Raw genomic sequence first — 56,772 nt, forward strand, 5'->3', positions numbered from 1 at the left:
CGGCCTCCGCGCAGATCTCCTCGATGCGCGCGGCCAGGGCGCCACCGCCGCCGGAGACCCGGTACAGGCCGGAGAGGGTCGCGGCCTTGAAGCCGGGCATGTCGCCGTCGGCGTTGATGTGGATGAGCTTGGCCAGCTCGTCGTTGTCGATCACCGGGAAGGGCAGCACGACGGACCGGCAGGAGGCGGCGGTCGGGTCGAGCAGGTTGCCCTGCGGGCCCAGCGAGGAGCGCAGGGACGTGACCAGCTCCTCGCGGATCGCGTCCAGCGGCGGATTGGTGACCTGGGCGAACAGCTGGGTGAAGTAGTCGAAGAGCAGCCGCGGGCGCTCGGACAGGGCCGCGATCGGCGAGTCCGTGCCCATGGAGCCGATCGGCTCGGCGCCGGCGCGGGCCATCGGCGCGAGGATGACGCGCAGCTCCTCCTCGGTGTAGCCGAAGGTCTGCTGGCGGCGGGTGACCGAGGCGTGGGTGTGCACGATGTGCTCGCGCTCGGGCAGGTCGCCCAGCTCGATCTCGCCGGCCTCCAGCCATTCGGCGTACGGCTGCTCGGCGGCGAGGGTCGCCTTGATCTCGTCGTCCTCGATGATGCGGTGCTCGGCGGTGTCGACGAGGAACATCTTGCCGGGCTGCAGGCGGCCCTTGCGGACGACCTTGGCGGGGTCGATGTCGAGGACGCCGACCTCGGAGCCGAGGACGACCAGGCCGTCGTCGGTGACCCAGTAGCGGCCGGGGCGCAGACCGTTGCGGTCGAGCACGGCGCCGACCTGGGTGCCGTCGGTGAAGGAGACGCAGGCGGGGCCGTCCCAGGGCTCCATCATCGTGGAGTGGAAGCCGTAGAAGGCGCGCCGGGCCGGGTCCATGGAGTCGTGGTTCTCCCACGCCTCCGGGATCATCATCAGCACGGAGTGCGGCAGCGAACGGCCGCCGAGGTGCAGCAGCTCCAGGACCTCGTCGAAGGAGGCGGAGTCGGAGGCGTCCGGCGTGCAGACCGGGAAGATGCGGTCCAGCTTGTCCTGCGGGCCGAACAGGTCCGAGACCAGCTGGGACTCGCGGGCGCGCATCCAGTTGCGGTTGCCCTTGACGGTGTTGATCTCACCGTTGTGCGCGACGAACCGGTACGGGTGCGCGAGCGGCCACGACGGGAAGGTGTTCGTGGAGAAGCGGGAGTGGACGAGCGCGATCGCGGAGCCGAAGCGGCGGTCGGACAGGTCCGGGAAGAAGGGCTCCAGCTGGCCGGTGGTCAGCATGCCCTTGTAGACGATCGTGCGGGCGGACAGCGACGGGAAGTAGACCCCGGCCTCGCGCTCGGCACGCTTGCGCAGCACGAAGGCCTTGCGGTCCAGCGCGATGCCCTCGCTGGCGCCGTCGGTCACGAAGAGCTGCCGGAAGACGGGCATGGTGGAGCGGGCGGTGGCGCCGAGCAGCTCGGGGGCGACGGGAACCGCGCGCCAGCCGAGGACCGTCAGGCCCTCCTCACCGGCGATCTTCTCAATACGTGAGACGGCGTCCTCGGTGCCCTCCTCCGGCAGGAACGCGATGCCTACCGCATAGGAGCCCGCCTCGGGAAGGTCGAATCCGGCCACCTCACGGAAGAAGGTGTCGGGCACCTGGGAGAGGATGCCGGCGCCGTCGCCCGAGTCCGGCTCGGAGCCGGTGGCGCCGCGGTGCTCCAGGTTGCGCAGGACGGTGAGGGCCTGCTCAACCAGCGTGTGGGACGCCTCGCCGGTGAGAGTGGCGACGAAACCGACACCGCAGGCGTCGTGTTCGTTGCGGGGGTCGTACATACCCTGCGCAGCAGGGCGAGCATCCATGAAGGACCAGTTCTGGCCATTCGCAGAGTGCTGGGACGGCTGGCGCGGCGTACGCATCGGCTCTCCCGTCGTCGTCATGTGGCATGTGGCAGGTGCCGAGGGACGACGTTGGCCCTCTGCGAGATCTCTATGTGAGATCAAAATTTCGTGCAGGTTACATGATGGAGCGGTTCTCGGGAACCGGATACTGCGTTCCAGCATGCGGACGCCACGGGGTACATGGCAGAGGTGCCGCACGGTGACGGCAGGGGCGCCGCGCGGGGGCGGCGGTGCCGCACGGGGCGGCCGATGTGGTGAGGGGGACCGGCGCGGACAGGATCGGTCGGATCGGCGTCCGGCGGCCCACGGGGGGCGGGGAGAGCGTCTTCACTCGCCCCATGGGGGTACGGCAGGCGTCATTGCCCGCGGCGCTTACGGCTCATGCCCGGTGGTTCCGCATTCGAAACCAGCGAGTAACGGCTACTTATGCGGCCCAACGCATACGTCCCGGTCGCGCTATCCTACGGCCGTTCCGAACAGGCTGCCCAGGGCGTACGTCACACCGGCCGCCGCACCGCCGAGCGCGAGCTGCCGCAGACCGCTGAACCACCAGCTCCGCGCGGTCACCCGGGCCACGACGGCACCGCAGCCGAAGAGCCCGACGAGCGCCACCAGCAGGGCGGGCCACAGCACGGTCGCGCCGAGCAGGAACGGCAGCACGGGCAGCAGGGCGCCGAGGGCGAAGGACCCGAACGACGAGACGGCCGCGACCAGCGGCGACGGCAGATCCCCGGGGTCGATCCCCAGCTCTTCCCGGGCATGGATCTCCAGGGCCTGCTCGGGGTCCTTGGACAGCTGCCGGGCGACCTCACGGGCCAGCTCGGGCTCGACGCCCCGCGAGACGTAGAGTGCCGCCAGCTCCTCCTCCTCGTCCTCCGGGTGCTTGCGCAGCTCGCGGCGCTCGACATCCAGTTCGGCCTCGACCAGCTCGCGCTGGGAGGCGACGGAGGTGTACTCACCGGCGGCCATCGAGAAGGCACCGGCGGCGAGCCCGGCCAGCCCGGTGATGACGATCGTCTGATGGCCGACGGATCCGCCGGCCACGCCGGTCAGCAGCGCGAGGTTGGAGACCAGGCCGTCCATGGCACCGAAGACGGCGGGGCGCAGCCAGCCGCCGTTGACGTCGCGGTGCGTGTGGTTGTCGCGGTGCGCCTCGTGCAGCGCGGCCTCGGTTTCGATGATGGCCATCGGAGCCCCCGGGATAGCTTAGCCAAAGCTAACTTTGGACGAGTTCTACTTTTCGACACCACTGAAGGTACGCGTATCCTCCCCCGCTCGCCAGCAAGGAAAGGCTGGGCTAACCTGCAGCTTTACCTCCCTTTGCTCATGCGTGCGAGAAATTGCTCAGATGCCAAGAGGGTGATGTGCGGGCACCGGACGCACAGGCGGCGCCGACGTGGGGGACAGATCCGCAAAGGATCCGCGCAGCGAGGGCGGCCTGGCCGACGGGCGCACGCGCCCCCTCGGCCACAACCCTCTTTGCGCCACACGCCGTGCGAGCCACATGACCTGTGGACCACGACTGTGGACCACGACCCGTGCGACCGACGACCTGCGCCGCACCCGCCCTGCGCCGGCCACGGCTAGGGGCGCCATGCCCCCATGCGCCGACTACCTCGGAAGGCACGACCTGGGGAGGCATGAACCTGTCCGGCCCACGCCCCGGAGCATCACGACCCGTGCCGCCACGACCGCCCCCGACCTGGAGAACCGTGGCCTGTGCGGCCCACCACCTGGCCGACCACGCCCGTACGGCCACCCCTGGCCGACCACGCCCGTACGGCCACCCCTGGGGAACCACGACCTGTCCGGCCCACCCCCTGGGGAACCACGACCTGTCCGGCCCGCGGCGTGCACAGCCCACCGACGGACCCCGCCGAGCGCCACACACGGCGGTGGGCGGTCCGCTCCTGGGGGACCGACGGCCTGGAGGACGCACCGGGTCCGCGTGGTCCCGCCGGGGTTCGCGCGCACGGGCCGGGTCCTCATGCCCCGCCGAAGGAGACCATCCGTGGCATCGATCGCCTGCACTCCCCCCGTCCCGGCGCCCGGTGACGCCGCCGGACCGCGTGAACGGGCGCGCGGTGCGCTGCTCGGCCTCGCCGTGGGCGATGCGCTGGGCGCGCCCGCGGAGAACCTGAAGCCCTCCGAGATCCGCGCCCGCTGGGGCCGCATCACGGGGTACGTCACCGATCAGCCCTGCGGCACGGACGACACCGAGTACGCGGTCTTCTCGGGTCTGCTGCTCGCCCGGCACGGTTCGGCGCTGACCCCGGCGCATGTGGAGGCGGCCTGGCACGAGTGGATCGCCGACCAGGCCGAGGGCCCCTTCCGAGGCGCCGGCTTCAGCGAACGCGGCACGCTGGAGAACCTGCGCCGTGGCCTGACGGCCCCCGTCTCCGCCCAGCACCGCCACGCGTGGAGCGACGGTCTGGCGATGCGGGCGGCGGTGTTCGGCGTCTTCGCGGCGGGCCGGCCCACGGAGGCGGCCCGCCTGGCGGCGATCGACGGCTCCGTGAGCCACGAGGGCGAGGGCATCCACGGCGGCCAGGCGGTGGCGGCGGGAGTGGCGGCGGCGATGACCGGCGCCCCGGTTCCGGTGGTGATCGCGGCGGCCCTCGCGGTCGTACCGGACGACTCCTGGACGGCGAGGTCACTGCGGCGCGCGGTGGCGGTCGCCCACCGCGGGGAACGCGCGGTCCGCTCCGCGGTGGTCATCGGCGGCTACCCCTGGACCGATCTGGCCCCCGAGGCGGTCGCGCTCGCCTTCGGCGCCTACGCGGCGGCCGACGGAGACGTACGGGAGTCGGTGCTGACCGCCGTCAACATGGGCCGCGACGCGGACACGACGGCGGCCCTGGCAGGCGCCCTGTCCGGCGCGACCCGGGGCATCGCGTCGATCCCGGCCGACTGGGCCGCCGCGATCGGGCCGTGCCGGGGCCGCTGTCTGCCGTCGATGGCCGGACATCACGTCCTGGAGGTGGCCGACCTGCTGCTCCCCACCTCCACCGCCCCCGTACCGCGGACGACGGCGCCGCAACACCCGCCGGATCTCCCCCGCCTCCCGGCCGGGGGCGCACGGTGCAAAGCCCCCTGGTTGGGGCGGGGGACGCCGGGCACCCGGGAAGGAGAGGGGATGTCATGACAGTGCGCCGTATCGAGGGACTGCTGCTGGGGCTGGCCGCGGGCGACGCCGCCGGCTGGCCTGCCGGCCGGCACCGGGCCGGCCGTATGCCGGAGTGGACCCGCCGCCTCACCCGCGAGCTGGACACCTTCGCCGAGCAGAACGCCCTCACCACCCTCCCGGTGCCGCTGGCGCTCAACCAGCCCCCCGAGCCGCTGCGCCTCGGCCCCTCCGACGACGCCGAGTGGGCGGCCTTCGCCGCGGAGGCGGTGCTGCGGGCCGGTGACGACGACGCCCTCGGCGACCTGAGCCGGGAGCGCCGTACCCGCGCCGCCATCGATCTCACCTGGACCGCGGTGGCCGCGGAGGTCGCCGCCGCCACGGACCGCGCGCCCGAGATCGAGTCCGCCGTCCTTCCCCTGCGCGCCCGCATCTCGGTCCGCGCCGGCCTCGGCAACCTCGCCGCCGGACTGCGTCCGCCCGCCAGCGGCCACGACAACCCGCACTACTTCGACGACGCCGCCTGCGTCCGCGCCTGCGTCCTGGCCGTCGCACACCCCGGCGATCCCGAACGCGCCGCCGCGCTCGCCGAGTTCGACGCCCGCTACACCCAGGACGGCGACGGCGTGCACGGCGCCCGTGCCATGGCCGCGGCCCTCGCGCTCGCCCTCGCCGGCGCCGACACGGACACGTGCGTGTCCGCCGCGCTCGGCGAACTCCCCGCCTCCTCGGAGATCGGCCGCAACGCCCGCCAGGCCCTCGCCCTGGCGCGGGACAGCGAGTCCGCCTTCGCCCTCGTCCCGCTGCTGGAGCACCAGATCGTCGACCACGTCTACAGCTACGGCATCGCGGCCGCCGAGACCGTCCCGGTCGCCCTCGCCCTGGCCACCGCCGCCGCCGGCCGGATCGGCGCGGCCGTACCCGCTGCCGTCTGCCTCTCCCGCGTCGCCGACTCCGCCCCCGCCCTCGCGGGCGCCCTCACCGGAGCCCTCGGCGGCGCCGCCGCCATCCCGCAGACCTGGCGGGACGCCTGCCGCGTCCTGGCCGGCTGCGCCCTGCCCCGCCTCACCGGCACCGACCTCGTGGAACTCGCCGGACTCCTGGAAGCCGCGCAACCGGCCCGTCCAGGAGGATGATTCGGGGCATGACGCCCAAGAGTTCACATGCACCACCAGAAGAGCCGAATACCGCCCCACGTGAACCGAACGGCGAAGCACCCTCGCACAGCCTCGCCGAACGCATCACCGGCGCCCTCGTCGGCGCGGCCGTCGGCGACGCCCTCGGCGGTCCGGTCGAGGGGTACTCGCCCGAGCAGATCGCCGAGCGGCACGGCGGCCGGGTGCACGGCGTCGTCGGCCCCTGGCACGGCGACGCCTGGCGCACCGCCCGCCCGATCGCGCCCTACCACAAGGGCGACGGTCATGTCACCGACGACACCCTGATGACCCACGCCCTGGTCAGGGTCTACGACCTGGTCCGCGACCACCTCGACGCGTACGCCGTGGCCGAGCACCTGGTGCCGGACCTGATGACCGCACCCCGCTGGATCCCGGAGCTGGAGGCCGAGGCCCTGCCGCTGCACCGCCTCTTCCTCGCCGAGAAGTGGCTGGTGGCCCGGCTCGCCTACGGTCACGCCGACCCGCGGGAAGCGGGCGTCGGCAACATCGTCAACTGCGGTGCCGCGATGTACATGGCCCCCGTCGGACTGGTCAACGCCGCCAACCCGGCGGCCGCGTACGCCGAGGCGCTGGACGTCGCCGGCGCGCACCAGTCGTCGTACGGCCGTGAGGCGGCCGGTGTGCTCGCCGCGGCCGTCGCCGCGGCCGCGGCCCCGGGCGCCACCCCCGACTCCGTGGTCACCGCCTGTCTGACCCTGGCGAAGGACGGCACGCGCGAGGCGATCGAGAAGGTCTGCGAAGTGGCCTGCGGGCACAGCGACTTCGAGTCGGCGCTCCGGCCCCTGCGCGCGGCGGTCGCTCCGTACGACACCGTCGGCCCGGACTACCGCGCCCCCTGCCTCGCCGCCCGCCGACCGTCCCGGGTGCACGCCGTCGAGGAACTGCCCGTCGCGCTCGGCATGGTGCTGGTCGCGGGCGGCGACTACCGGCACGCGGTGCTCGGCGCGGTCAACTACGGCCGTGACTGCGACTCGATCGCCACGATGGCCGGTGCCCTCGCGGGTGCCCTCGGCTCACCCGTCCCCGAGGAGTGGGCGAAGACGGTGGGGCAGGCCAGCCGGCTCGACCTGCGGGCGCCGGCCCGCACGCTCACCGAGGTCGCGCGGGAGGTCTTCGCGGCGGACGTACGGCGCCGCCGCGCACACGAGCGGGCCTTCACCGCACTCGGAGGCGCCGCATGCTCCGACTGACCTGGGTGCAGCCCGAGGACCTGCTCGGTCACGAACTGCGCCAAGCCCGCCTCGACGGGCGCGAGCCGTCGGCGATCGAGGCCCGCTGGCGTGCGGCGGGCGGCCCGGACGCGCCGGAACGCGCCGGCGCGTCCCCCCACCGGGTGTCCCGGTACCTGCGCCTGCTGGCGGAGGACCTCCTGGACGAACTGGCCGACCTGCCCAGCGCGTTGGCCGACGACGAGCCGACGGACCTCGCCCGCATCACGGCCCTGTGCCCGAACTGGCCGGCACCGCCGGGCGGCGGCCGACCGTCCTCGCACGAGCACGAGCACGAGCACGGGCAGGGGCACGGGCACGGGCAGGGGCACGGGCACGGGCAGGGGCACGGGCACGGGCAGGGGCACGGGCACGGGCAGGGGCACGAGGACGAGAACGACAGGGACGACGACGAGCGCAGGGACAAGCGCAGGCACGAACGCGACCACGCTGCGGCCGGCCACGCCGTTCCCGGCGCCCCTTCGCGGCGTCTCGGCGCCGCGCTCGAAGCCGCCTGGCTCGGCCGGGCCGTCGGCTGCCTCCTCGGCAAACCGGTCGAGAAGCTCCCCCTCGACGGCATCCGCGCCCTGGCCCGGGCCACCGGCAACTGGCCCCTCAGCGGCTACTTCACCGCCGCCGGCGTCCCGGCCGACCTCCTCGCCGCCCATCCCTGGAACCGCCGTTCGGCCACCACCTCCCTCGCCGAGAACATCGACGGGATGCCCGAGGACGACGACCTCGACTACGCCCTGCTCAACCTGCTGCTCCTGCAGCGCCACGGAAAGGCCTTCACCACCACGGACGTGGCCCGGCTCTGGCTGGACGAACTCCCGCCCGGCCGCACGTTCACCGCCGAGCGCCTCGCCTACCGCAACCTGCTGACCGGCGTCGAGCCCCCGCACACGGCCCGGCACCGCAACCCCTTCCGCGAGTGGATCGGCGCCCTGATCCGCGCCGACGTGCACGGCTGGACCAACCCCGGCGACCCGGCCGCCGCTGCCGAACAGGCGTACCGGGACGCGACGTTGACCCACACCGCCAACGGTGTCTACGCGGCGATGTTCACCGCGGCCGTCATCGCCGCCGCGGCCACCGGCGCCCACGACGTGCACGCCTGCCTGCGCGCCGGCCGCAGCGTGGTCCCGCCCCGCTCACGGCTGGCGCGGGCGGTCGACCACGCCGTCGCACTGGCCCGGCACCACACGGACTTCGACACCGTCGTGGACGAACTGCACGCCCGCTACGCCCCCACCCACCACTGGGTGCACGCCGTCCCCAACACCGCCCTGGTCGCCGCCGCCCTGACCCACGCGGACGGCGACTTCACCGGCTCCATCCGCCGTGCGGTGTCCGGCGGTTGGGACACCGACTCGGCCGGTGCCACGGCCGGCAGCGTCGCCGGACTCCTCGCGGGCCGCCCCGAGGCACTCCCCGACCACTGGCGCGCCCCGCTGAAGAACCGGCTCGCCACCACCGTCGCCGACTTCGACGGCACCGGCTTCGACACCCTCGCCCACCTCACCCTTGTGGAGACGACCCGCTCATGACCCACATCGTCGTCCTCGGCAGCACGAACATGGACCTCGTCACGTACGTCACCAAGGCTCCGCAGCGCGGCGAGACCGTGACGGGCCGGGAGTTCCTCACGATCCCCGGCGGCAAGGGCGCCAACCAGGCCATCGCCGCGGCCCGGGCCGGCGCCACCGTCTCGATGATCGGCGCGGTCGGCAACGACGCCTTCGGGCTGCGGATGCGCGACACCCTCGAACACTCGGGCGTGGACACCGACTTCCTGCGCACGGTGGAGGGCGCGTCCGGTACCGCGCACATCGTGGTGGACGACGAGGGCGGCAACGCGATCGTCGTCATCCCCGGCGCGAACGGCACCGTCGACCATCTCTCCCCCGGTGACGAGGGGCTGATCGCCTCCGCCGACGCGCTATTGCTCCAGCTGGAGATCCCGCTGGCCGCCGTCGTCGCGGGCGCCGAGGCGGCCCGTCGGCACGGGGTCCGTACGGTCCTCACCCCGTCCCCCGTCCAGCCGCTGCCCCCCGAGCTGCTCGCGGCGACCGGTCTTCTGGTGCCCAACGAGTACGAGGCGGTCACCCTGACGGGCCGCGCCGACCCGCGCGAGGCCGCCCTCGCCCTCCTCGACCTGGTGCCGGAGGTCGTCGTCACGCTGGGCGCGACCGGCTGTCTGTACCGGGCCCGGGGCGCCGAACCCCTCGTGGTCCCCGCGCCCGCGGTGACCGCCGTCGACTCCACGGGCGCCGGGGACACCTTCGTCGGCGCGCTCGCTGTGGCCCTCGCCGAGGAGAAACCGGTGCGCGAGGCCCTTTCCTGGGCGGCCGCCGCCGCGGCGATCTCCGTCCAGCGGACGGGGGCGTCGGCCTCGATGCCGTACCGGCCCGAGATCGACGCCCAGTACCACCCGTGACCTCTTCGCCGGTCCACGGGGCGGTCCCGCGCGTCACGGGCCGCCGACGGGAGCTGACCGGCGGTGGTCAGCTCTTCGCCGTCCCCGACTCGGCCTCGTCCTTCACCGTCGCATCCGCGGCCACATCCGCATCCGCGTCCGGCTCGGTCCTGCCCTCCGCCTCGGTCGTGGCAGCGGCTGCCTCGGCGTCGCCGGCGGCCCCGGCGCCCTCGGCCGAACCGTCGACGACACCGGGTTCGACCACGGCCTCCCTGCCGGGCCGCAGCTTCGACGACACCACCATGTAGGCCACCGCCAGCAGGAACACGAGGAGCGCGGTCCAGTCGTTGAGGCGGAGGCCCAGGATGTGGTGGGCGTCGTCCACGCGCATGTACTCGATCCAGCCGCGGCCCACGCAGTACGCGGCGACGTACAGGGCGAACGCCCGGCCGTGGCCCAGCTTGAAGCGGCGGTCGGCCCAGATCACCAGGAATCCCACGCCGATGCACCACAGGGACTCGTAGAGGAAGGTCGGGTGGTAGTAGCCCGGCACCCGGCCGCCCTCGGAGGAGGTGATGTGCAGTGCCCAGGGAACATGCGTCTCGCGGCCGTACAGCTCCTGGTTGAACCAGTTGCCCCAGCGGCCGATGGCCTGCGCGAACGCGATGCCGGGCGCGACGGCGTCGGCGTACGCCGGCATCGGGATGCCCCGGCGCCGCGCGCCGATCCACGCCCCGAGCGCGCCGAGCGCGATCGCACCCCAGATGCCCAGGCCGCCGTTCCACACCTTGAAGGCGTCGACCCAGTCACGGCCCGGACTGAAGTACAGCTCGTAGTCCGTGATCACGTGGTACAGCCGGCCGCCGACCAGGCCGAACGGAACGGCCCACACCGCGATGTCGGCGACCGTGCCGGCCCGCCCGCCGCGGGCGACCCAGCGCTTGTTGCCGAGCCAGACGGCGACGAAGACGCCGATGATGATGCAGAAGGCGTAGCCGCGCAGCGGGATCGGGCCGAGGTACAGCACCCCGCGCGACGGGCTGGGAATGTAGGCAAGTTCCATGGCAGGTCCGACGCTACCCTGCCGGGCCCCGGGGACGGCAAGCAGCCCGGCTACGGGTCCATAACGGGGGCGGGCGGAAAAGGCGGCTGTCCAGGGACTATCCGCGGTTGGCGGCCTCGACCATCTGCTTGAGTCTGGCCGGCGTCATGGTCTGGTCCTGGTAGATGTTCTTCCCGCCCAGCAGGACCGTGGGCGTGCCGGTGAAGCCGCCGGACTGGAAGGCCTGGTGGGACTTGTCCACCCAGGCGTCGTGGGTGCCGTCGTTCACGCACCGGCGGAAGGCGGCGTTGTCCAGACCGCTGACCTTGCCGGCGAGCTGGATCAGCTTGGCGTTGCTCGCGAAGGCGTCGTCGGTCTCCTTCGGCTGATTGGTGTACAGCACGTCGTGGTAGTCGCGGAACTTTGCGGCGTCCTGGGCGCAGGCCGCGGCGTTGGCCGCGCGCAGGGAGCCGGTGCCGCCGAGGTTGCCGTCGATCAGCCGGACCAGGTGGTACTCGATTCTGAGCTTGCCGGCGTCGGCCAGTTCGTGGAGCGTGGGACGGTACGCGATCTCGAAGGCCTGGCAGGCCGGGCAGCGCATGTCCTCCCAGACGGTGAGCGTCGACCTGGCGCTGTCCTTGCCGACCGGGATCGCGAGGCTGTCCTTGCCCTGCGCGCCCGAGGGCGCCACGACCGGGCCCGCCTTGCTGCTCTTCTTCCCGCTGTTAGCGGCGACGACGCCGATCACCGCCGCGAGGCCGAGGACGCAGACGACGCTCCCGCCCACGATCAGCGTGCGCCGCCGCTTGTGCGCGGCCTTCTGCTTCTCGCGCTCGACCGCCAGCCGCTCCCGGGCCGTGCGCTTTCCGTCACGGTTGTTCTCGCTCACACCCCCAGAACGAACCGGGGAGGCGCAGCGCGCCTCCCCGGCCCGAGGTCCACCCGTTCGGGTGAGCGGACGGTCACGCCTGTCGGCGCACGCCCCGCGCGAGTTCCCCGGCCAGCTCACGCACCGCCGTGAGGCCCGAGGCGTCGTCGGGGGCGTCCAGCATCCGCTTCACGAACGCCGAGCCGACGATCACGCCGTCGGCGAAGCCGGCGACCTCGGCGGCCTGGGCGCCGTTGGAGACGCCGAGGCCGACGCAGACGGGCAGCTCGGTGGCGGTGGCCCGGGTGCGCTCGACCAGGTTCCGGGCCTGCGCGCCGACCGACTCGCGGGTGCCGGTGACCCCCATGAGCGAGGCGGCGTAGACGAAGCCGCTGCCCGCGGCGGTGATCTGCGCGAGCCGCTCGTCCTTGCTGCTCGGCGCCACGACGAAGACCGTCGCGAGGCCGTGCTTCTCCGCGTGCTGCCGCCACAGCGCCGATTCCTGGACCGGCAGGTCGGGCAGGATGCAGCCCGCGCCGCCCGCCTCGGCCAGTTCGGCGGTGAAGCGCTCGACGCCGTAGCGGTCGATCGGGTTCCAGTACGTCATGACGAGGACCGGCTTGCCGGTGGCCGCGTGGGCCTCCCTGACCGTCCGCATCACGTCCGCGATCTTGACGCCGCCGCGCAGGGCGATGTCGTCGGCGGTCTGGATGACCGGGCCGTCGAGGACGGGGTCGCTGTGCGGCAGACCGACCTCCACGACGTCCGCGCCGCCGTCGAAGACGGCCTTGATCGCCTCGATGCCGCCGTCCACGGTCGGGAAGCCGGCCGGGAGGTAGGCGATGAGCGCGGCCCTGCCCTCGGCCTTGGCGGCCGCGAGCGTGTCCGACAGCAGCTGGATCTTCCCGCTCACTTGGCGTCCCCCTCGATCTCGGCGGTGTCGGCTTCGTCGGCGGCGACCTCGGCGTCGGTGTCGTACAGGCCGAAGTAGCGCGCGGCGGTGTCCATGTCCTTGTCGCCTCGCCCGGAGAGGTTGACGACGATCAGGCCGTCCTCGCCCAGCTCCCTGCCGACCTCCAGGGCGCCGGCGAGGGCGTGGGCGCTCTCGATGGCCGGGATGATGCCCTCGGTGCGCGACAGCAGGCGCAGGGCCTGCATGGCGGCGTCGTCGGTGACCGCGCGGTACTCCCCGCGGCCGGAGTCCTTCAGGTAGGAGTGCTCGGGCCCGATGCCGGGGTAGTCCAGACCGGCCGAGATCGAGTACGGCTCGGTGATCTGGCCCTCCTCGTCCTGCAGGACGTACGACCGCGAGCCGTGCAGGATGCCGGGCTCGCCGGCGGTGAGGGTGGCCGCGTGCTCGCCGGTCTCGATGCCGTGCCCCGCCGGTTCGCAGCCGATGAGGCGGACGGAGGTGTCCGGGATGAAGGCGTGGAAGAGGCCGATGGCGTTGGAGCCGCCGCCGACGCAGGCGATCGCGGCGTCGGGCAGGCGGCCGGCGCGCTCCAGCAGCTGGCGGCGGGCCTCGACGCCGATCACGCGGTGGAAGTCGCGGACCATGGCCGGGAAGGGGTGCGGTCCGGCGACCGTACCGAAGAGGTAGTGCGTGTGGTCGACGTTGGCGACCCAGTCGCGGAACGCCTCGTTGATCGCGTCCTTCAGGGTGCGGCTGCCTGACTTCACGGCGACGACCTCGGCGCCGAGCATGCGCATGCGGGCCACGTTCAGCGCCTGGCGCCGGGTGTCGATCTCGCCCATGTAGATGGTGCAGTCGAGGCCGAACAGGGCGCAGGCGGTGGCGGTCGCGACGCCGTGCTGGCCGGCGCCGGTCTCGGCGATGACCCGGGTCTTGCCCATCCGCTTGGTGAGCAGGGCCTGGCCGAGGACGTTGTTGATCTTGTGGGAGCCGGTGTGGTTGAGGTCCTCGCGCTTGAGGAACACCCGGGCGCCGCCCGCGTGCTCGGCGAAGCGGGGCACCTCGGTCAGGGCGCTGGGCCGGCCGGTGTAGTTGACCAGCAGGTCGTCGAGCTCGCGGGCGAACTCGGGGTCCTGCTTGGCCTTGTCGTACTCGACGGCGACCTCGTCCACGGCGGCGACGAGGGCCTCCGGGATGAACTTGCCGCCGAACGCGCCGAAGTAGCCCTCGGCGCTGGGGACGTGACCCTCCGGGTCGGGGAAGAAGAAGTTGCTGGGCATGCCGGAACCTCACGGTGAGTGCGTGGAAAGACACTGTTCGCCGTGGGGGCGGGGACTCGTCGTCGGCTGCGCGGCCGTCAGTGGCCGAGCGCGCCCGCGCGGCGGTGGCCGCACATCGGACGGAGCCCCGCGCCCCTCGCGGGGCGCTGCCATCGCATGCCGTTGACCTGCCCGGGCTCATCGCCGATGACGTACCGCACACGACGGCCGTGGACGCGCCGCGCCGGGGCGCGGCAGCCGCGCGGGCGGCAGCCGCGCGCCAGGCGGGCGTAGCGGTCCACGGTCGTCATGGCGGGAGTCATCGGGGTGAGCCTAGCGGGTCAGCTCCGGCCGTGCCGCAGTGCGGGGTGTTCGCCCGCGGCGACCAGGTCGGCGACGGCGGTCTTCGGGTCGCGGCCGGTGACGAGGGACTCGCCGACCAGGACCGCGTCGGCGCCGGCGTTGGCGTAGGCGATCAGGTCGTGCGGGCCGCGCACGCCGGACTCGGCGACCTTGACGAGGTGGTCCGGGATCTCCGGGGCGACCCGCTCGAAGGTGGAGCGGTCGACCTCCAGCGTCTTCAGGTTGCGCGCGTTGACGCCGATCACCTTGGCGCCGGCGTCCACGGCGCGCTCGACCTCGTCCTCGTCGTGCACCTCGACCAGCGGGGTGAGGCCGATGGAGACGGCGCGCTCGATCAGGGACTCCAGGGCGGACTGCTCCAGGGCGGCCACGATCAGCAGCGCGAGGTCGGCGCCGTAGGCGCGGGCCTCCCACAGCTGGTACGAGGTGACGATGAAGTCCTTGCGCAGCACCGGAATGTCCACGCGCGCGCGGACGGCCTCCAGGTCGGCCAGCGAGCCGCCGAAGCGGCGCTGTTCGGTGAGGACGGAGATGACGGCCGCGCCGCCCGCCTCGTAGTCCGCGGCGAGCGCGGCCGGGTCGGCGATCGCGGCCAGCGCGCCCTTGGAGGGGCTGGAGCGCTTGACCTCGCAGATGACCTTGACGCCGTCGCCCTTGAGCGCGGCCACCCCGTCCTTGGCGGCGGGTGCCTTGGCCGCGCGCTCCTTGAGCTCGTCGAGGCTGACGCGTGCCTGCCGCTCGGCGAGGTCGGCACGGACTCCGTCGATGATCTCGTCGAGGACACTCACGCGAGCGGCCCCCTTCCAGACGGTGGTTCCTTCGGGGTCTTCAGGTTCTGAAAACCCGTGGTCAATGCGATGGTATCCGCAGCGGGCCGGTGCCTTCGCATCCGGTGGACGCCGGTCCCAGTACCTGGACATTCCCTTGGTGATCAAGGGTGCAACCAGCTGCCCGCGGGCAGGTTCCGCACAGCCGTGAAGACCAGCAGCACGAGGCCGATGGCCCACAGGTGCGCCCGGCCGAGGGCCGGGGGGCGTGGTGGGCGGCCGCGCAGCGCGCGGACCGTCCAGGCGGTCCACAGCAGCGCGAGGCCCAGGCAGCCGGCCACGCCGAGCGCGTTGTCGCGCAGGGCGGTGAGCAGGTCGCCGTGGACGAGGGCGTGCGCGCCGCGCAGTCCGCCGCAGCCGGGGCAGTACAGGCCGGTGAGCCGGTACAGCGGGCAGACGGGGTAGTGGCCGGGCTCGTCGGGGTCGACGGCACCGACGTACGCGTAGGCCCCGGCGACGACCGCGAACAGCGCGCCCGGGGCGGCGAGCCGCCGTGCGAGCGGTGCGGTGAGCGGTGTCGCGGGGAGGGCCCCGCGGCTGTCGGCGTTCACCCTGGCATTGTGCCGCGCGCCCGGCCCGCACGCGCGGCGCGGCGGGCGTGCGCGGGCCCGCGGCGCCGCGGGCTTGTCCGGGCCCACCCGGGAAAGCCGCACGCGGGTGCGGCAAGAACCGAGGGGCGGGGGGGGCCCCCCCCCCGGGGGGGGGGGGGCCCCCCCGCCGGGGGGGGGCCCCCCCCCGCCCCTCCAGGCGGTGCTCAGCGGCCGCGCTCGGGGAGCGGCGCCGCGCCGGGCTCAGCTCTCCGCGGTCGCCGGCTCACGGCTCGCGAGGGGGGCGCCGGCCATCTTCAGGGGCTTGGCGTTCTGGCCGAGACCCATGGCGCGCATGATGCCGCCGACCACCGCGCCGCCGAGGATGAGCGCCATGCCGGCCCAGAAGCCCACGGGCTGGGCCATCACCATGAAGGCGCCCGCGACCAGGAAGCCGATGAAGGAAATGATGACGCCGGTCCAGGCGGCCGGGGTGTGACCGTGGCCGTGGCTGCTGCCCGCCATGTCTGTGCTCCTCGTTGCTGTGTACGTGTCCCAGGGAGCGGCGTACGTCTCGTACGGCTCCGAGCCCGCCCGTCGGTGTCCGAGCCGGACGCTCACCGCCATTGTCCCGTACGCGTGCGCGGGCCGGACGCGGGGGTGGCGTCTGGTTCGCCACACCGGACGCGCCGGTATCGCCTTTGACCGGGCGTTGACCTGGGGTTGACCGGGGCTCAGGCGCCGGTGGGGTCCTCGCCGCGGTCCAGGGCCTTCCACATCTCCTCGGGCCGCTCGGGGTCGACCGGGCGGGCCGTGCGGCGCGGACGGCCGGCGCCGCGCTCGTAGCGCCCGGACATGGCGGGCCACAGGGTGCCGTAGCGCAGGGCGAGCAGGCCGGCGAGCAGGATCAGCGCGCCGCCGACGGCCGCGACGTAGGGCCAGCCGGTGTGGCTGAGCGCGGCGACCGTGGCGGAGGTGTCGCCGCTGGCCTGGGCCGCCTTGTCGTCCAGCGCGGAGTTGTCGGAGGCGGACACGAGGGCGGCGGCCATGATCCCGGCGCCGGACAGCGCGAGCAGCCCGGCGACGACGAGGCGGCCGGCCCGGCGGACGGCGAAGACGGCGACGAGCGCGGCGAGGCCCACTATGGCGAGGGCCGCGGGGACGCCCGTGACGTCGCTGCCCTTGGCGGTCAGCGGGAAGGCGCCGCCGGCCACCGTCGCGGTGCCCTCCGCCCAGCGCTGCCGGGTCGCGAGCAGCACCACGGCCGCGCCGAGCGCACCGCACAGGAGGGCCAGGGCGAGGCTCCGCCGACCGGACCGGGCGGGCGCGGCGGCTTCGGAACGGGGGTGAGGTACGGCAGTCACGTACTCCACTATCGCCTGAACCCCGCGAGAACCGTCACCCAGGGTCCGTCAACCCATGCACGGCCCAGTCTTCGATCATGTCCACGCCAGGAACAGCACATGAACGGCCCAGGAAGGGCAAAGCGATGTTCTCGCTTCAATCTTCCCCCTGTTGACGGGGACCCGACATCCGTAGGTTCTGCGCCACTCCGGCTCACACCACGCGCCGGGGTGGCCCCGCGCACCCCCCACAGCCCTTCCCGAAACACCCACCTCGTGGAGGAGTACGTTGCGCAGAACCGCTTCCCTCGCCGCCGTGGCCGCCCTCGCCACGGCCGCCCTCGCTCTGGCCGCCCCCGTCGGCCAGGCCGCCCAGGCCACCGTCTCGCCGTCCCACGGCGTCAGCGTCGCCCGCGCCTGCGCGGCCCCGACGAAGAAGGACGAGGTGGCCTGCAACGCCCTGCAGGTCACCGCGGGCACCCCGGCCTCGGCACACGCCGAGAGCGCGCTGACGGCCGCCGCCGCCCCCTCCGGCTACGGTCCCGCCTCGCTCCAGTCGGCCTACAACCTGCCCTCCGCGACCGGCGGTTCGGGCCAGACCGTGGCCATCGTCGACGCCTACGACGACCCCCACGCCGAGTCCGACCTCGCCGCCTACCGCTCCCAGTACGGGCTGCCCGCCTGCACCACCGCGGGCGGCTGCTTCCGGAAGGTGAACCAGAGCGGCGGCACCTCGTACCCGCGCGGCAACTCCGGCTGGGCCGAGGAGATCTCCCTCGACCTCGACATGGTCAGCGCGGCCTGCCCGAACTGCAAGATCCTGCTGGTGGAGGCCAGTTCGACCAGCATGACCAACCTGGGCACGGCCGTGAACACCGCCGTGAAGCTGGGCGCGAAGTTCGTCTCCAACAGCTACGGCGGCTCCGAGTCCTCCAGCGACGCCGGGTACGACTCCAGCTACTTCGACCACCCCGGCGTCGCCATCACCGTCTCCTCCGGCGACAACGGCTACGGGGTCGAGTACCCGGCCGCGTCGAAGTACGTGACGGCGGTGGGCGGTACGTCCCTCAAGACGTCCTCCACCACGCGCGGCTGGAGCGACACGGTGTGGAGCGGGGCCGGCTCCGGCTGCTCCGCGTACGACGCCAAGCCCAGCTGGCAGAAGGACTCCGGCTGCGCGAACCGCACGGTCGCGGACGTCTCGGCGGTCGCCGACCCGAACACCGGGGTCGCGGTCTACGACACCTACGGGCAGGGCACCGGCTGGATGGTGTTCGGCGGGACCAGTGCCGCCTCCCCGCTGATCGCGGCGACGTACGCGCTGGCCGGCGCCCCGTCCTCCGGCTCGTCCCCGTCGTCCTTCCCGTACGCGCACACCTCGGCGCTGAACGACGTCGCCAGCGGCTCCAACGGCAGCTGCGGCGGCTCGTACCTGTGCACCGGCACCACCGGCTACGACGGGCCGTCCGGGCTCGGCACCCCGAACGGCACCGCCGCGTTCACCGGCTGAACCCTCCTACGAGCTGAGCCGGTTGGCCGTGTGCACCGCGCGGAGGACCGCCGCCGCCTTGTTGCGGCACTCCTGGTCCTCCGCCACCGGGTCGGAGTCGGCGACGATGCCGGCTCCGGCCTGCACATAGGCCGTGCCGTCGCGCAGCAGGGCCGTACGGATGGCGATGGCCGTGTCGGAGTCGCCCGCGAAGTCGAGGTAGCCGACACAGCCGCCGTACAGGCCGCGGCGCGACGGCTCCAGCTCGTCGATGATCTGCATCGCGCGGGGCTTGGGCGCGCCGGAGAGGGTGCCCGCCGGGAAGCAGGCGGTGAGCACGTCGAAGGCCGTGCGGCCCGGGGAGACGCGGCCGGTGACGGTCGAGACGATGTGCATCACGTGCGAGTACCGCTCGATGGACATGAAGTCGACCACCTCGACCGAGCCGGGCTCGCAGACCCGGCCGAGGTCGTTGCGCCCGAGGTCGACCAGCATCAGGTGCTCGGCGCGCTCCTTGGGGTCGGCGAGCAGTTCCTCGGCGAGGGCCTGGTCCTCCTGCGGGGTGGTCCCGCGCGGGCGGGTGCCGGCGATGGGGTGCACCATGGCCCGCCCGTCCTCGACCTTCACCAGCGCCTCGGGCGAGGAGCCGACGACGTCGAAGCCGTCGAAGCGGAACAGGTACATGTACGGCGAGGGGTTCGTGGCGCGCAGCACCCGGTAGACGTCCAGCGCGCTCGCCGTGCAGGGGGTCTCGAAGCGCTGGGAGGGCACGACCTGGAAGGCCTCGCCCGCGCGGATGCGCTCCTTGACGTCCTCGACGGCCGCCTGGAAGTCGGGGCCGCCCCACAACGCGGTGTACTCGGGCAGTTCCGAGGGCGGCAGCACGGCCGGCGGCTGGGCCACCGCGCGCGTGAGGTCGGCCTCCATCGCGTCGAGGCGGGCCACGGCGTCGGCGTAGGCCTCGTCGACCCCGGTGTCGAGGTCGTTGTGGTTGATCGCGTTGGCGATCAGCAGGACCGATCCCTCCCAGTGGTCCATCACCGCGAGATCGCTGGTCAGGAGCATGGTCAGCTCGGGCAGCCGCAGGTCGTCACGCTCGCCGGGGCCGATCTTCTCCAGGCGGCGGACGATGTCGTATCCGAGATAGCCGACCATGCCGCCGGTGAAGGGCGGCAGGCCCTCCTGGTTCGGGGTGTGGAGGGCCTGGAGCGTGGCACGCAGCACCTGCAGCGGGTCGCCGTCGACGGGCACGCCGACGGGCGGGGCCCCCTGCCAGTGGGCCTGGCCGTCGCGCGTGGTGAGCGTGGCGGCGCTGCGGACGCCCACGAAGGAGTACCGGGACCAGGAGCGGCCGTTCTCCGCGGACTCCAGGAGGAAGGTGCCGGCGCGCTCGGCGGCGAGCTTGCGGTAGAGCGCGACCGGGGTGTCGCCGTCGGCGAGGAGCTTGCGCGTGACCGGGATGACGCGCCGGTCGGCGGCGAGCTTGCGGAAGGTCTCGAGGTCCATGGCCGCTGACCTTACTGACCGGAGCCGGTCGGGCCGGAATCGGCGTCCTTGAGCAGCACGTCCTCGTCGAAGCAGGTGCGCGCGCCGGTGTGGCAGGCGGCGCCGACCTGGTCGACCTGGACGAGCACGGTGTCGGCGTCGCAGTCCAGCGCGACGGACTTCACCCACTGGAAGTGGCCCGAGGTGTCGCCCTTGACCCAGTACTCCCGGCGGCTGCGCGACCAGTAGGTGCAGCGGCCGGTGGTGAGCGTGCGGTGCAGCGCCTCGTCGTCCATCCAGCCCAGCATGAGCACCTCTCCGGTGTCGTACTGCTGGGCGATGGCGGGCAGGAGTCCGTCGGGGCTGCGCTTGAGGCGCGCGGCGATCTCCGGGTCGAGGCTGCTGGGCCGGGGCGTGCCGGTCGTGCTGGTCATGGGTGCCATTGTGCCGCGCGGCACCGACAACGGGAGGGGCGCGTCCATCGAATGAGCGCTTCGGCGCGATGGGGTGTCCCTGAGGGGGAGCCTCGACGAGGGGTGGTGGCCGGGCGACGGGTGGGCGGACCTCACGCCCGGTAATAGGCTGGCTGGCATGTCGACCTTCGCCAAGCGTGAACGGCTGCTGCTCGCGGACCTGCTGGAGACCGTCGGCCCGGACGCCGAGACCCTCTGCGAGGGCTGGCGGACCCGGGACCTGGCCGCGCATGTGATCGTGCGCGAGCGCCGGCCGGACGCGGCTGGCGGCACGCTCCTCAAACAGCTCGCGCCGCGCCTGGAGAAGGTGACGGCGGAGTACACCGCGAAGCCGTACAAGGAGCTGATCCAGCTGATCCGCACCGGTCCGCCGCGCTTCTCGCCGTTCCAGCTGAAGCAGGTCGACGAGGCGGCCAACATCGTCGAGTTCTACGTCCACACCGAGGACGTGCGCCGGGCCCAGCCGGACTGGAGCCCGCGCGAGCTGGACCCGGTCTTCCAGGACGCGCTGTGGTCCCGGCTGGAGCGCACCGCGCGGCTGCTGGGCCGGGGGGTGCCGACGGGGCTGGTGCTGCGCCGCCCGGACGGGCAGACGGCGGTGGCGCACCGGGGCACGCCGGTGGTGACGGTGACCGGTGAGCCGTCGGAGCTGCTGATGTTCGCCTTCGGCCGGCAGAACGCGGCCCGGGTGGACCTGGAGGGCGACGCGGACGCCATCGAGAAGGTGCACGAGACCAGGCAGCTGGGCATCTGAGAGGAGCCCGTCCCGTGATCAGGGTCGCGATGACCGGCGTGTACGTGGACGACGTGGCGCGGGCGCACGCCTTCTACACGGACGTGCTGGGCTTCGAGACCCGGACCCGGCTGGACCGCGGGGACGGCACGCTGTTCGTCACGGTCGGGGCCGGCCGGGGCGCCCAGCCCGATCTGGAGCTGCTGCTGGAGCCGGGCGAGGGGCCGATCGCGGAGCCGTACCGCCGGGCACTGTACGAGGCGGGCATCCCGTGCATCGTCTTCTGCGTGGACGACCTGCCGGCGGAGTACGAACGGCTGCGGGGCCTGGGGGTCCGGTTCCCGCACAAGCCGCAGCGGCAGGGCCCGACGCTGGCGGCGGTGTTCGACGACACCGTGGGCAACCTGGTGCAACTGGTTCAACCGAAGGGGTGAACCGGGGGTGCGGGGCGGCGCGCGGTCTCAGCGGGGCAGCTCGGCGGCGCGCAGGGCCGGTACGGTGAGGGCGACGACCCCGCCGAGCCCGCAGACGGCGGCGCTGACGACGTAGACCGGGCGCAGCCCCCACGTCCCGATCGCGGCGGCCGCGAACGGCATGCTCAGCGGGGTGAGGCCGAGGCTGACCAGGCTGGAGGCGGCGGTGACCCGGCCCAGGTAGGCGGGGTCGGACTGGGTCTGGAGCAGGGCCCCGCACAGTGCGCCGCTGAGCCCGGTGAGCAGGCCCACGACCACGGCGGTGCCGGCGGCCGCGGCCAGGGCGGGTACGAAGGCGAGGGCGCCGACGGCCACGGCCCCCACCGCACATGCCCACCCGGTGACCAGCCCGGCGCGCGGCAGCCGCCCCCGGACCGTCAGCAGCAGCGAGGCGGCTCCCGCGCCGGCGCCGAACCCGGCCAGCACCCAGCCCATGCCGGAGGCGCCCCAGCCGCGTCGGTCGGCCAGCAGGGCCAGCCCGACGTTCAGCGGGCCGACGAAGCCGAGGTCGCCGAGGGCGATGGCCAGCATCAGCGGGGCGAGGACGCGGTGGCGGCGGATGTAGCGCAGGCCGGCGCCGAGATCGCTCCAGGCGGTGCTGCCGTTTCCGGGGCCGGGCAGGTCCCGTATCCGCACCGAGAGCAGCAGCGGCACCGAGACGGCGATGAGCAGCCCGGCGAGGGCGAACGCGCCCGGAGCGCCGCCGAAGGCCACGGCGAACCCGCCGAGCGGGGCGCCGACCACGTTGGAGAAACGGATGGCGAGGCCGCGCATGCCCTGGACCCGGGCGAGCTGGTCCCTGTCGGTGAGGCGGGCCGGCAGGGCGCCCACGGCGGGCATGAAGACGGCGTCCACCGTCCCGAAGACCAGCGCCAGCAGGGCGAGCGGCCACAGCCCCGGGCTGGTGAGGGCCAGCAGGGCGGCCGCGGCGAGGACGGCCGCGCAGCGTACGGCGTCGCTGCCGATGACGACCCGGCGCGGCCCGAACCGGTCGGCGATCACTCCGCCGCCCAGCATCAGCACCGCTCTGGGCAACGCGCCGGCCGACATCACCAGACCGGCCTGAGCCGGGGTTCCGGCCCGGACGGCGGCCCAGGACAGGGCGAGGTAGTAGACGCTGTCGCCGAGCGTCGAGGAGGTGTAGGCGGCGAGCCAGCGCCGGATATCGGGGTCGCGGTGAGCCCGCGGCGCGGTCGCCGACGGTATGAGCGTGGCGGGCACGGAAGGAGTGTCCTCTCAGACGCGGAACGGGAAGCCGTACACGTGCAGCGCGACGTTCTCGCGCCCTTCGGTGGCGCCGGCGGCCTCACGGGCGCGCCCCTGCTCGTCGTAGCGTGTGAGCAGGTCGCGCAGGTCCTTCTTCAGCTCCGCGAGCTCCTCGGCGGTCAGCCTCAGCAACGACTCGGAGTCGTGGGCGGCCTCGTTCCACTCAGACCCCCAGTGGGCGCGCTGGTCGAGGTATCCGCGGTACATCTCGGCCCGCTGTTCCAGGAACATCCGCGAGGCGGCGAGGTGGGCCGCCACCTTCTCGGGGGCGTCCTGGAAGTCCTTGTCGCGGATGGAGACGCCTTCGGAGGACGGCTGCCACCAGCGCTCGCGGGCGTCCGCGCTGCGCGGCTCGGCCTCCTCCACCAGGCCGTGCTCGGCGAGCTTGCGCAGGTGGTAGCTGACCAGCGAGACGGCTTCGCCGACCTGTTCGGCGAGGTGTGAGGCGGTGGCCGCCTCGGCGACGAACAGCAGGCGGTAGAGCTTCATGCGCAGGGGATGCGCGAGCGCCTTCAGGGTGCCCACGTCGGTGATCCGGCGTTCCTCGACCCTAGATACGAAAGAAAAGTTGCACAACATATTTTGCGCAACTTCCCTTTCATGTCCGCCGAAGCCTGGCGGGCGTCAGCGCACGGGGTGTCCCGCCGCCCGGAGCGTCTGCTTCACCTCGCCGATTCGCAGATCCCCGAAGTGGAACACCGAGGCGGCCAGCACCGCGTCCGCGCCCGCCGCGACGGCCGGCGGGAAGTCGGCCAGCTTGCCCGCGCCGCCGGAGGCGATCACCGGGACGGTGACGTGCTTGCGGACGGCGGCGATCATCTCCAGGTCGTAGCCGTCCTTGGTGCCGTCGGCGTCCATGGAGTTCAGCAGGATCTCGCCCGCGCCCAGCTCGGCGGCCCGGTGCGCCCACTCCACGGCGTCGATCCCGGTGCCCCTGCGGCCGCCGTGGGTGGTGACCTCGAAAGAACCCGAAGCGGTGCGGCGGGCGTCCACCGACAGGACCAGCACCTGGCGGCCGAAGCGCTCGGCGATCTCACGGATCAGGTCCGGGCGGGCGATCGCGGCGGTGTTCACGCCCACCTTGTCGGCGCCCGCCCGCAGCAGCCGGTCCACGTCCTCGGCCGTACGGACGCCGCCGCCCACGGTCAGCGGGATGAACACCTGCTCGGCGGTGCGGCGCACCACGTCGTACGTCGTCTCGCGGTTGCCCGAGGACGCGGTGATGTCCAGGAACGTCAGCTCGTCGGCGCCCTCGGCGTCGTACACCTTCGCCATCTCGACGGGGTCGCCCGCGTCGCGCAGGTTCTGGAAGTTGACGCCCTTGACGACCCGGCCGTCGTCCACGTCCAGGCAGGGGATGACTCGGACCGCCAGGGTCATGACTGCTCAGGCTCCTCTGAATGCTTCAAGCTCTACTTCGACCAGGATGCGCGGATCGACGAAGCCCTCGACCACCAGCAGGGTCGAGCACGGGCGCACGGAGTCGAACAGCTCCTTGTGGGCCCGTCCCGCCTCGTCGACGTCGCGCACGTGGCTCAGGTACATACGGGTGCGGATCACGGACTCGACGCCGAGCCCGAACTCCTTCAGCGCCTCCAGCGCGTTGCCGAAGGCGACCTTGGTCTGCTCGTACGGGTCGCCTTCGCCGTACAGCACCGTGCCCTTGAAGGACGTGGTGCCCCCGACGGACACCCGGTCCCCCGCCGCGACGGCGCGCGCGAACCCGAAACTCTCTTCCCAGGGACTTCCGCTCTGCACACGCCGCACGGCATCACTCATGACACGGCATCCTTTTCACGATGTGGCCCGCAAGGCCTCTTCCAGGGTGAACGCCTTCGCGTACAGGGCCTTCCCGACGATGGCGCCCTCGACACCGAGGGGTACCAGCCCGGCGATGGCGCGCAGGTCCTCCAGCGACGACACGCCGCCGGACGCCACGACCGGCCGGTCCGTCGCCGCGCACACGTTCTTCAGCAGCTCCAGGTTCGGGCCCTGGAGCGTGCCGTCCTTGGCGATGTCGGTGACGACGTAGCGGGCGCAGCCCTCCTTGTTCAGGCGCTCCAGCGTCTCGTACAGGTCGCCGCCGTCGCGGGTCCAGCCGCGGCCGCGCAGGGTCGTGCCACGCACGTCCAGGCCGACCGCGATCTTGTCACCGTGCTCGGCGATGACCTTGGCGACCCACTCGGGGCTCTCCAGGGCGGCCGTGCCGAGGTTCACCCGGGTGCAGCCGGTGGCCAGGGCGGCGGCCAGCGAGGCGTCGTCGCGGATGCCGCCGGACAGCTCCACCTTGATGTCCATCGCCCGCGCGACCTCGGCGATCAGCTCGCGGTTGTCGCCGGTGCCGAACGCGGCGTCCAGGTCGACCAGGTGCAGCCACTCGGCGCCGGAGCGCTGCCAGGCGAGAGCGGCCTGAAGCGGGGAGCCGTAGGAGGTCTCGGTACCGGACTCGCCGTGCACGAGGCGGACGGCCTGGCCGTCCCGGACGTCGACGGCGGGGAGGAGTTCGAGCTTGGCCATGTCTCTACAGGGTTCCGATCCAGTTGGTGAGGAGCTGGGCGCCGGCGTCGCCGGACTTCTCGGGGTGGAACTGGGTGGCCCACAGAGCGCCGTTCTCCACCGCGGCCACGAACGGCTTGCCGTGCGTCGACCAGGTGACCTTGGGCGCCGAGATCACCGGGTTGTTCGTCTCCAGCTGCCAGTCGTGGACGGCGTAGGAGTGCACGAAGTAGAAGCGGGCGTCGGCGTCCAGCCCGGCGAACAGCTCCGAGTCTGCGGGGGCCTCGACGGTGTTCCAGCCCATGTGGGGCACGACGTCGGCCTGGAGCGGCGCGACCGTGCCGGGCCACTCGTCCAGGCCCTCGGCCTCCACGCCGTGCTCGATGCCGCGCGCGAAGAGGATCTGCATGCCGACGCAGATGCCCAGCACGGGCCGCCCACCGGAGAGCCGGCGATCGACCACCCAGTCGCCGCGGGCGGCCCGCAGCCCCTGCATGCAGGCGGCGAACGCGCCGACGCCCGGCACCAGCAGGCCGTCGGCGTTCATGGCCTTGTCGAAGTCACGGGTGATCTCGACGTCGGCGCCCACGCGCGCGAGGGCGCGTTCGGCGGAGCGGACGTTGCCGAAGCCGTAGTCGAAGACGACGACCTTCTGGGAAGCGCTCAACTCCACACCCCCAGTCGCATGACGCCCGCGACCAGGCACATGCCCGCGCCGATGGAGAGCAGCACGATCAGGCTCCTGGGCATCTTCTGCTTGACGAAGGAGATGATGCCGCCGAGCAGGAAGAGACCGACGACGATCAGCAGGGTCGACAGACCGTTCATGGGGTTACAGCGCGCCCTTCGTGGAGGGGAGGATGCCGGCCGCGCGCGGGTCGCGCTCGGAGGCATAGCGCAGCGCCCGGGCGAGGGCCTTGAACTGGCACTCCACGATGTGGTGCGCGTTGCGCCCGTACGGCACGTGCACGTGCAGCGCGATCTGCGCCTGGGCGACGAAGGACTCCAGGATGTGCCGGGTCATCGTCGTGTCGTACTCGCCGATCATCGGCGCCATGTTCTCGGGCTCGGTGTGCACGAGGTACGGGCGGCCGGACAGGTCGACGGTGACCTGGGCGAGGGACTCGTCCAGCGGAACCGTGCAGTTGCCGAAGCGGTAGATGCCCACCTTGTCGCCGAGGGCCTGCCTGAAGGCGGCGCCGAGCGCGAGGGCGGTGTCCTCGATGGTGTGGTGGGAGTCGATGTGCAGGTCGCCGTCGGTCTTCACGGTCAGGTCGAACAGACCGTGCCGGCCGAGCTGGTCCAGCATGTGGTCGTAGAAGCCGACGCCGGTGGCGATGTCGGTTCTGCCGGTCCCGTCGAGGTCGATCTCGACGAGCACCGAGGTCTCCTTGGTGGCGCGCTCCACGCGCCCAACGCGGCTCATGCCTGGGGCTCCTTCTTCAACTCACGGACCGCGTCGAGGAACGCGTCGTTCTCCTGCGGGGTGCCGGCGGAGACCCGCAGCCACCCCGGTACGCCGTTGTCCCGGACCAGGACGCCCCGGTCGAGGATCTTCTGCCAGGCCGTGTGGGCGTCCGGGAACCGGCCGAACTGCACGAAGTTGGCGTCGGACTCGACGACCTCGTAGCCGCTCGCGCGCAGCTCGGCGACCAGCCGGTCCCGCTCCGACTTCAGCTGCTCGACGTACTTCAGCAGCGTGTCGGTGTGCTCCAGGGCGGCCAGGGCGGTCGCCTGGGTGATCGCCGACAGGTGGTACGGCAGCCGGACAAGCTGGACGGCGTCCACGACCGCCGGGTCGGCGGCGAGGTAGCCGAGGCGCAGCCCCGCCGCGCCGAAGGCCTTCGACATCGTGCGGGAGACGACCAGGTGCGGGCGGCCTTCCAGCAGCGGCAGCAGCGAGTCGCCGTGGCTGAACTCGATGTAGGCCTCGTCCACGATCACCATCGAGGGCTTGGCCGCCTGGGCCGCCTCGTACAGCGCGAGGACCGTCTCGGGCGGGACCGCGTTGCCCGTGGGGTTGTTGGGGGTGGTGATGAAGACGACGTCGGGCCGGTGCTCGGCGATCGCCTTCTCGGCGGCGGCGAGGTCGATGGTGAAGTCCTCGCCCCGGGGACCGGAGATCCAGCCGGTGCCCGTGCCACGCGCGATGAGCGCGTGCATCGAGTACGACGGCTCGAAGCCGATCGCCGTGCGGCCCGGTCCGCCGAAGGTCTGCAGCAGCTGCTGGATGACCTCGTTGGAGCCGTTGGCCGCCCAGACGTTGGCGATACCGAGGGGGTACCTGCCGGTCTTCGTCAGGTAGGCGGCCAGCTCGGTGCGCAGCTGGACCGCGTCCCGGTCGGGGTAGCGGTTCAGGTCGCGGGCCGCCTCCCGCACCCGCTGCGTGATCCGCTCGACCAGCGGCTCGGGCAGCGGGTAGGGGTTCTCGTTGGTGTTCAGCCGTACGGGGACGTCCAACTGGGGCGCGCCGTAAGGGGACTTGCCGCGCAGTTCGTCGCGTACGGGGAGATCGTCGATCCTCACGTCGCTCACTTGCTCTCGGGTACCTTCCAGCCGAACCTCGCCTTGACCGCCGCGCCGTGCGCCGGCAGGTCCTCCGCCTCCGCCAGCGTCACCACGTGATGGGCGACCTCGGCGAGCGCGTCCTTCGTGTAGTCCACGATGTGGATGCCGCGCAGGAAGGACTGGACGGACAGGCCCGAGGAGTGGCAGGCGCAGCCGCCGGTGGGCAGGACGTGGTTGGACCCGGCCGCGTAGTCGCCGAGCGAGACCGGCGCCCAGGGGCCGATGAAGATCGCGCCCGCGTTCTTCACCCGGTCGGCCACCGCGGCGGCGTCCGCGGTCTGGATCTCCAGGTGCTCGGCGCCGTAGGCGTCGACGACCCGCAGGCCCTCCTCGATGCCGTCGACCAGCACGATCGCGGACTGCCTGCCCTTCAGCGCGGGCACGATCCGGTCCTCGACGTGCTTGGTGGCGGCGACCTGCGGCTGGAGCTCCTTCTCCACCGCCTCGGCAAGCTCGACGGAGTCGGTGACGAGGACGGCCGCGGCGAGCGGGTCGTGCTCGGCCTGGCTGATCAGGTCCGCGGCCACGTGCGCCGGGTCGGCGGTGTCGTCGGCGAGGATCGCGATCTCGGTGGGGCCGGCCTCGGCGTCGATGCCGATCCGGCCGGTGAAGAAGCGCTTGGCGGCGGCGACCCAGATGTTGCCGGGGCCGGTGACCATGTTGGCCGGGGCGCAGGACTCGGTGCCGTACGCGAACATGGCGACGGCGGTCGCGCCGCCCGCGGCGTAGACCTCGTCCACGCCGAGCAGTGCGCAGGCGGCGAGGATCGTCGGGTGCGGCAGCCCGCCGAACTCGGCCTGGGGCGGGGAGGCGAGCGCGATCGACTCGACCCCGGCCTCCTGGGCCGGTACGGCGTTCATGATCACGGAGGAGGGGTACACCGAGCGGCCGCCCGGCGCGTACAGCCCGACGCGCTCCACCGGCACCCACTTCTCGGTCACCGAGCCGCCGGGCACGACCTGGGTGGTGTGCGTGCCGCGGCGCTGCTCGCGGTGGACCAGGCGGGCGCGGCGGATGGACTCCTCCAGCGCCGCGCGCACGGCCGGGTCGAGCGCGGCCGGCGCGTCGGCGAGCGCCTGGGCCGGCACCCGGACGGATTCCAGCCGTACTCCGTCGAACTTCTCGGCGAAGTCGATCAGCGCCGCGTCGCCACGATGATGCACGGCCTCGCAGATCGGACGCACCTTCTCCAGGGCGGCCGCCACGTCGAAGTCGGCTCGGGGCAGCAGGTCGCGCAGGGCGGGGCCCTCGGGAAGGGCGTCGCCGCGCAGATCGATTCGGGAGATCACGGACTCAATTCTCTCAGACCGGGATCCCAGACCGTGCGCGCGTATCAATGGCTGATACAGAACGTGGCCGGATTCGGAAGATCGCCTTCACGTCCGGTGTTCCACCCGTCACCCAGCGGGCATGAACGGCTGTACGAAAAGAGATGCGCGAGGGAGAGAGAAGGAACGGGCGGTGACCGAGGGGCCCGGCTTCGTCGCCGGGGACGTGCCGGACGAGCTGACCGCGATCGAGGCGGGCATGTGGCAGGCCTTCCGCAACGGCAGCGTGTACGACCTGACCAGCGGGGACGCCGTCGTGGACGATCCGCACGGCGGTCATCCGTGGGGGCCGGAGCGGACCGTACGGGCCCGGGTCGTGTGCTGGCTGCTGCTGGACGGCCCGCCGGCGCTCACGGGCCGGGTGTCCGCGCTGAAGCTCGCCGGTGTGCGTGTGACCGGCACGATGGACCTGGCGGGCGGCCAGGTCACGCCGTACGTGGAGCTGCGCGGCTGCCGCTTCGACGAGGAGGTGCGGCTGCCGGAGGCCCGGTTCACGACCCTGCGCCTGGTGGACTGCGCGGTGCCGCGCCTGGAGGCGGCCCGGGTGCACACCGAGGGCGATCTGCATCTGCCGCGCTGCCGCTTCCAGAACGGGGTCCGGCTGACCGACGCGCACATCGGCACCGATCTGCTGCTCAACCAGTCGATCGTCCAGCGCGACCGCAGCGGGCGGTCGATCGCGGCGGACGGCCTGACCGTCGGCCAGGACTTCCAGGCGGAGCTGCTGGAGTCGTACGGCGAGCTGAGCCTGCGCGGCGCCCAGATCGGCGTGTCGCTGAGCCTGCGGGGCGCGAAACTGGCCAATCCCTACGCCCGGCTCGCCCTGAACGCACCGCAGCTGACCGTCGAGCGCACCCTGTACCTGACCCCGGCCGGCGTGGGCAGCCCGCTGCTGAGCGGCACGACACCCGCGCGCGGGACACGCATCCAGCGCTTCGAGTGCCACGGCGGTCTGCGCCTGGACGACGGGCGGTTCGGGGACGCCGTCGACCTGGAGCGGGCCCGGTTCACCCTCACGGACGACCAGGAGCTGTCGCTGCGCCGGGTGCACGCGCCCGAGCTGCGCTTCCTCGGGGACCGTCCGCAGCACGGCAAGGTCGTGCTGTCCGGGGCGCGGATCGTCAACCTGGTGGACCGCGCGAGCGCCTGGCCGAGCGCCGGGAACCTGCACATGGCCGGGTTCACCTACGAGAACCTGGTGCCGCAGGGGCCCTTCCCGCTGAGCCGGCGCCTGGACTGGGTCGCGGCGGCCACCGCGGAGTACGCCCCGGAGCCGTACGAGCGGCTGGCTGCGGTGCTGCGCGCGGCCGGCGAGGACGAGGACGCGCGCGAGGTGCTGCTCGCCAAGCAGCGCAGGCGCCGCGAGACGCTGCCGCCGGCCGCCAAGGTACTCGGGTACGTCCAGGACTGGACGGTCGCCTACGGCTACCGTCCGGGCCGGGCCGCGGTGTGGATGGCGGTGCTGTGGGCGGCGGGCACGCTCGCCTTCGCCCACGCCGGCCACCAGCCCGCCAACCACGACGAGCATCCCTACTGGAGCCCGGCCCTGTTCACGCTGGACCTGCTGCTGCCGGTGATCGACCTCGGGCAGGTCGGCGAATGGCAGCTGCACGGCCTGTGGGAGTGGCTGAAGGTCACGATGATCCTGCTCGGCTGGATACTGGCGACGACGGTGGCGGCGGGGGCCACGCGGCTGCTGCGGCGGAGCTGAACGCGAGTGCCCTCCCGGGGCGGCGGCCGAGCCCCGCCTTTACCGCTCCTTGACCCCCTGCCGTACAACTTTCCATGACTTGCCCGAACCCCCTGGCGCGCTCCCGACCTGCGGACTTTCAATGGTCAGCACCATGGCTCAGCTGTCCTCGCTCATCCGCCGCATGCGGATGGGCAAACGCTCCGAGCGCCCGGCCGGCCGGCCCGAGACCGGGGACGAGGTCGTGCTCGACGCGCCCGACGACCGCCTCTCCCCCGCGCTGGTCGCGGCCGGCCGCGGCGAGTACGACCTGGCCGCCGCCCTGCTGGCGGCCACCCGTGCCGCGGCCGCCTGGGAGAACCACGACCGCTATGTCCGGCACCTGGCCGCCTTCGCCCGCTCGCGCCCCGAGTGGTTCGAGGCCTGGCGCACGGCCGCCCCGCACGACCCCGGCGTGCTGCTGATCGGCGCGCAGCTGGCGGTGGACCGCGCCTGGCCCTCGCCGGCCCGCGCCGAACTGCTGCGCGAGGTGAGCCCGCTGATCACCGCCGCCGCCCGCGCCGACGACAGCGATCCGGTGCCCTGGCGGATCGCGCTGGACCACGCGCGCGGCTCCCGGGCCGGGCACCGCTATGTCGAGGAGCTGTGGGAGGCCGCCGTACGGCGGGCCCCGCACCACCACGGCTGCCATGTCGCCGCCCTGCGCTACCTGGCCGCCTCCTGGCCCGGCGCGCACGGCGAATGCCTGGACTTCGCCGACCGGGCCGCGCAGGACGCGCCCGCCGACTCGCTGGTCCAGGCGCTGCCGGCCCGCGCCGCTTTCGGCTATCTGACCGACGGCCGCGGCCCCGAGGTGCCGCGCGCCCGGCTGGACGCGGCGGCCGACCGCGCCCTCGCCCTGTCCGCCCGTCTCCCGGCGGCCGACCCCTGGGCCGCCGGCATCCGCAACAAACTCCTGTACGTCCTCCTGCGCCTGGATCGCTGGCAGGACGCCCGCGCGCAACTGGGCCTGATCGGGCCGTACGCGACCTCCTTCCCCTGGGACCGCTTCTCGGACGATCCGCTGGGCCACTTCCTGCGGCTGCGCGAGGACCTGCTGGCGCCCGGTCCCCGACCCGTTCCGGCGGGGCTGTCTGCGCTGCTCCCGGCCCCGCTCGGCGAGCGCGGCGGACACAGCCGCGCCGCCGACCACTAGGCTGGGGCGCCGTGACCACCGTCCGTCTCCCGCTCTTCCCGCTGAACACGGTGCTGTTCCCCGGGCTCGTGCTGCCGCTGAACGTCTTCGAGGAGCGCTATCGCGCCATGATGCGGGCGTTGCTCAAGACGCCCGAGGACGAACCGCGCCGGTTCGCCGTCGTGGCGATCCGCGACGGCTACGAGGTGGCACCGAGCGCGCCCGGCATGCCGGATGCCACCGCGCAGCCGGAGCGGGGGCCCGCCGCGGGCTTCGGCCCGGATCCGCTGAAGTCCTTCCACTCCGTGGGCTGCGTGGCCGACGCGGCGACGATCCGGGAGCGGGCCGACGGCACCTTCGAGGTGCTGGCCACGGGCACGACCCGGGTCCGCCTGCTGTCGGTCGACGCCTCGGGCCCCTTCCTGACGGCCGAACTGGAGGAACTGCCGGAGGAACCCGGCGACGAGGCGGGCGCGCTGGCCGAGGGGGTGCTGCGCTCCTTCCGGCAGTACCAGAAGCGTCTGGCCGGGGCGCGCGAGCGCTCGCTGTCCTCGGGCGCGGAGCTGCCGGACGATCCGAGCGTGGTGTCGTATCTGGTGGCGGCGGCGATGGTCCACGACACGCCGACCAAGCAGCGGCTCCTGCAGGCTCCGGACACCGCCTCGCGCCTGCGCGACGAGCTGAAACTCCTTCGCGCCGAGACGTCGATCATCCGTAGCCTGCCGTCGCTGCCCGCGTTCGAGCTGACACGGGCGCCGACGAGTCTGAACTGAGGAAGCCGGATGGCGAAGAAGCAGAAGAAGCAGCAGTCCGGGGGCACACCGGCGACGGTCGCGCTGACCTCGGCCGGCGTGGACTTCACGGTCCACTCCTACGACCACGACCCCGCCCACCCGTCCTACGGCGAGGAGGCGGCGGAGGCGATGGGCGTCAGCCCCGACCGCGTCTTCAAGACCCTCGTCGCGGACATCGACGGCGCCCTGACGGTGGCCGTGGTCCCGGTCTCCGGCTCCCTCGACCTCAAGGCCCTCGCGGCGGCGGTCGGCGGCAAGCGAGCCATCATGGCCGACCCCGCCCTCGCGGAACGCACCACCGGCTACGTCCGCGGCGGCATCTCCCCCCTGGGCCAGCGCAAACGCCTGCCGACGGTCCTGGACGTCTCGGCGGAGACGCACGAAACGATCTGCGTCTCGGCCGGCCGCCGAGGCCTGGAGGTCGAACTGTCCCCGGGCACCCTGGCCGAACTGACGGCCGCGGTCCTGGCCCCGATCGGCCGAACCTGACGAACGCGACGGCGGGCTGCCTGGCGCGCTCGCGGGAGACCGGCGCCGGGGCCGGGCCGGCCGGCATGGGCCGGGGGTCTGGGAGAGCGGCAGTGGAATGCCGCGCACGCCCGATCAAGCGAGTAGGGCGGTGAGACGCCGGACCCGGCACGAGTGAAACCGACCGAGGCCGTACCGTCACCGGCCGAAGAAACCGGCGGTGGGAGACCAGCAGCTGGGACGCCGCTCGCGGAACGAGCGAGTACGGCCGTGAGACGCCGGACACGGGCGGGGACAGACCGGCGGCGTGGGGACCGGCGCGGACGGAGCGAGGCCGACGGCGGCCGCACGGACGCGGGCCGGCGGTGGGATGCCCCGCCGTGCCCCGCCACACGGGACGAAGCCGATCGGCAGGTACCGGCAACCGGGCGAGGCCTGCGGGCGCCGCACCCCGCCGGCACTGGTGGTCCGGTTACGCGAGCGGTGGCTCGGGGTCGCGGGGGCCGAAGGCCGCCGTGAGCCCGAGATGCACCAGCAACGCGCCCAGCGGCCACGCCAGCAACGCCCCCTTCGCCCCCAGCTTCAGCGGTGCCGAGAAGGTGACCCCCTTCCCCGCCTGCTTCGCGTGCGCGATCACGTCCGAGGTGGGCCCGAGCCACGCCCCGAGCCGCCACGCCAGCAGCGACCCGAGCAGCGCGCCCACGCCCAGTGCCACCACGGCCGGCACACCCCCGCGCCGCCGCCACAGGAACACGGCCGACCCGCTGACCAGCCCGAAACCCAGTGCCAGCAACGTGAACGTGCCGTCCACCCCGATGGCCTGTTCCCCCTCGCTGTCCTTGAGGTAGACCACCCAGCTGTTGTCCGTCTGGTCACCGATCAGCGGCACGTGCGGAGCCAGCCACCACCACAGCAGCCCCAGCAGCACCCCGCCCAGCGCCACGGCCACCGTGATCACGGCGGCCTCCCGCAACTCGGTCTTCATCCCGGGCCCGTCCTGTTCGTACCTGCCCGCACCCGGCGCCCCGGCAGGCGGAACCTGCCAGACCTGGTGCGCGGAGTCGTCGTGCGGCGGCTGCGGAGTCAACGGTGCGGTCACCCTGACATCGTGCCAGGTCGCGCTGTGCGCCGCGTCACCGGACGGCGGCCCTGCGGTACGCCCGGGTCGCCACGGCCAGCGAGACCACCCCGACCCCGGCGCACACGCCCAGGTCGGCGAGGACGACGGCCCAGTCCGGGTGGGCCGCGAACGTACGGGCGTACGCCTCCACGCCGTACGTCGACGGCAGCAGATCGCGCGCCAGCCGGATGATCTCCGGCATCCGGTCCGCGGGCAGCACACCGAGCAGCAGTGCCGCCGACATGCCCAGCTGGCCGAGCAGCGTCGCCAGCTCCGGCCGGGGCGCGAGCAGCCCGCAGGCGGCGCCGAGTCCGGACAGGGCGGCGCCGGCGAGCGGGATCACCGCCAGCAGGATCCACAGATTGGTCAGCGGCAGCCCGAACAGCACGCACCCGAAGACGGCCGTGACCAGCGTCCCGGGCACGGTGAAGGAGGCGTAGGCGGCCGCCGCGCCGAGTACCACCGCGGCCGGGGGCACCGGCAGCGTGGCGTAGTGGTCCAGGCCGCCGCTCGCCCGCAGCTGCCCGAAGTACTGCGACAGCAGGTTCAGCGCGACGTACGCGACGACCAGCACCGACGACCCCGCCACCACGGACTGGGCCTCACCGCCGCCGTCCACGACCCCGCGCATCATCACCGCGATGCCGACGGACTGGAAGGTCGCCACGAACAGCAGCGGGATCCGGGCCACCCGGGCCCGGGACAACTGCGCCCGGTAGACGGCCGCCAGCGACGGCCACAGCCGTGCGGGCGGACCGAGTCCGTCCGTGTCCCGTGCCGTCTCGGGCACGGCCGGGGCACCGCCCGGCAGAACCTGGGCGGGTACGACACTCACGTCGAGCTGCTCCTCTTCCCTGCGGCCGTCGCGCACACCCCGTGCACCCCGACGTCCGATACGCGTTCCGCGGCCCGTTCGCTCACGCCTTCACCAGCCCCTGCCGGGCCGCGCCGCCGAGCGCCAGGTAGACGTCCTCCAGGCTGGGCGTGGCGAGGGTGAAGTCGTCCAGGGCGGCGAAGGCGGCCCCGCCGGTCACGGTGGCCACGGCGGCCCGGGCCTCCTGGGGCGCGAGCCGCATCGTCCAGCGCCGGCCGGACTCCACCGCGCGCTCACGCAGCGCGGCGACCTCGGGCACCTCCAGCGGCGCCCGCTCCCGCCACACCAGCTCCACCCGCACCTCGCCGGAGACCTGCTCCTTCAGTCCGGCCGGCGTGTCGCAGGCGATGACCCGGCCCCGGTCGATGACGGCGACCCGGTCCAGGACGGTCTCGGCCTCGATGACGTTGTGGGTGACCAGCAGCACGGTCGTACCGCGCTCGGCGCGCCGCCGGTCCACGGCCGCCCACACCGCGCGCCGGGCCACCGGGTCCATGCCGGTGGTCGGCTCGTCCAGCACGAGCAGCGGGCGCTCCCCGACGAGGGCGGCGGCGAAGCAGGCGAGCCGCCGCTGGCCGCCGGAGAGCTTCTTCAGCGCCCGCCCGGCGATCGGCGTGAGCCCCAGCTCCTCCAGTACGGCGTCCCGCTCCGCCCGTGCCCGCCGTACGTCGAGGCCGCGCAGGCGTCCGGTGGTCTCGGCGGCGAGGGAGACGGTCAGCTCGTCCAGCGCGGACGACTCCTGGCCGAGGTAGGCGAGCAGGCGGGCGGCGCGCTCGGGGTGCTTCACGATGTCGTGGCCGAGGATCTCGACGCTGCCGGAGTCCGGCCGCATCAGCCCGGTGAGCTGCCGTACGAGGGTGGACTTGCCGGCGCCGTTCGGTCCGAGCAGCCCGAAGACCTCGCCGCGCCGGACCGTCAGCTCGATCCCGTCGGTGGCCCGCACCTCGGGGGTGCCGGGGGCGCCGCGCCGTGCCTTGACGGCCCGGTAGGTCTTGGCGAGCCCGCGCACGCGTACGACCTCGTCCTTGCCGAGGGCCTGTACCGCGCGCGTGTTCACAAGGGACGAGGGTACGGGGTCCGGGGCCTTTACTCGTCTTTGGGGCCGCCTACGGGGTTCCGCCCGGGTTCAGTCCCCCGGCGGGCGCGGGCTCCGGCGCGGCGGGCACGTCGATCTCCCGCCAGAAGCCCGCCCGGATGGCGTAACGGTCGTGCTCGTCGATCTGGTCGTCCTTGTGGGCGAGCAGCCCGAACCGGGCGGCGTAGCGCAGCAGCTCGCCGTCGATGCGGTGCGGGATGCGCGGGTACATCTGCGAGAGCTTGTGCAGATGGCCCTGGTCGCCGAGGCGGGAGATCCAGCGCCGGGCGAAGACCTGGCCCACCTCGTAGGGGTCGCCGCCGACCGTGGTGATGTCCTCCTCCCGGTCGGCCCAGCGCTGCTCGGCCGTGGTGAGCTGGGCCAGCGTGGGCATGGCTGCGGCCTCGGGCGGCTCGGTGGCGACGCCCGGGCGGTCCACCCAGCCCTTGTCGGAGGACCAGCGCAGGGTCGCGGTCGCGGGGTGCTGGACGGGCTGGGTGCCGGGGGCGCGCAGGGCGGCGAGGTCCTTGGGGGTGGGTACGCCCTTGGGGGCGGCGGTCCGTTCCTGGGTGCCGCCGGCCGTCGCGGCGGCGGTCGGCGGTGCGCCCTGCTCGGCCGGGCGCTCGGAGGCGGCGAGCGCGGACTCGGGCAGCGGCGCGGAGAGGATCGCGGCGATCTCGGGGCGGGGCGCGGGCGGCGGGGCGCACACGCCGGTCAGCTCCTTGGCGCGGACGGCCTGGATGATCCAGGCCCGGTCCAGCACGCGCCGCTCGTCGGCCTCGGCGACCAGGTCCTCGGACTGGTTGTAGTCGCCGTCGGCGGCCTGGACGGCCCACAGGTGGACGGCGACGCCGTGCTCCTTGGCGGCCATCATGCCCGGCAGCAGGTCGCCGTCGCCGGTGACGAGGACGATGTCGGAGCAGGCGCGGTTGCGGGCCAGCTCGGTCAGCTCGGCGTGCATGGCCGCGTCCACGCCCTTCTGGGCCCACCGTCCGTCACTGCGGGTGAGGGCGCCGAGCCGGACGGTGACCCGGGGCATCACGCGCAGTCGCCGGTGCTCCGGCTGGGGTACGCGGTCGGGGGCGCCGTCGAACCAGTAGATGCGCAGCAGCGGGCGCTCGGTCTCGGCCTCGGCGCGCTCGCGCAACGCCTGGATCAGCGCGGTGTGGTCGACGGTGATCCGGGATCGCGAGGGCTCACCGGCGAGGAGGCTGGCGGCTGCGCCCAGCAGATAACCGGCGTCCACCAGGACGATGCAGCGGTCCACGCGACTCACCCTCTTCCCGGGAGGCTTTGCTCAGTGACTTCCTTCGAGTCTGCCCGACCACGCGGAGGTTAACGGCCGGAACTGGATCTTCGGCGTGGCGTTTCCGGGCCGCGCGCACCCACCACCCCTGTCACGCACGGTAATTATCCGACATGCGAGGGATGTCGGCGTATGTGAATCTGAATCCGGCCCTGGCCCCTAGATCCCCCACAGGAGGCAGATCCCCATGGCCAAGAACAAGAACCGCAAGCAGGCCGGCCCGCAGAACCGCGCGTCGCAGAGCGAGCCGATGCGCGAGCACACGCAGCGCTCGTCGGAGGACCACGAGTCTGCCGTGTCGCAGATACAGGGCGGCCCTGCGGATGCTGCCGGCAAGAAGCGGAAGAGCTTCGGCCACAACTAAAGGGCAGTTGAAGCCCGGGCACACAGAAGGGGCGCACCCGTCGAGGGTGCGCCCCTTCGCCCGTCGTCGGCTCAACCGCGTGAACCGCGCCTCATCGGCTCAGCCGGCCAGGCACGACGGGCCGAGCAGCACCTTCAGGTCGCCGAACAGGGCCGGGTCGGGCTTGACCCGGTGCCGGTCCAGGCGCAGCACCGTGGTCTTGCGCGGGCCCTGGAGCTTGATCCGGACCTCGCTGTCACCCTTGTGGTGGCTGAGGATCTCGCCGAGGCGGCTGACCATGGGCGGGGTGACCCTGGTGGCCGGGATGGTGAGGATCACCGGTGCGTTGGTGCCCGCGTTGGACAGGTCCGGGACCATCAGCTCCATGGCGACGAGCCGGGGCACGTCCTCGCGCTTGTCGAGGCGGCCCTTGACGAACACCACGGCGTCCTCGACGAGTTGGGTCGACACGAGCTGGTAGGTCGCCGGGAAGAACATGCACTCGATGGATCCGGCGAGGTCCTCGACGGTGGCGATGGCCCAGGCGTTGCCCTGCTTGGTCATCTTGCGCTGCAGGCCCGAGATGATGCCGCCGATGGTGACGACCGCGCCGTCCGCGTGCTCGCCACCGGTGAGCTGGGCGATGCCCGCGTCGGCCTTGTCGGACAGCACGTGCTCCAGGCCGAAGAGGGGGTGGTCGGAGACGTACAGACCGAGCATCTCCCGCTCCTGGGCGAGCAGGTAGGTCTTGTCCCACTCGTCGTCCGTGAACTGCACGTCGAGTCCGAAGCCGGGCTCGCTGCTGGTCTCCTCGCCCATGCCGCCGAAGAGGTCGAACTGCCCCTCGGCCTCCTTGCGTTTGACGGCCACGACGTTGTCGATCATCGGCTCGTACTGCGCCGTGAGGCCCTTGCGGGTGTGCCCCATGGTGTCGAAGGCGCCGGCCTTGATCAGCGATTCGGTGGTGCGCTTGTTGCAGACCACCGCCTCGACCTTGTCGAGGTAGTCGGGGAAGCTCGTGTACTTCCCCTTCGCCTTGCGGCACTTGATGATCGACTCGACGACGTTGGTGCCGACGTTGCGGACGGCGGAGAGGCCGAAGAGGATCACGTCGTCGCCCTGGGCGGCGAAGTTGGCCTCGGACTCGTTGACGTTCGGCGGGAGCACCCGGATGCCCATGCGGCGGCACTCGTTGAGGTAGACGGCCGACTTGTCCTTGTCGTCCTTGACGGACGTGAGGAGGGCGGCCATGTACTCGGCGGGGTGGTTCGCCTTGAGGTAGGCCGTCCAGTACGACACCAGGCCGTACGCGGCGGAGTGGGCCTTGTTGAAGGCGTAGCCGGCGAAGGGGACCAGCACGTCCCACAGGGCCTGGATCGCCTCGTCGCTGTAGCCGTTCTTGCGGGCGCCGGCCTGGAAGATGGTGAAGTTCTTCGCCAGTTCCTCGGGCTTCTTCTTGCCCATGACGCGGCGGAGGATGTCGGCCTCGCCGAGCGAGTAGCCGGCGATGATCTGGGCGGCCTTCTGCACCTGCTCCTGGTAGACGATCAGGCCGTAGGTGACGTCGAGGACCTCCTTGAGCGGCGCCTCCAGCTCGGGGTGGATCGGCGTGATCTCCTGCTGCCCGTTCTTGCGCAGCGCGTAGTTCGTGTGGGAGTTCATGCCCATCGGGCCCGGGCGGTACAGGGCCGAGACGGCGGAGATGTCTTCGAAGTTGTCGGGCTTCATCAGCCGCAGCAGCGAGCGCATGGGGCCGCCGTCGAACTGGAAGACGCCGAGGGTGTCGCCGCGCTGGAGCAGGTCGAAGGTCGTGGGGTCGTCCAGCGGCAGGGAGAGCAGGTCGATGTCCAGGCCCTTGTTGGCCTTCACCATCTTGACCGCGTCGTCCATGATCGTGAGGTTGCGCAGGCCCAGGAAGTCCATCTTCAGCAGGCCGAGCGACTCACAGCTCGGGTAGTCCCACTGCGTGATGGTCACGCCGTCGGTGTGCCTGACCCAGACCGGGACGTGCTCGGTGATGGTCTCACTGGACATGATCACGCCGGCCGCGTGCACACCCATCTGCCGGACCAGGCCCTCGACACCGCGCGCGGTGTCGATGACCTTCTTCACGTCCGGCTCGTTCTCGTACATCGAGCGGACCTCGCCGGCCTCCGAGTACCGGGGGTGCTCGGGGTCGGTGATGCCGGACAGCGGGATGCCCTTGCCGAGGACGTCGGCGGGCATGGCCTTGGTGATGCGGTCGCCCATCGCGTACGGGTAGCCGAGCACGCGCGCGGAGTCCTTGATCGCGTTCTTGGCCTTGATGGTGCCGTAGGTGCCGATCATGGCGACCTTGTCGGCGCCGTACTTCTCGGTCACGTACCGGATCACCTCGACGCGCCGGCGCTCGTCGAAGTCGATGTCGACATCGGGCATCGAGATGCGCTCGGGGTTGAGGAAGCGCTCGAAGATCAGGCCGTGCGGGATCGGGTCGAGGTCGGTGATGCCCATCGCGTAGGCGACGATCGAGCCCGCCGCGGAGCCTCGGCCGGGGCCGACGGCGATGCCGTTGTTCTTGGCCCACATGATGAAGTCGGCGACGACGAGGAAGTAGCCGGGGAAGCCCATCGAGATGATGACGTCCATCTCGTAGTCCGCCTGCTTCTGGCGGTCCTCGGGGATGCCGCCCGGGTAGCGGCGCTCCATGCCGCGGCGGACCTCCTCCTTGAACCAGGTGACCTCGGTGTAGCCCTCGGGGATGTCGAACTTGGGCATGAGGTCGCGCTTCTCGAACATGCCGGTGGTGTCCACCATCTCGGCCACGAGGAGCGTGTTGGCGCAGCCCTCCTGCCAGGCGTCCGAGGAGTCGATGGCGTACATCTCGTCCGTGGACTTCAGGTAGTAGCCGGTGCCGTCGAACTTGAAGCGGTCGGGGTCGGAGAGGTTCTTGCCGGTCTGGATGCACAGCAGGGCGTCGTGGGCGCCGGCCTCGTGCGCGTACGTGTAGTGCGAGTCGTTGGTGACCAGCGGGGGGATGCCGAGCTTCTTGCCGATGTCGAGGAGGCCCTGGCGGACCCGGTGCTCGATCTCGATGCCGTGGTCCATCAGCTCCAGGAAGTACTTGTCCTTGCCGAAGATGTCCTGGTACTCGGCGGCCGCCTTCAGGGCCTCCTCCTCCTGACCGAGGCGCAGCCGGGTCTGGACCTCGCCGGAGGGGCAGCCGGTGGAGGCGACGATGCCCTCGGACCACTGGGCGATGGTCTCCTTGTCCATCCGGGGCCACTTCTGCAGCCAGCCCTCGGCGTAGGCGTCCGAGGAGAGCCGGAAGAGGTTGTGCAGGCCGGTCCTGTTCACGGCCCACATCGTCTTGTGGGTGTAACCACCCGAACCGGAGACGTCGTCCCGCTTCTGGTGCGGCTGGCCCCAGAGGATCTTGCGCTTGTTGCGCCGGGACTCGGGGGCGACATACGCCTCGATCCCGATGATCGGGGTGATTCCGGCCTTCTTCGCGGAGTGGAAGAAGTCGTACGCCCCGTGGAGGTTGCCGTGGTCGGACATGGCGATGTGCGTCATGCCCATCTCGTTGCACGCGTTGAACATGTCCTTGAGCCGCGCGGCACCGTCCAGCAGCGAGTACTGGGTGTGGACGTGCAGGTGCGTGAAGGGCGGCTTTGACACGGTATGGCCTCCGACGGAAAACACGTGGCTTGGGGCGGACGGGCAGTTCTGGGGTCAGCGGGAAGTCTATGCCCCGCCACTGACACCGGCGGCGCTTCCTTGCGTACCTTCGGGCGGAACCGGGCACTCCCGTGTGGCGTCGCCCGTTGGAGACGACAGAAACCCTGTCGTACAGGTCATGCACGCAAAAGCACCAGGAGGCACCCAGCGATGTCGGTCCACCGGCTCAGCGACGAGCAGCGCGGCGAGGAGATCCTCGCCGTCTTCGACACCGCCTTCGGCCGGCTCCTGGCCGCCGACCCGGCCGCGTTCCGCGTGAAGTTCCGGAAGATGGCGGCCTCGGCCTTCGCGTTCTACCGGGGCACGGCGTGCCTCTTCTACCACGACCTGGACGCGGACAAGCGCGGTGGTCCGTTTCTGGACGACCGCACCTCGCGCGTGTGGATCCACGGCGACCTGCACGCGGAGAACTTCGGCACGTACATGGATTCCAACGGCCGCCTGGTCTTCAACGTCAACGACTTCGACGAGGCCTACGTGGGCCCCTTCACCTGGGACCTGAAGCGCTTCTCGGCCTCGATCGCGCTCATCGGGTACGCGAAGGCGTTCAGTGACGAGCAGATCACCGAGCTGGTGCGGATCTACGCGGGCGCGTACCGCGAACGGGTCCACGCCCTGGCCACGGGCGCCAAGAGCGACGAGGTCCCGCCGTTCACGCTGGACACGGCGGAGGGCCCGCTGCTGGGCGCCCTGCGCGCCGCCCGGTCGCTGACCCGCTTCGAGCTGCTGGACTCGATGACGGAGATCCGTGACTTCGAGCGCCGCTTCGCGCCGGACGGCGGCTCGGTCGAGCTGGACGCCGCGACGCGCTACAAGGTCCTGGCCGCCTTCGACGGCTATCTGGAGACGCTGCCGGACTCCTCGCTGGCCCGGCCCGACTCCTACCGTGTGAAGGACGTCGTCGGCCGCCGGGGCATCGGCATCGGCTCGGCCGGCCTGCCGTCGTACAACATCCTCCTGGAGGGCCACAGCGACGCCCTGGAGAACGACGTCGTGATCTACGTCAAGCAGGCCCAGACCCCGGCCGTCTCCCGGCACATCACGGATCCGGCCATCGCGGGCTACTTCCAGCACGAGGGCCACCGCACGGTGATCTCCCAGCGTGCCCTGCAGGCGCACGCCGACCCGTGGCTGGGCTGGACGGAGCTGGACGGCGCGGGCCAGCTGGTCGCCGAGGTCTCGCCGTACGCCGTCGACCTGGACTGGGGCGACATCGACGATCCGGAGGAGATCGCCCAGGTCGTCGCCGACCTGGGCCGGGCCACGGCGGCGATGCACGCGGCGGCGGACGACCAGTCCGGGGAGTCCCTGGTGCCGTTCTCCACCGAGCGGGCCATCGACGCGGCGATCGCGGCCGACGAGGACGGCTTCGCGCCCCTGCTGGTGGACTTCGCGCACGGCTACGGCGCACGCGCGCGTGCCGACCACCAGATCTTCGTCGACCTGTTCCGCAACGGCCGGATTCCGGGGCTGTAACCTTCGCGCACTCACAGGCACTCTTTAGGGGTCCCTTACTCGCGTACGTGACAGACTCTCCTCTCGCTATGGACATATCCGGGACCCAGCTCAGAGCCGTACGCGCGGCGCTGTTCACGGCCTTCGTCGTGACGCTCAGCACCGCGTCGCACGTGCTGCTGTCCAGGGCACCGCTGCCGGTGGGCGCGGTCCTGGCGGTCTGCGCCGGTGTGTTCACCGCCGCGTACGCGCTGGCGGCCCGCGAGCGCGGCTTCGGCCGGATCGCGGCCCTGCTGATCCCGCTGGAGCTGACCGCCGACACGGTGTTCACCACGGGCCAGCACGCCTGCTACGGCCGGGCCGGCGGCCCGGTCGCGGGTCCGCTGCGCGCCTTCGGCTTCGACGTGCTGTGCCAGGGCGGTGCCGTCGGCACCCCGCTCACCCGGATGACCGGGGTCCAGGGCCGCCCGGAGACGCTGCTCGCGCACGCCAGCCCCGCGGCCGCCTGGCTGCTGCTCGCCGCGCACGTCGGCGTGGGGCTGCTCGCCGCCGCCTGGCTGCGCCGCGGCGAGCGGGCGCTGGTGCAGCTGCTGCGCGCGGTCGCCGCGACGACCTTCCGGCCGCTGCTGCTGGCGGTGGCCTCGGTCACCGCGCGGCCCGCCCCGGCCCGCCGGCTGCCGCGTACGGTTCCGCGCCGGGCCGCCGCCCGTGACCGGCTCCTCGTGCACTCCCTGGGACGGCGTGGACCGCCGTGCTCCCCCGCCCTCGCCGCCGTCTCCTGAGCGACGCGCCTTACGCAACGGCGTCCGGGCGACGACGGCTGAGCACACCCAGTCCCCCACACGTATCCCGCGTACGACCTGTGCGCGTCCCACATGGAGATCACCAACATGAGCAAGCGGAACAGCCAGGCGGCGAAGACGGCGGCCCGTGAGCGGCTGCGCCAGGAGCGCGAGCGGCAGGCCAAGCGCGACAAGGCCAGGCGGCAGGTCATCGTCGCCGCCTCGGTCGTGGCCGTGCTGGCCGCGGCGGGCGGCATAGGCTACGCCGTCGTCCAGGCCAACAAGCCCGGTCACTGGGAGAGCATGAAGACGGCCAAGGTCGTCGCGCCGGCCCACACGACGGGCACGGACGGCACCACCGTCGTCATCGGCAAGGACAGCGCCAAGAAGACCCTCAAGATGTACGAGGACCCGCGCTGCCCGGTGTGCGCCCAGTTCGAGCAGACCGTCGGTCCGACCCTGAAGAAGGACATCGACGACGGCAAGTTCAAGTACCAGTACGTCGGCGCCACGTTCATCGACTCCCACGACAACGGCGAGGGCTCCAAGACCGCCCTGAGCGCCCTCGGCGCCGCGCTGAACGTCAGCCCCGAGGCGTTCCTGGAGTACAAGTCCGCGCTCTACTCCGCGAAGTGGCACCCGGACGAGCAGACCGACAAGTTCAAGGACGACAGCTACCTGATCCAGGTCGCCGACACGGTCCCCGCGCTGAAGAACAACACGGCCTTCCAGAGCGCGGTCAAGAACGGCACCTACGACGCCTGGGCCATGGCGATGTCGAAGACCTTCGACAGCAACAAGGACGGTGTGACCGGCACGCCGGGCTTCGTCATGGACGGCAAGCAGCTCAACGGCGGCAAGGTGATCCTGACGGTGGACGACTTCGACAAGGCGATCGACGCGGCGCTGAAGGGCTGACGTCCCGCCGCGGGACGACCGCCAGGTCAGGGGCGGGCGAACGCTTCCGCGTGCGCCCGCCCTCTCCTTCCGGGCGGAGGCGCGGCCACGCCGCGGGTGCGGTCCGGCCTATGCCGTCCGCAGGTCGTCGAGGAAACCGAGCGCCACCCGCCAGGTGGCCTCGGCGGCCTCGGCGTCGTAGTCGGGCAGCGCGGGGTCGGTGTACAGGTGCCCGGCGCCCGCGTACCGGTAGATCTCCACGTCCGCTCCGGTCCGGCCCATCTGGAGGTACCACGCGCTCAGCCAGTCGTCCGTCTCGAACGGGTCCGGCTCGGCCACGTGCAGCTGCACCGGGAGCGACTCCGCCCGCGCGCCCGGCGCGATGTCCGACGTACCGTGCAGGAGCAGCAGCCCGCGCGCCTTGTCGTCGCCGAGGGCGAGGGTCTGGGCGATGGAAGCGCCGAGCGAGAACCCCGCGTACACGAGCCCGCGCTCGGAGTACGGTGCCGCCGCGAGCACCGCCCGCTTCAGCAGCTCGTCCTTGCCGATCTGCTCCTTGTACTCCATGCCCTCCTCGACGGTGTCGAACGTGCGCCCTTCGAAGAGGTCCGGCGTCCACACCTCGTGGTCCGCCGCGCGCAGCCGGTCCGCGGCCTCACGCACCGCGGGCCTGAGCCCGTAGGTCGAATGAAAGAGCATGATGTTCATGAGGCCATGGTGCCAGCCGGTGCGAAGCCGCCGGAGCCGCCGTTTCCCGGCCCGCGCCCGAACTCACACGTTCATGCCCGCCGCGCACCGGTAAGGAGCGCAGGCATGGAAACCGCACTCCGCCCTGTGATCGTGATCGGTGGCTCCGTGCTGATCACCCTGGCCATCGGGTGGGCCACCGACCGGCTGCTGCGCACGGCCGACGCCCGCAACCACGACTCGCCGTTGTGGGGGCTGCTGCGCCGCGGCCGCATCCCCTACCAGCTCGTGCTGTGCGTCGCGCTGCTGCGCGGCTCCTACGACCAGGCTAAGGTGCTGGAGCGGCACCAGACCGGCATCGGCCGGTCCCTGACGCTGGTACTGATCGGCTCCACCGCCTGGCTGGTGATCCGGATCGCCGCCGCCGTCGTCGAGACCACCTACAGCCGCTACGCCCGCGCCCACCGGGACCCGGCCCGGGTCCGCCGGGTGCGCACCCAGGTGGAGCTGATCATGCGGGTGGTGTCCGCGATCGTCATCGTCGTGGCGATCGCGTCCATGCTGCTGACGTTCCCCGCGATGCGCGCGGCCGGCACCTCGCTGCTGGCCTCGGCGGGCATCGTGGCGGCCGTCGCCGGTGTGGCCGCCCAGTCGACGCTGTCCAACATGTTCGCCGGGCTGCAGATCGCCTTCGGCGACATGGTGCGCATCGGCGACACCGTCGTCGTGAACGGCGAGTGGGGCACCGTCGAGGAGATCACCCTGACCTTTCTGACCGTACGGACCTGGGACGAGCGGCGGATCACCATGCCGGTGTCGTACTTCACCTCCAAACCCTTCGAGAACTGGTCGCGGGGCACCCCCCAGATGACCGGCACCGTCTTCTGGCACCTCGACCACAGCGCGCCCCTCGAGGCGATGCGCGAGAAGCTGCGCGACATCCTGCGCGAGAACCCGGCGTGGGACGGCCGCGCCTACAACCTGGTGGTGACGGACAGCACGCCGACCACCTTGCAGGTGCGCGCCCTGATGACCGCGAAGGACTCCGACGACATCTGGAACATACGCGTGGCCGTCCGCGAGCAGATGATCACCTGGCTGGCACGGGAGCACCCCTACGCGCTGCCCAGGGTCAGCACCTCCGACGCCGTGCTCCCGCCGCAGCGCCTGCCGTCCCCCGACGGCTCCGGGCGCCGCGCGGACGGCGTTGTCCCGCGCGGCCGCCGGGACTGACAGGGCGGGTCAATGACCGCGCTCGGCACCGCCGTTGACCTGGATGATCTGGGAGGTGACATGCCCGGCGGCGGCCGAGGCCAGCCAGTGCAGCGTCGCTGCCACGTCTCCTGGTATCCCGGCGCGGCCGAGCGCCGTCTCACCGACGAGCCGCGCCCGCCGGGCCGCGTCCATAGTGTCGCCGAAGAACTCGGTGTCCTCGACGAACCCCGGCGCGACCACGTTCACGGTGATGCCGCGCGGGCCCAGCTGCCGTGCCAGGTCGTGCGCGTACGGGTGCAGGCCGGCTTTGGCCGCCGCGTAGGCGCCGGTGCCCGAACCGCGGTAGGCGGCGATGGAGCTGACGAAGAGCACCCGTCCGCCGGGCTCGGCGAGGCGGTTCTTCAGCGCTTCGGTGAGGAGCGCGGCCGTCAGCGCGTTCTGTCTGAAGTTGAGAGTCCAGTCATGGGCCACCCGGTCCAGGGGGTCGTCGCTGCCGGACGGCGGCTCCAGCTGCCCGGCGCCGCCGGCGCCGTGCACCAGCACGTCGACCGTGCCCAGCTCGTCGGCGACGAAGCGGGCCACCCCCCGCACCTGGTCGGGCTCGGCGAGGTCCGCCGCATGGGTGAGCGCCCCGGGCACGCCGGCCTTCTCCAGCACCTCGGCCCGCCGCCCGAGGAGCAGCACCCGGTCCCCGTCCGCGGCGAACACCTGAGCCGTGGCCAGCCCGATGCCCGTACCGCCACCACTGATCACAATGTTCCGCGTCATGATCAGAGCGTAGGCACGGACCGCCGGACGGCGCTGGACTTTTCCACAGGCACCACACATTCGTATGACTATTACCGCAAGCTACGCACGTCCAGATGCCGCAACACCCGGTCCACGATCTCCGGGTCCGCGCCGGGCTCGCTGCGCGCCGCCAGCACCTCGTGCCGGGCCGCGCTCATCATCTCGTTCTGGATGCGCCGGATGCGCTTGAGCCGCCTGGCCCGCTGGTGCTGGGCCTCGCGCCGCTCCTCCTCGCCCATGTCCGGGCTGATCCGGATGCCGATGTCGAAGGCGCGCCGCAGCATCTGCTCGGACAGGTCCTCGGGCAGGTCCTCCACCTGCTCGATCTCCCGCAGCCTCCGCTTCGCCGCCCGCGCCGCGCGCACCGCCAGCTCCTTCTCGAACTCCTTCTCCCGCTCGGAGTCGGCCCGCACCCCGAGCCGCTTGACCAGCCAGGGCAGGGTGAGCCCCTGGAGCACCAGGGTCACGATGATGACCCCGAAGGCGATGAAGACGATCTCGTTCCGGTCGGGGAACGGCGAGCCGTTGTCCGTCGTCAGCGGGACGGCCAGCGCGAGCGCCACCGAGGCCACCCCGCGCATCCCCGACCACCACATCACGACGGTCTCGCGCCAGCTGACCGGGATCTCCTCGTCGATGTCCCGCCGCGCGTGCAGCCGCTTGGTCAGCCAGGTCGCGGGCAGCAGCCAGACCAGCCGTACGACTGTCACCACGCCCACGACGGCGGCGGACCAGCCGAGCAGTTCGCCCCAGCGGCCCTGGGCCGTGCGGATGGCGTTGTGCAGCTCCAGCCCGATGAGCCCGAAGGCCACGCCCGTGACGAGGGTGTCGATGATGTCCCAGAAGGTGTGCCCGGCCAGTCGGGTCATCACGTCGTCGGCGTCGGTGGCGTACTCGGCCAGGAAGAGCGCCGTGGTGAGCACGGCGAGCACCCCGGAGCCGTGCAGCCGCTCCGCGAGGACGTAGGAGGCGTACGGCACCAGCAGGGTCATGCCGATCTGGAGGGTCGGATCGCCCAGCAGGTCCATCAGCTTGTTGGACCCCCAGCCGAGTACCAGGCCGACGGCCAGCGCGACGACGGCGGACAGCACCAGGTCCAGACCGGCCTGCCAGGCCGAGAAGGTGCCGCTCACGACAGCGGCGATCGCCACGTGGTACAGCACGATGGCGGTGACGTCGTTGAACAGCCCCTCGCCCTCCAGGATGGACACCAGGCGGCGCGGCAGCCCGAGCTGGCCGGCGACGCTCGTCGCGGCGACCGGGTCGGGCGGGGCGATCAGTGCCCCGAGGGCGAAGGCGGCGGCGATCGGCAGCCCGGGCACGATCGCGTTGGCGACGAACGCCACGCACACCATCGTGACGAGCACCAGGGCGACGGCGAGCAGCAGGATCGGCCGGACGTTGGCCGCGAACTGCCGCCAGGAGGTGCGGCGTACCGCGGCGTAGAGCAGCGGCGGCAGCAGTCCCGGCAGGATCAGCTCGGGCGGGATGTTGACATTGGGCACGAAGTCGGCCACCGCGAGCAGCCCGCCGAACACCGTCATCAGCACCGGCGCCGGCAGCCCCAACCGGTCCCCCACCGGCACGCTCACCAGGGCCCCGAGCAACAGGACGAACAACAGGGCCAACTGATCCACGGGCGGCGCTCCGGGGGTCGACGATCACACAGCTGGCCTCAAGCCTGCCATCCGCCCGCCGGGAACGCGCGCTGCCCCAGGGCACGGCGCATCGCCCGGTGCGGTATCCCGGCGTCCGGGAACTCCGGGCCGTAGGCCGCGTAGCCGAGGCGCTCGTAGAAGGCCAGGGCGTGGGTCTGGGCGTGCAGGTCCACCGCGGTGAGGCCGCGCGCGAGTGCCGCGTCCTCGATGGCCCGCACCAGGGCCGCGCCGACGCCGAGCCCGCGTGCGGCGCGGGAGACGGCGAGCCGCCCCAGGGAGCCCACGCAGGCGTCGGCGCCGGTCTTGGCCACGGCCGCCTCGCCGTACAGCAGCCGTCCGGTGCCGAGCGGTACGCCGTCCGCGCGGACCGCCAGCACATGTACGGCGTCCGCGTCGTGGGCGTCGTACTCCAGGTTCTCGGGGACGCCCTGCTCGCGGACGAAGACCTCCTTGCGGACCGCGAAGCAGGCCTCCCGGTCGGCGAAGTCATGGGCGACCCGGACGGTGTACGGCACGCTCACGCGTAGGTCTCCTCGCGGACCTGGTCCAGGGCCTTCTGGAGATCCTCGGGGTAGTCGCTGCGGAACTCCGCCCACTGCCCGTCGGCGGGGTGCTCGAAGCCGAGCCGCACCGCGTGCAGCCACTGCCGGGTCAGGCGCAGCCGCTTGGCGAGGGTCGGGTCGGCGCCGTAGGTGAGGTCGCCGACGCAGGGGTGGCGGTGGGCGGCCATGTGGACGCGGATCTGGTGCGTGCGGCCGGTCTCCAGCTTCACGTCCAGCAGGGAGGCGGCGCGGAAGGCCTCGATGAGGTCGTAGTGCGTCACGGAGGGCTTGCCGTCGGCCGTGACCGCCCACTTGTAGTCGTGCTGGGGGTGGCGGCCGATGGGCGCGTCGATCGTGCCGCTCGTCGGGTCCGGGTGGCCCTGGACCAGGGTGTGGTAGCGCTTGTCGACCGTGCGCTCCTTGAACTGGCGCTTGAGCGAGGTGTACGCCCGCTCCGACTTCGCGACCACCATCAGGCCCGAGGTGCCGACGTCCAGGCGGTGCACGATGCCCTGGCGCTCGGCGGCGCCGGACGTCGAGATCCGGTAGCCCGCCGCGGCGAGGCCGCCGATGACGGTCGGGCCGCTCCAGCCCGGCGAGGGGTGCGCGGCCACGCCGACCGGCTTGACGATCACGACGACGTCCTCGTCGTCGTGCACGATCTCCATGCCCTCGACCGGCTCGGCGACCACCTGCACCGGCGCGGGCGCCTGCGGCATCTCGACCTCCAGCCAGGCGCCGCCGCGCACCCGCTCGGACTTGCCGACCACCGCGCCGTCGACCTGGACCTTGCCGGCCGCGGCCAGCTCCGCCGCCTTCGTGCGGGAGAAGCCGAACATGCGGGAGATGGCGGCGTCGACGCGCTCGCCCTCCAGGCCGTCGGGCACGGGCAGGGTACGGATCTCGGGAATCGTGCTCACCCGTCGAGTATGCCGGACCGGCCGGACCCCCCCGAACGGGCCTGTGGATAACTCGGGGCAACTCCCGCGAGGTCAGTCCTTGTGGACCGTGCCGTCCGGGTCCAGGCCGCGGAAGGACAGCAGCACGATCAGGATGCCGCCGCACACGATCGCCGAGTCGGCCAGGTTGAACACCGCGAAGCCCTTCGGGGCGATGAAGTCCACGACCTCGCCCTCGAAGATCCCGGGCGAGCGGAAGATCCGGTCGGTCAGGTTGCCGAGCGCGCCGCCGAGCAGCAGGCCGAGGGCGACCGCCCAGGGGAAGCTGTAGAGCTTGCGGGCGAGCCGGATGATCACCACGATCACGGCCGCGGCGATCAGCGTGAAGATCACCGTGAACGCGGCCCCGAAGCCGAAGGCGGCCCCAGGATTGCGGATGGCGTGCAGCTCCAGCAGGTCCCCGACCAGCCTGATCGGCTCGTGGCCCTCCAGCTTGGCGACCACGAGCGTCTTGCTGATCAGGTCGAGGGCGTACGCGAACGCGGCCACCGCGAACAGCACGGCGATCCGGCGCCCGCGGCCCGCGCGCGTCTGCGCCCGCTGCCCGTCGGTCCCGGACGCACCGGCCGCCGCCGTGTGCTCGCCGCGGTCGTCCGGGGTGTCCGGCGTACCGATGATGCGCTCCGCCTCTGCCACGTGAGTCCCTCAACCTAGGTGCCTGACTGAGGACGAGACTACGGCACGGCCGCCGGGCGCCCCACGCTCAGGAGCGACGTTCCTGCTTCTGCTTGCACTCCACGCAGAGGGTGGCCCTCGGGAAGGCCTGCATGCGTGCCTTGCCGATGGGATTTCCGCAGTTCTCGCACAGGCCGTACGTGCCCGCGTCCAGCCGTTCCAGGGCGTGCTCGTTCTGGGTCAGCATCTCGCGCGCGTTGGCGGCGAGCGCCATCTCGTGCTCGCGCGTGATGTTCTTCGTCCCGGTGTCGGCCTGGTCGTCGCCCGCGCCGTCCCCGGAGTCCCGCATCAGGCCCACGAGGGACGCCTCGGAGGAGCTGATCTCGGCCCGCAGCCGCTCCACCTCGGACAGCAGCTCGGCACGGGCGTCGGTGACCTCTTCCGGGGTCCAGGGGTCCTCTCCGGGACGCACCGCCAGCTCGCCGGGCTCCGCCGCGGCGAGCCGTGCCTTGGGAACGGCGGTCTGCTCGGCCGTCGCCGTGCCAGGAGTCTTCTTCGCAACCACTGTCGTGGCTCCCGTCTGCTTCGCGGCCCGCGCCGCGCCCGCTTTCTTGGCCGTGCTCTTCCCGGGCTCCTCGGTGGAGACGCCCGCGGCGGCCGCCTTCCCGGCGCCGGCCTTCTTCGCCGCTGCCTCCTCGACGGCCTCCTTCCCGACCGCCACCCCCTTCGCCGCGGCCTTCGCGGCCTTCTTCCCTGCCTTCCCGGCCGTCTTCCGGGCCGCTTTCCCGACCCTCGCCTCGGCCACCGGCTTCTTCGCGGCCTCCTGCGTGTCCTTGGCGGCCTTCCCGGCCGCCGCCTTCGCGGGCTTCGCCGGTGCCGTCCCGACGGCGGCCTCGTCGGCCGGAGCCCCGGGCGCGGCAGCCCTGCCGGCCGACTCCTTCCGGGCCGGCACTTTCCTTGCCGGGACCGTCCTCGCGACCGCCTTCTTCCCGTCCGCCTTCCTGACCGCGGCCTTCCCGGCGGCCGTCTTCCCGGCTGCCTCGGCGGCCGTCTTCTTCGCGGCCGCGCCCCCGGTCCGGCCGGTCGCCGGCTGCTCTACGGCGGTCTTCTTCGCCACCATGGCCGCGACCCCTTCACATATTGTGATCTTGCTCGCGAATCGTGCTGGGACGATAAATCGACTTGAGTCCCGCGGCAACGGGGCACACCGCCCGATTCGCCCGCCCGCACCCCCGAGCAGCGGGCCTGCATCCGTTGTGCCCAGCTCCCCGCCGGGTAATCCGCCCCGGCGGGGACGATGGGACGCAGGCGCGCGTGCCCTCGCCATTCGGGTCATCCCGGCCGGCCGCCGGGGGCGCGGCGAGGCCCCGCGGAGGACCGGTGCGCGGAAAACCGGTCCGCCGCTGTCCGCGGGGCGCCGTACACTGGGCGGAGCGAGAAGCGTGGATGGGGACGAGTAGCGGCGTACGCAGCCCAGAGCGACCCGGGGACGGTGTGAGCCCGGGGGCGAGCGCGACGTGAAGATCACCCCGGAGCCGCCGGAAGAAAGCCGCAGCCGAGAGGCCCGGGCGAGTAGAACCGGCTTCGCGACCCAATGAGGGGGCTCACCGGGGCGCACAGCGCACCGGAGGGCCAAGGAGGGTGGTACCGCGGGAGCGCGCCGCACACGGCGTAGACAGGATCGAAGGCTCTCGTCCCTCCGACGGAAGGAAGCAAGTCCGTTGGAGGATGCTCGCAGATGACAGCGCCGACGTACCGCCAGGTGCCCGCCCAGGTCGACCTGCCCGCTCTTGAGCACGCCGTGCTCGACTTCTGGCGCGAGCAGAAGATCTTCGCCAAGAGCCTGGAGCAGTCCGGGGGCCGCCCGGAGTGGGTGTTCTACGAGGGCCCGCCGACCGCGAACGGCATGCCCGGCGCCCACCACATCGAGGCGCGCGTCTTCAAGGACGTCTTCCCCCGCTTCCGCACGATGCGCGGCTACCACGTGGCCCGCAAGGCCGGCTGGGACTGCCACGGCCTGCCCGTGGAGCTGGCGGTCGAGAAGGAGCTGGGCTTCTCCGGCAAGCAGGACATCGAGGCGTACGGCATCGCCGAGTTCAACGCCAAGTGCCGCGAGTCGGTGACCCGGCACACCGACGCCTTCGCCGAGCTGACGACCCGCATGGGCTACTGGGTCGACATGGACGACGCCTACCGCACCATGGACCCCGAGTACGTGGAGTCGGTCTGGTGGTCGCTGAAGGAGATCTTCGGCAAGGGGCTGCTGGTCCAGGACCACCGCGTCGCCCCCTGGTGCCCGCGCTGCGGCACCGGCCTGTCCGACCACGAGCTGGCGCAGGGCTACGAGACGGTCGTCGACCCGTCCGTGTACGTCCGTTTCCCGCTCACCTCCGGTCCGCTCGCCGGCGAGGCCGCGCTCCTGGTGTGGACGACGACTCCCTGGACCCTGGTGTCCAACACGGCGGTCGCCGCGCACCCCGAGGTCACCTACGTCGTCGCCACCGACGGCGCGGAGAAGCTCGTCGTCGCCGAGCCGCTGCTGGCCAAGGCGCTCGGCGAGGGCTGGGAGAGCACGGGCCAGACCTTCACCGGCGCCGAGATGGAGCGCTGGACCTACCGACGTCCCTTCGAGCTGGTGGAGTTCCCGGAGCCGGCGCACTTCGTGGTCAACGCCGACTACGTGACGACCGAGGACGGTACGGGCCTGGTCCACCAGTCCCCCGCCTTCGGTGAGGACGACCTCAAGGTCTGCCGCGCCTACGGTCTGCCGCTGGTCAACCCCGTCCGCCAGGACGGCACCTTCGAGGCGGACGTGCCGCTGGTCGGCGGCGTCTTCTTCAAGAAGGCGGACGAGAAGCTCACCGAGGACCTCCAGCAGCGTGGCCTGCTCTTCCGGCACATCCCGTACGAGCACAGCTACCCGCACTGCTGGCGCTGCCACACCGCGCTGCTCTACTACGCGCAGCCCTCCTGGTACATCCGCACGACGGCGGTCAAGGACCGCCTCCTGCAGGAGAACGAGGAGACCAACTGGTTCCCGGAGACGGTCAAGCACGGCCGCTACGGCGACTGGCTGAACAACAACATCGACTGGGCGCTGTCCCGCAACCGCTACTGGGGCACCCCGCTGCCGATCTGGCGCTGCGCGGAGGACCACCTCACCTGCGTCGGCTCCCGCGCGGAGCTGACCGAGCTGTCGGGCACCGACCAGTCGAACCTGGACCCGCACCGGCCGTACATCGACGAGGTCACCTTCGCCTGCCCCCACGAGGGCTGCGGCGCGACGGCTACGCGCGTGCCGGAGGTCATCGACGCCTGGTACGACTCGGGCTCGATGCCGTTCGCGCAGTGGGGCTACCCGTACAAGAACAAGGAGCTGTTCGAGGCCCGCTACCCGGCCCAGTTCATCTGTGAGGCGATCGACCAGACCCGCGGCTGGTTCTACACGCTGATGGCCATCGGCACGCTCGTCTTCGACAAGTCCTCGTACGAGAACGTCGTCTGCCTCGGCCACATCCTGGCCGAGGACGGCCGCAAGATGTCCAAGCACCTGGGCAACATCCTGCAGCCCATCCCGCTGATGGACGCCAACGGCGCGGACGCGGTGCGCTGGTTCATGGCGGCCGGCGGCTCCCCGTGGGCGGCGCGCCGCGTGGGTCACGGCACCATCCAGGAGGTCGTCCGCAAGACCCTGCTGACGTACTGGAACACGGTCGCCTTCCAGGCGCTGTACGCCCGTACGTCGGCCTGGGCGCCGAGCGCGGCGGACCCGGCGCCGGCCGAGCGCCCGTTGATCGACCGCTGGCTGCTGTCCGAGCTGCACGCCCTCACCGACCAGGTGACCCAGGCGATGGAGGGGTTCGACACCCAGCGTGCGGGCAAGCTGCTGTCCGCGTTCGTCGACGACCTGTCCAACTGGTACGTCCGCCGCTCGCGCCGTCGCTTCTGGCAGGGCGACAAGGCGGCGCTGCGCACGCTGCACGAGGTGCTGGAGACGGTCACCAAGCTGATGGCGCCGATCGTCCCGTTCATCACCGAGCGGGTGTGGCAGGACCTGGTCGTGCCGGTGACGCCGGGAGCCCCGGAGTCGGTGCACCTGGCCGCCTGGCCGGAGGCGGACCTGTCCGCGATCGACCCGGAGCTGTCGAAGCAGATGGTCCTGGTCCGCCGGCTGGTGGAGCTGGGCCGCGCCACGCGCGCGGAGTCGGGCGTCAAGACGCGGCAGCCGCTGTCTCGCGCGCTGATCGCGGCGACCGGCTTCGAGACCCTGGACGCGGAGCTGCACACGCAGATCACCGAGGAGCTGAACGTCTCCGCGCTGGCCTCGCTCTCCGAGGTGGGCGGTTCGCTGGTGGACACCACGGCGAAGGCCAACTTCCGTGCGCTGGGCAAGCGGTTCGGCAAGCGGGTGCAGGACGTGGCGAAGGCGATCGCGAACGCCGACGCGGCCGCGCTGTCGCTGGCCCTGCGCGAGGGCACGGCGTCGGTGGAGGTCGACGGTGAGACGGTGCCGCTCGCCCCGGACGAGGTGATCATCACCGAGACCCCGCGCGAGGGCTGGTCGGTGGCGTCCGACTCCGGTGCCACGGTGGCGCTGGACCTGGAGATCACCGAGGAGCTGCGGCAGGCGGGCCTGGCCCGTGACGCGATCCGGCTGATCCAGGAGGCCCGCAAGAACAGCGGCCTGGACGTGGCCGACCGGATCGCCCTGCGCTGGGCGTCGACGGACCCGGCAGTGAGCGCGGCTCTCGCCGAGCACTCCGGGCTGATCGCGGAGGAAGTCCTGGCGACCGACTTCCAGCAGGGCGAGGCCGACGACAGCTTCGGCGAGCCGTTCACCGACGAGGGGCTGTCCCTGGCCTTCCGGCTGCGGAAGGCGTAAGCAGCGAGCGGTTCACGAAGGGCCCGGTCTCCCTGGCGGAGGCCGGGCCCTTCCGTACGAGGCGGAACCTTTTCAACCCGCGTAAATAGGGCGGGCCCCCTGGACCGAAGTCCAGGGGGCCCGCCCTATTGAGCGCTGCCGACGCCGTTGTCGTACTAGTGCCCGGTGCTCAGTTGTCGTCCTCGTCGATCAGGAACCCGCGCATCGGCGAGGGCGCCTGGCCCATCGGGGACGGACCCTGCGGACGGACCGGGGCCATGGGCTGGGTCATGGCCGGGGTCATCTGCTGCTGACCGCCGTAGGACGGGCCGGACGGAGCGGGGTTGCCGCCCATCGTCTGGTTGCCGCCGTAGGACGGGGCGCTCGCGCCGGCCGGGGCCATGGAGGGAGCCGGGGACGGCGGCAGGGAGGCGGTGGCCGGCGTACGCGGCGGGGCCAGGGAGTCGTCGGCCTGAGTCTCCAGCTGGCGCAGCTGGGACTCCAGGTACGACTTCAG

General features: G+C 72.4%; 54 protein-coding genes (2 of these 54 running past the window's edge). 18 read left to right on the top strand and 36 right to left on the bottom strand.

Going from position 1 to position 56,772, the window contains the following annotated elements:
• Both gltB and ACZ60X_RS01330 read right to left on the bottom strand, forming a co-directional pair.
• Positions 1–1,786, bottom strand: partial view of a glutamate synthase large subunit gene (gltB, locus tag ACZ60X_RS01325; protein ID WP_469592067.1) — the start only. The gene continues 2,726 nt to the left of window position 1, outside the view; only the first 1,786 of its 4,512 coding nucleotides appear in the window; the start codon lies at positions 1,784–1,786; its stop codon lies off the left edge, out of view.
• A 522-nt stretch (positions 1,787–2,308) separates the two neighbouring features.
• Positions 2,309–3,040, bottom strand: coding sequence for a VIT1/CCC1 transporter family protein (locus ACZ60X_RS01330; protein WP_469592069.1), 732 nt, complete (start codon positions 3,038–3,040; stop codon positions 2,309–2,311).
• Between the two features lie 823 nt (positions 3,041–3,863).
• On the opposite strand from ACZ60X_RS01330, the gene ACZ60X_RS01335 reads away from it, so the two are divergent.
• From ACZ60X_RS01335 to rbsK, 5 genes are read left to right on the top strand one after another with little or no spacing between them, the layout of a single operon-like run.
• Entirely contained in the window at positions 3,864–4,997 is a 1,134-nt protein-coding gene (locus ACZ60X_RS01335) for an ADP-ribosylglycohydrolase family protein (RefSeq protein WP_469592071.1), read from the top strand.
• Positions 4,994–6,112 carry an ADP-ribosylglycohydrolase family protein gene (locus ACZ60X_RS01340; RefSeq protein ID WP_469592073.1) on the top strand — a complete coding sequence of 373 codons (1,119 nt, stop codon included), beginning with the start codon at positions 4,994–4,996 and terminating at the stop codon, positions 6,110–6,112. The genes ACZ60X_RS01335 and ACZ60X_RS01340 overlap by 4 nt, the downstream gene beginning before the upstream one ends.
• Before the next feature lie 8 nt (positions 6,113–6,120).
• Complete coding sequence (locus ACZ60X_RS01345; RefSeq protein ID WP_469592075.1) at positions 6,121–7,344, top strand: ADP-ribosylglycohydrolase family protein; 1,224 nt, start codon at positions 6,121–6,123, stop codon at positions 7,342–7,344.
• Positions 7,332–8,909 carry an ADP-ribosylglycohydrolase family protein gene (locus ACZ60X_RS01350; RefSeq protein WP_469592077.1) on the top strand — a complete coding sequence of 526 codons (1,578 nt, stop codon included), beginning with the start codon at positions 7,332–7,334 and terminating at the stop codon, positions 8,907–8,909. The genes ACZ60X_RS01345 and ACZ60X_RS01350 overlap by 13 nt, the downstream gene beginning before the upstream one ends.
• Positions 8,906–9,799 carry a ribokinase gene (rbsK, locus tag ACZ60X_RS01355; RefSeq protein WP_469592079.1) on the top strand — a complete coding sequence of 298 codons (894 nt, stop codon included), beginning with the start codon at positions 8,906–8,908 and terminating at the stop codon, positions 9,797–9,799. Before ACZ60X_RS01350 ends, rbsK begins: the two co-directional genes overlap by 4 nt.
• Positions 9,800–9,866: 67 nt before the next feature.
• Here the strand turns inward: rbsK and lgt are convergent, their stop codons facing one another.
• The 9 genes from lgt to ACZ60X_RS01400 form a co-directional block, all read right to left on the bottom strand.
• Entirely contained in the window at positions 9,867–10,841 is a 975-nt protein-coding gene (gene lgt / locus ACZ60X_RS01360; protein WP_469592081.1) for a prolipoprotein diacylglyceryl transferase, read from the bottom strand.
• A gap of 97 nt (positions 10,842–10,938) precedes the next feature.
• Positions 10,939–11,709 carry a DsbA family protein gene (locus ACZ60X_RS01365; protein ID WP_469592083.1) on the bottom strand — a complete coding sequence of 257 codons (771 nt, stop codon included), beginning with the start codon at positions 11,707–11,709 and terminating at the stop codon, positions 10,939–10,941.
• A gap of 73 nt (positions 11,710–11,782) precedes the next feature.
• The gene (gene trpA / locus ACZ60X_RS01370; RefSeq protein WP_469592085.1) at positions 11,783–12,601 is read right to left on the bottom strand and encodes a tryptophan synthase subunit alpha; all 819 of its coding nucleotides are present in this window, start codon (positions 12,599–12,601) and stop codon (positions 11,783–11,785) included.
• Complete coding sequence (trpB, locus tag ACZ60X_RS01375; RefSeq protein ID WP_469592087.1) at positions 12,598–13,881, bottom strand: tryptophan synthase subunit beta; 1,284 nt, start codon at positions 13,879–13,881, stop codon at positions 12,598–12,600. Before trpB ends, trpA begins: the two co-directional genes overlap by 4 nt.
• A 77-nt stretch (positions 13,882–13,958) precedes the next feature.
• Complete coding sequence (trpM, locus tag ACZ60X_RS01380; protein ID WP_469592089.1) at positions 13,959–14,183, bottom strand: tryptophan biosynthesis modulator TrpM; 225 nt, start codon at positions 14,181–14,183, stop codon at positions 13,959–13,961.
• Between the two features lie 18 nt (positions 14,184–14,201).
• Positions 14,202–15,011, bottom strand: coding sequence for an indole-3-glycerol phosphate synthase TrpC (trpC, locus tag ACZ60X_RS01385; protein ID WP_469592091.1), 810 nt, complete (start codon positions 15,009–15,011; stop codon positions 14,202–14,204).
• A 143-nt stretch (positions 15,012–15,154) separates the two neighbouring features.
• A complete protein-coding gene (locus ACZ60X_RS01390) occupies positions 15,155–15,601 on the bottom strand; it encodes a DUF2752 domain-containing protein (protein WP_469592093.1) in 447 nt (148 codons plus the stop codon).
• Positions 15,602–15,841: 240 nt separating this feature from the next.
• On the bottom strand, positions 15,842–16,102 hold the full coding sequence (locus ACZ60X_RS01395; RefSeq protein ID WP_469592095.1) for an HGxxPAAW family protein: 261 nt from the start codon (positions 16,100–16,102) through the stop codon (positions 15,842–15,844).
• A gap of 209 nt (positions 16,103–16,311) precedes the next feature.
• Positions 16,312–16,950 carry a TIGR02234 family membrane protein gene (locus ACZ60X_RS01400; RefSeq protein ID WP_469592097.1) on the bottom strand — a complete coding sequence of 213 codons (639 nt, stop codon included), beginning with the start codon at positions 16,948–16,950 and terminating at the stop codon, positions 16,312–16,314.
• Between the two features lie 259 nt (positions 16,951–17,209).
• Between ACZ60X_RS01400 and ACZ60X_RS01405 the strand changes: the two genes are divergently transcribed.
• A complete protein-coding gene (locus ACZ60X_RS01405) occupies positions 17,210–18,430 on the top strand; it encodes a S53 family peptidase (RefSeq protein WP_469592099.1) in 1,221 nt (406 codons plus the stop codon).
• Positions 18,431–18,436: 6 nt separating this feature from the next.
• On the opposite strand, the gene ACZ60X_RS01410 is transcribed toward ACZ60X_RS01405, so the two are convergent.
• A complete protein-coding gene (locus ACZ60X_RS01410; protein ID WP_469592101.1) occupies positions 18,437–19,915 on the bottom strand; it encodes an anthranilate synthase component I in 1,479 nt (492 codons plus the stop codon).
• Positions 19,916–19,926: 11 nt separating this feature from the next.
• Entirely contained in the window at positions 19,927–20,328 is a 402-nt protein-coding gene (gene hisI, locus ACZ60X_RS01415; RefSeq protein WP_469592103.1) for a phosphoribosyl-AMP cyclohydrolase, read from the bottom strand.
• 157 nt (positions 20,329–20,485) lie between these two features.
• On the opposite strand from hisI, the gene ACZ60X_RS01420 reads away from it, so the two are divergent.
• Entirely contained in the window at positions 20,486–21,121 is a 636-nt protein-coding gene (locus ACZ60X_RS01420; RefSeq protein ID WP_469592105.1) for a TIGR03085 family metal-binding protein, read from the top strand.
• A 14-nt stretch (positions 21,122–21,135) separates the two neighbouring features.
• Positions 21,136–21,534 carry a VOC family protein gene (locus tag ACZ60X_RS01425; RefSeq protein ID WP_469592107.1) on the top strand — a complete coding sequence of 133 codons (399 nt, stop codon included), beginning with the start codon at positions 21,136–21,138 and terminating at the stop codon, positions 21,532–21,534.
• Positions 21,535–21,561: 27 nt separating this feature from the next.
• On the opposite strand, the gene ACZ60X_RS01430 is transcribed toward ACZ60X_RS01425, so the two are convergent.
• The 10 genes from ACZ60X_RS01430 to hisD are packed head-to-tail and all read right to left on the bottom strand — an operon-like array spanning position 21,562 to position 29,192.
• Entirely contained in the window at positions 21,562–22,794 is a 1,233-nt protein-coding gene (locus tag ACZ60X_RS01430) for an MFS transporter (protein ID WP_469592109.1), read from the bottom strand.
• A 15-nt stretch (positions 22,795–22,809) separates the two neighbouring features.
• Entirely contained in the window at positions 22,810–23,418 is a 609-nt protein-coding gene (locus ACZ60X_RS01435; protein WP_469592112.1) for an ArsR/SmtB family transcription factor, read from the bottom strand.
• A 45-nt stretch (positions 23,419–23,463) separates the two neighbouring features.
• A complete protein-coding gene (hisF, locus tag ACZ60X_RS01440) occupies positions 23,464–24,219 on the bottom strand; it encodes an imidazole glycerol phosphate synthase subunit HisF (RefSeq protein WP_469592114.1) in 756 nt (251 codons plus the stop codon).
• Between the two features lie 6 nt (positions 24,220–24,225).
• Complete coding sequence (locus tag ACZ60X_RS01445; protein ID WP_469592116.1) at positions 24,226–24,618, bottom strand: RidA family protein; 393 nt, start codon at positions 24,616–24,618, stop codon at positions 24,226–24,228.
• 15 nt (positions 24,619–24,633) lie between these two features.
• Positions 24,634–25,356 carry a bifunctional 1-(5-phosphoribosyl)-5-((5-phosphoribosylamino)methylideneamino)imidazole-4-carboxamide isomerase/phosphoribosylanthranilate isomerase PriA gene (gene priA, locus ACZ60X_RS01450; RefSeq protein ID WP_469592119.1) on the bottom strand — a complete coding sequence of 241 codons (723 nt, stop codon included), beginning with the start codon at positions 25,354–25,356 and terminating at the stop codon, positions 24,634–24,636.
• 4 nt (positions 25,357–25,360) lie between these two features.
• Positions 25,361–26,002: an imidazole glycerol phosphate synthase subunit HisH gene (gene hisH, locus ACZ60X_RS01455; RefSeq protein ID WP_469592121.1), complete on the bottom strand. Its 642-nt coding sequence runs from the start codon at positions 26,000–26,002 to the stop codon at positions 25,361–25,363.
• A complete protein-coding gene (locus ACZ60X_RS01460) occupies positions 25,999–26,163 on the bottom strand; it encodes a hypothetical protein (RefSeq protein WP_469592123.1) in 165 nt (54 codons plus the stop codon). Before ACZ60X_RS01460 ends, hisH begins: the two co-directional genes overlap by 4 nt.
• A 4-nt stretch (positions 26,164–26,167) precedes the next feature.
• Positions 26,168–26,761: an imidazoleglycerol-phosphate dehydratase HisB gene (hisB, locus tag ACZ60X_RS01465; protein ID WP_469592125.1), complete on the bottom strand. Its 594-nt coding sequence runs from the start codon at positions 26,759–26,761 to the stop codon at positions 26,168–26,170.
• Entirely contained in the window at positions 26,758–27,870 is a 1,113-nt protein-coding gene (locus tag ACZ60X_RS01470) for a histidinol-phosphate transaminase (protein WP_469592127.1), read from the bottom strand. The genes hisB and ACZ60X_RS01470 overlap by 4 nt, the downstream gene beginning before the upstream one ends.
• Positions 27,867–29,192, bottom strand: a complete 1,326-nt coding sequence (hisD, locus tag ACZ60X_RS01475) for a histidinol dehydrogenase (RefSeq protein WP_469592129.1) — start codon at positions 29,190–29,192, stop codon at positions 27,867–27,869. The genes ACZ60X_RS01470 and hisD overlap by 4 nt, the downstream gene beginning before the upstream one ends.
• Before the next feature lie 172 nt (positions 29,193–29,364).
• On the opposite strand from hisD, the gene ACZ60X_RS01480 reads away from it, so the two are divergent.
• From ACZ60X_RS01480 to ybaK, 4 genes are all read left to right on the top strand, one after another.
• A complete protein-coding gene (locus ACZ60X_RS01480) occupies positions 29,365–30,942 on the top strand; it encodes an oxidoreductase (protein WP_469592131.1) in 1,578 nt (525 codons plus the stop codon).
• Positions 30,943–31,063: 121 nt separating this feature from the next.
• Complete coding sequence (locus ACZ60X_RS01485) at positions 31,064–32,116, top strand: hypothetical protein (protein ID WP_469592134.1); 1,053 nt, start codon at positions 31,064–31,066, stop codon at positions 32,114–32,116.
• Positions 32,117–32,127: 11 nt separating this feature from the next.
• On the top strand, positions 32,128–32,868 hold the full coding sequence (locus ACZ60X_RS01490; RefSeq protein WP_469592136.1) for an LON peptidase substrate-binding domain-containing protein: 741 nt from the start codon (positions 32,128–32,130) through the stop codon (positions 32,866–32,868).
• 9 nt (positions 32,869–32,877) lie between these two features.
• Positions 32,878–33,378 (top strand): Cys-tRNA(Pro) deacylase, encoded by a 501-nt coding sequence (gene ybaK, locus ACZ60X_RS01495; protein ID WP_469592138.1) that lies wholly within the window; start codon positions 32,878–32,880, stop codon positions 33,376–33,378.
• Positions 33,379–33,829: 451 nt separating this feature from the next.
• On the opposite strand, the gene ACZ60X_RS01500 is transcribed toward ybaK, so the two are convergent.
• From ACZ60X_RS01500 to ACZ60X_RS01515, 4 genes are all read right to left on the bottom strand, one after another.
• Entirely contained in the window at positions 33,830–34,456 is a 627-nt protein-coding gene (locus tag ACZ60X_RS01500) for an AAA family ATPase (protein ID WP_469592140.1), read from the bottom strand.
• A gap of 34 nt (positions 34,457–34,490) precedes the next feature.
• On the bottom strand, positions 34,491–35,312 hold the full coding sequence (locus ACZ60X_RS01505; RefSeq protein WP_469592143.1) for an ABC transporter permease: 822 nt from the start codon (positions 35,310–35,312) through the stop codon (positions 34,491–34,493).
• A gap of 82 nt (positions 35,313–35,394) precedes the next feature.
• Positions 35,395–36,408 carry an ABC transporter ATP-binding protein gene (locus tag ACZ60X_RS01510; protein WP_469592145.1) on the bottom strand — a complete coding sequence of 338 codons (1,014 nt, stop codon included), beginning with the start codon at positions 36,406–36,408 and terminating at the stop codon, positions 35,395–35,397.
• Positions 36,409–36,457: 49 nt separating this feature from the next.
• Complete coding sequence (locus ACZ60X_RS01515; RefSeq protein ID WP_469592147.1) at positions 36,458–37,693, bottom strand: NYN domain-containing protein; 1,236 nt, start codon at positions 37,691–37,693, stop codon at positions 36,458–36,460.
• 226 nt (positions 37,694–37,919) lie between these two features.
• On the opposite strand from ACZ60X_RS01515, the gene ACZ60X_RS01520 reads away from it, so the two are divergent.
• Positions 37,920–38,096, top strand: a complete 177-nt coding sequence (locus tag ACZ60X_RS01520; protein ID WP_469592149.1) for a hypothetical protein — start codon at positions 37,920–37,922, stop codon at positions 38,094–38,096.
• A gap of 99 nt (positions 38,097–38,195) precedes the next feature.
• Here ACZ60X_RS01520 and dnaE read toward each other — a convergent pair whose 3' ends face one another.
• Positions 38,196–41,735, bottom strand: coding sequence for a DNA polymerase III subunit alpha (gene dnaE / locus ACZ60X_RS01525; RefSeq protein ID WP_469592151.1), 3,540 nt, complete (start codon positions 41,733–41,735; stop codon positions 38,196–38,198).
• Positions 41,736–41,945: 210 nt separating this feature from the next.
• On the opposite strand from dnaE, the gene ACZ60X_RS01530 reads away from it, so the two are divergent.
• The 3 genes from ACZ60X_RS01530 to ACZ60X_RS01540 all read left to right on the top strand — a co-directional run bounded on the left by ACZ60X_RS01530 (position 41,946) and on the right by ACZ60X_RS01540 (position 44,950).
• Positions 41,946–43,271 (top strand): DUF2252 domain-containing protein, encoded by a 1,326-nt coding sequence (locus ACZ60X_RS01530; protein WP_469592153.1) that lies wholly within the window; start codon positions 41,946–41,948, stop codon positions 43,269–43,271.
• A gap of 68 nt (positions 43,272–43,339) precedes the next feature.
• A complete protein-coding gene (locus ACZ60X_RS01535) occupies positions 43,340–44,032 on the top strand; it encodes a hypothetical protein (protein ID WP_469592154.1) in 693 nt (230 codons plus the stop codon).
• Positions 44,033–44,140: 108 nt separating this feature from the next.
• Positions 44,141–44,950: a thioredoxin domain-containing protein gene (locus tag ACZ60X_RS01540; protein WP_469592155.1), complete on the top strand. Its 810-nt coding sequence runs from the start codon at positions 44,141–44,143 to the stop codon at positions 44,948–44,950.
• 108 nt (positions 44,951–45,058) lie between these two features.
• On the opposite strand, the gene ACZ60X_RS01545 is transcribed toward ACZ60X_RS01540, so the two are convergent.
• A complete protein-coding gene (locus ACZ60X_RS01545; RefSeq protein ID WP_469592156.1) occupies positions 45,059–45,637 on the bottom strand; it encodes a dienelactone hydrolase family protein in 579 nt (192 codons plus the stop codon).
• Positions 45,638–45,742: 105 nt separating this feature from the next.
• Between ACZ60X_RS01545 and ACZ60X_RS01550 the strand changes: the two genes are divergently transcribed.
• Positions 45,743–46,849, top strand: coding sequence for a mechanosensitive ion channel family protein (locus ACZ60X_RS01550; RefSeq protein WP_469592157.1), 1,107 nt, complete (start codon positions 45,743–45,745; stop codon positions 46,847–46,849).
• A 9-nt stretch (positions 46,850–46,858) separates the two neighbouring features.
• Here ACZ60X_RS01550 and ACZ60X_RS01555 read toward each other — a convergent pair whose 3' ends face one another.
• The 6 genes from ACZ60X_RS01555 to ACZ60X_RS01580 form a co-directional block, all read right to left on the bottom strand.
• Positions 46,859–47,599, bottom strand: coding sequence for an SDR family NAD(P)-dependent oxidoreductase (locus ACZ60X_RS01555; RefSeq protein ID WP_469592158.1), 741 nt, complete (start codon positions 47,597–47,599; stop codon positions 46,859–46,861).
• Between the two features lie 71 nt (positions 47,600–47,670).
• The gene (locus tag ACZ60X_RS01560; protein ID WP_469592159.1) at positions 47,671–49,257 is read right to left on the bottom strand and encodes a Na+/H+ antiporter; all 1,587 of its coding nucleotides are present in this window, start codon (positions 49,255–49,257) and stop codon (positions 47,671–47,673) included.
• A 38-nt stretch (positions 49,258–49,295) separates the two neighbouring features.
• Positions 49,296–49,799: a GNAT family N-acetyltransferase gene (locus ACZ60X_RS01565; protein ID WP_469592160.1), complete on the bottom strand. Its 504-nt coding sequence runs from the start codon at positions 49,797–49,799 to the stop codon at positions 49,296–49,298.
• The gene (locus ACZ60X_RS01570) at positions 49,796–50,740 is read right to left on the bottom strand and encodes an RluA family pseudouridine synthase (protein ID WP_469592161.1); all 945 of its coding nucleotides are present in this window, start codon (positions 50,738–50,740) and stop codon (positions 49,796–49,798) included. Before ACZ60X_RS01570 ends, ACZ60X_RS01565 begins: the two co-directional genes overlap by 4 nt.
• Before the next feature lie 72 nt (positions 50,741–50,812).
• Positions 50,813–51,415: a signal peptidase II gene (lspA, locus tag ACZ60X_RS01575; protein ID WP_469592162.1), complete on the bottom strand. Its 603-nt coding sequence runs from the start codon at positions 51,413–51,415 to the stop codon at positions 50,813–50,815.
• 67 nt (positions 51,416–51,482) lie between these two features.
• On the bottom strand, positions 51,483–52,514 hold the full coding sequence (locus tag ACZ60X_RS01580) for a TraR/DksA family transcriptional regulator (RefSeq protein ID WP_469592163.1): 1,032 nt from the start codon (positions 52,512–52,514) through the stop codon (positions 51,483–51,485).
• A gap of 618 nt (positions 52,515–53,132) precedes the next feature.
• Here ACZ60X_RS01580 and ileS point away from each other — a divergent pair.
• Positions 53,133–56,276 (top strand): isoleucine--tRNA ligase, encoded by a 3,144-nt coding sequence (gene ileS, locus ACZ60X_RS01585; RefSeq protein ID WP_469592164.1) that lies wholly within the window; start codon positions 53,133–53,135, stop codon positions 56,274–56,276.
• A gap of 169 nt (positions 56,277–56,445) precedes the next feature.
• On the opposite strand, the gene ACZ60X_RS01590 is transcribed toward ileS, so the two are convergent.
• A protein-coding gene (locus tag ACZ60X_RS01590; protein WP_469592165.1) for a DivIVA domain-containing protein crosses the window boundary here: on the bottom strand, positions 56,446–56,772 show its 3' end. It continues 816 nt past the right edge of the window; only the last 327 of its 1,143 coding nucleotides appear in the window; the start codon falls outside the window, past its right edge — the gene reads right to left on this strand; the stop codon is at positions 56,446–56,448.

Source organism: Streptomyces sp. NPDC104106 (genome assembly GCF_055584345.1).

Bases quoted from the DNA above. Each gene is read 5' to 3' on its own strand.
- ACZ60X_RS01340 (WP_469592073.1), top strand. From the start codon at position 4,994: ATGACAGTGCGCCGTATCGAGGGACTGCTGCTGGGGCTGGCCGCGGGC.
- priA (WP_469592119.1), bottom strand. From the start codon at position 25,356: ATGGCCAAGCTCGAACTCCTCCCCGCCGTCGACGTCCGGGACGGCCAG.
- trpB (WP_469592087.1), bottom strand. From the start codon at position 13,881: ATGCCCAGCAACTTCTTCTTCCCCGACCCGGAGGGTCACGTCCCCAGC.
- ileS (WP_469592164.1), top strand. From the start codon at position 53,133: ATGACAGCGCCGACGTACCGCCAGGTGCCCGCCCAGGTCGACCTGCCC.
- ACZ60X_RS01520 (WP_469592149.1), top strand. From the start codon at position 37,920: ATGGCCAAGAACAAGAACCGCAAGCAGGCCGGCCCGCAGAACCGCGCG.
- ACZ60X_RS01540 (WP_469592155.1), top strand. From the start codon at position 44,141: ATGAGCAAGCGGAACAGCCAGGCGGCGAAGACGGCGGCCCGTGAGCGG.
- ACZ60X_RS01535 (WP_469592154.1), top strand. From the start codon at position 43,340: ATGGACATATCCGGGACCCAGCTCAGAGCCGTACGCGCGGCGCTGTTC.
- lgt (WP_469592081.1), bottom strand. From the start codon at position 10,841: ATGGAACTTGCCTACATTCCCAGCCCGTCGCGCGGGGTGCTGTACCTC.
- ACZ60X_RS01350 (WP_469592077.1), top strand. From the start codon at position 7,332: ATGCTCCGACTGACCTGGGTGCAGCCCGAGGACCTGCTCGGTCACGAA.
- ACZ60X_RS01435 (WP_469592112.1), bottom strand. From the start codon at position 23,418: ATGTTGTGCAACTTTTCTTTCGTATCTAGGGTCGAGGAACGCCGGATC.
- ACZ60X_RS01555 (WP_469592158.1), bottom strand. From the start codon at position 47,599: ATGACGCGGAACATTGTGATCAGTGGTGGCGGTACGGGCATCGGGCTG.
- ACZ60X_RS01545 (WP_469592156.1), bottom strand. From the start codon at position 45,637: ATGAACATCATGCTCTTTCATTCGACCTACGGGCTCAGGCCCGCGGTG.
- ACZ60X_RS01530 (WP_469592153.1), top strand. From the start codon at position 41,946: ATGTCGGTCCACCGGCTCAGCGACGAGCAGCGCGGCGAGGAGATCCTC.
- ACZ60X_RS01420 (WP_469592105.1), top strand. From the start codon at position 20,486: ATGTCGACCTTCGCCAAGCGTGAACGGCTGCTGCTCGCGGACCTGCTG.
- ACZ60X_RS01330 (WP_469592069.1), bottom strand. From the start codon at position 3,040: ATGGCCATCATCGAAACCGAGGCCGCGCTGCACGAGGCGCACCGCGAC.
- ACZ60X_RS01395 (WP_469592095.1), bottom strand. From the start codon at position 16,102: ATGGCGGGCAGCAGCCACGGCCACGGTCACACCCCGGCCGCCTGGACC.
- ACZ60X_RS01485 (WP_469592134.1), top strand. From the start codon at position 31,064: ATGGTCAGCACCATGGCTCAGCTGTCCTCGCTCATCCGCCGCATGCGG.
- rbsK (WP_469592079.1), top strand. From the start codon at position 8,906: ATGACCCACATCGTCGTCCTCGGCAGCACGAACATGGACCTCGTCACG.
- ACZ60X_RS01460 (WP_469592123.1), bottom strand. From the start codon at position 26,163: ATGAACGGTCTGTCGACCCTGCTGATCGTCGTCGGTCTCTTCCTGCTC.
- hisI (WP_469592103.1), bottom strand. From the start codon at position 20,328: ATGACCAGCACGACCGGCACGCCCCGGCCCAGCAGCCTCGACCCGGAG.
- ACZ60X_RS01445 (WP_469592116.1), bottom strand. From the start codon at position 24,618: ATGAGTGATGCCGTGCGGCGTGTGCAGAGCGGAAGTCCCTGGGAAGAG.
- ACZ60X_RS01550 (WP_469592157.1), top strand. From the start codon at position 45,743: ATGGAAACCGCACTCCGCCCTGTGATCGTGATCGGTGGCTCCGTGCTG.
- ACZ60X_RS01410 (WP_469592101.1), bottom strand. From the start codon at position 19,915: ATGGACCTCGAGACCTTCCGCAAGCTCGCCGCCGACCGGCGCGTCATC.
- hisF (WP_469592114.1), bottom strand. From the start codon at position 24,219: ATGACCCTGGCGGTCCGAGTCATCCCCTGCCTGGACGTGGACGACGGC.
- ACZ60X_RS01580 (WP_469592163.1), bottom strand. From the start codon at position 52,514: ATGGTGGCGAAGAAGACCGCCGTAGAGCAGCCGGCGACCGGCCGGACC.
- hisB (WP_469592125.1), bottom strand. From the start codon at position 26,761: ATGAGCCGCGTTGGGCGCGTGGAGCGCGCCACCAAGGAGACCTCGGTG.
- ACZ60X_RS01345 (WP_469592075.1), top strand. From the start codon at position 6,121: ATGACGCCCAAGAGTTCACATGCACCACCAGAAGAGCCGAATACCGCC.
- ybaK (WP_469592138.1), top strand. From the start codon at position 32,878: ATGGCGAAGAAGCAGAAGAAGCAGCAGTCCGGGGGCACACCGGCGACG.
- trpM (WP_469592089.1), bottom strand. From the start codon at position 14,183: ATGACTCCCGCCATGACGACCGTGGACCGCTACGCCCGCCTGGCGCGC.